The sequence below is a fragment of the Iodidimonas gelatinilytica genome, from assembly GCF_008579125.1.
Lineage (GTDB): Bacteria > Pseudomonadota > Alphaproteobacteria > Sphingomonadales > Rhodothalassiaceae > Iodidimonas > Iodidimonas muriae.
Genome location: NZ_BKCL01000014.1, coordinates 1 through 48,795, shown reverse-complemented (window position 1 = coordinate 48,795; position 48,795 = coordinate 1). Strand labels below are relative to the sequence as shown.

At 60.3% G+C, this 48,795-nt stretch carries 49 protein-coding genes and 2 pseudogenes; 36 read left to right on the top strand and 15 right to left on the bottom strand.

Annotated features, from left to right (window positions below):
- The 6 genes from JCM17844_RS13165 to JCM17844_RS13140 all read left to right on the top strand — a co-directional run.
- Positions 1 to 1,049, top strand: a 1,049-nt coding sequence (locus JCM17844_RS13165; protein ID WP_150001373.1) for a helicase-related protein, incomplete at its 5' end; no start/stop codon positions are given.
- The gene (locus JCM17844_RS13160) at positions 1,046 to 2,401 is read left to right on the top strand and encodes a hypothetical protein (protein ID WP_150001372.1); all 1,356 of its coding nucleotides are present in this window, start codon (positions 1,046 to 1,048) and stop codon (positions 2,399 to 2,401) included. The genes JCM17844_RS13165 and JCM17844_RS13160, both read left to right, overlap by 4 nt.
- A 417-nt stretch (positions 2,402 to 2,818) precedes the next feature.
- Positions 2,819 to 4,105, top strand: coding sequence for a site-specific integrase (locus tag JCM17844_RS13155; protein WP_150001371.1), 1,287 nt, complete (start codon positions 2,819 to 2,821; stop codon positions 4,103 to 4,105).
- A gap of 684 nt (positions 4,106 to 4,789) precedes the next feature.
- A complete protein-coding gene (locus JCM17844_RS13150) occupies positions 4,790 to 5,233 on the top strand; it encodes an RrF2 family transcriptional regulator (protein ID WP_150001370.1) in 444 nt (147 codons plus the stop codon).
- 18 nt (positions 5,234 to 5,251) lie between these two features.
- Positions 5,252 to 6,514, top strand: coding sequence for an SLC13 family permease (locus tag JCM17844_RS13145; RefSeq protein ID WP_150001369.1), 1,263 nt, complete (start codon positions 5,252 to 5,254; stop codon positions 6,512 to 6,514).
- The gene (locus JCM17844_RS13140; RefSeq protein ID WP_235899017.1) at positions 6,514 to 7,005 is read left to right on the top strand and encodes an SLC13 family permease; all 492 of its coding nucleotides are present in this window, start codon (positions 6,514 to 6,516) and stop codon (positions 7,003 to 7,005) included. The genes JCM17844_RS13145 and JCM17844_RS13140 overlap by 1 nt, the downstream gene beginning before the upstream one ends.
- Positions 7,006 to 7,014: 9 nt before the next feature.
- On the opposite strand, the pseudogene murJ reads toward JCM17844_RS13140, so the two are convergent.
- From murJ to JCM17844_RS17425, 9 genes and pseudogenes are all read right to left on the bottom strand, one after another.
- Positions 7,015 to 8,483, bottom strand: a pseudogene (gene murJ / locus JCM17844_RS16205) (murein biosynthesis integral membrane protein MurJ).
- A gap of 178 nt (positions 8,484 to 8,661) precedes the next feature.
- Positions 8,662 to 10,452 carry a sodium:proton antiporter gene (locus JCM17844_RS13125; RefSeq protein WP_150001365.1) on the bottom strand — a complete coding sequence of 597 codons (1,791 nt, stop codon included), beginning with the start codon at positions 10,450 to 10,452 and terminating at the stop codon, positions 8,662 to 8,664.
- A 256-nt stretch (positions 10,453 to 10,708) separates the two neighbouring features.
- A complete protein-coding gene (locus JCM17844_RS13120; RefSeq protein WP_150001364.1) occupies positions 10,709 to 11,797 on the bottom strand; it encodes a sulfate/molybdate ABC transporter ATP-binding protein in 1,089 nt (362 codons plus the stop codon).
- 11 nt (positions 11,798 to 11,808) lie between these two features.
- Positions 11,809 to 12,684 carry a sulfate ABC transporter permease subunit CysW gene (cysW, locus tag JCM17844_RS13115; RefSeq protein ID WP_150001363.1) on the bottom strand — a complete coding sequence of 292 codons (876 nt, stop codon included), beginning with the start codon at positions 12,682 to 12,684 and terminating at the stop codon, positions 11,809 to 11,811.
- A gap of 16 nt (positions 12,685 to 12,700) precedes the next feature.
- The gene (gene cysT, locus JCM17844_RS13110) at positions 12,701 to 13,558 is read right to left on the bottom strand and encodes a sulfate ABC transporter permease subunit CysT (protein ID WP_150001362.1); all 858 of its coding nucleotides are present in this window, start codon (positions 13,556 to 13,558) and stop codon (positions 12,701 to 12,703) included.
- Positions 13,555 to 14,553, bottom strand: coding sequence for a cysteine synthase A (gene cysK, locus JCM17844_RS13105; RefSeq protein WP_150001361.1), 999 nt, complete (start codon positions 14,551 to 14,553; stop codon positions 13,555 to 13,557). The genes cysT and cysK overlap by 4 nt, the downstream gene beginning before the upstream one ends.
- A gap of 44 nt (positions 14,554 to 14,597) precedes the next feature.
- A complete protein-coding gene (locus tag JCM17844_RS17435; protein WP_210431987.1) occupies positions 14,598 to 15,479 on the bottom strand; it encodes an EAL domain-containing protein in 882 nt (293 codons plus the stop codon).
- A 64-nt stretch (positions 15,480 to 15,543) separates the two neighbouring features.
- A pseudogene (locus JCM17844_RS17430) lies at positions 15,544 to 16,562 on the bottom strand (sulfate ABC transporter substrate-binding protein).
- A 61-nt stretch (positions 16,563 to 16,623) separates the two neighbouring features.
- A complete protein-coding gene (locus tag JCM17844_RS17425; RefSeq protein WP_150001359.1) occupies positions 16,624 to 17,073 on the bottom strand; it encodes an RrF2 family transcriptional regulator in 450 nt (149 codons plus the stop codon).
- Positions 17,074 to 17,475: 402 nt separating this feature from the next.
- Between JCM17844_RS17425 and JCM17844_RS13085 the strand changes: the two genes are divergently transcribed.
- From JCM17844_RS13085 to JCM17844_RS13070, 4 genes are all read left to right on the top strand, one after another.
- Positions 17,476 to 18,051, top strand: coding sequence for a hypothetical protein (locus JCM17844_RS13085; RefSeq protein ID WP_150001358.1), 576 nt, complete (start codon positions 17,476 to 17,478; stop codon positions 18,049 to 18,051).
- The gene (locus JCM17844_RS13080) at positions 18,027 to 18,212 is read left to right on the top strand and encodes a DNA -binding domain-containing protein (protein WP_210431986.1); all 186 of its coding nucleotides are present in this window, start codon (positions 18,027 to 18,029) and stop codon (positions 18,210 to 18,212) included. Before JCM17844_RS13085 ends, JCM17844_RS13080 begins: the two co-directional genes overlap by 25 nt.
- 101 nt (positions 18,213 to 18,313) lie before the next feature.
- Entirely contained in the window at positions 18,314 to 18,529 is a 216-nt protein-coding gene (locus JCM17844_RS13075) for a helix-turn-helix transcriptional regulator (RefSeq protein ID WP_210431985.1), read from the top strand.
- Positions 18,530 to 18,534: 5 nt separating this feature from the next.
- Entirely contained in the window at positions 18,535 to 19,410 is an 876-nt protein-coding gene (locus tag JCM17844_RS13070; protein ID WP_150001355.1) for a replication initiator protein A, read from the top strand.
- A gap of 19 nt (positions 19,411 to 19,429) precedes the next feature.
- Here the strand turns inward: JCM17844_RS13070 and JCM17844_RS13065 are convergent, their stop codons facing one another.
- The 3 genes from JCM17844_RS13065 to JCM17844_RS13055 all read right to left on the bottom strand — a co-directional run bounded on the left by JCM17844_RS13065 (position 19,430) and on the right by JCM17844_RS13055 (position 23,488).
- On the bottom strand, positions 19,430 to 22,456 hold the full coding sequence (locus JCM17844_RS13065; protein WP_150001354.1) for an AAA domain-containing protein: 3,027 nt from the start codon (positions 22,454 to 22,456) through the stop codon (positions 19,430 to 19,432).
- 163 nt (positions 22,457 to 22,619) lie between these two features.
- Positions 22,620 to 22,952, bottom strand: coding sequence for a hypothetical protein (locus tag JCM17844_RS13060; RefSeq protein ID WP_150001353.1), 333 nt, complete (start codon positions 22,950 to 22,952; stop codon positions 22,620 to 22,622).
- On the bottom strand, positions 22,934 to 23,488 hold the full coding sequence (locus tag JCM17844_RS13055) for a hypothetical protein (RefSeq protein ID WP_150001352.1): 555 nt from the start codon (positions 23,486 to 23,488) through the stop codon (positions 22,934 to 22,936). The genes JCM17844_RS13060 and JCM17844_RS13055 overlap by 19 nt, the downstream gene beginning before the upstream one ends.
- Before the next feature lie 541 nt (positions 23,489 to 24,029).
- On the opposite strand from JCM17844_RS13055, the gene JCM17844_RS13050 reads away from it, so the two are divergent.
- From JCM17844_RS13050 to traW, 13 genes are read left to right on the top strand one after another with little or no spacing between them, the layout of a single operon-like run.
- On the top strand, positions 24,030 to 24,395 hold the full coding sequence (locus tag JCM17844_RS13050; protein ID WP_150001351.1) for a hypothetical protein: 366 nt from the start codon (positions 24,030 to 24,032) through the stop codon (positions 24,393 to 24,395).
- A gap of 26 nt (positions 24,396 to 24,421) precedes the next feature.
- Positions 24,422 to 24,688: a type IV conjugative transfer system protein TraL gene (gene traL / locus JCM17844_RS13045; RefSeq protein ID WP_210431984.1), complete on the top strand. Its 267-nt coding sequence runs from the start codon at positions 24,422 to 24,424 to the stop codon at positions 24,686 to 24,688.
- Complete coding sequence (locus JCM17844_RS13040) at positions 24,688 to 25,242, top strand: TraE/TraK family type IV conjugative transfer system protein (protein ID WP_150001349.1); 555 nt, start codon at positions 24,688 to 24,690, stop codon at positions 25,240 to 25,242. The genes traL and JCM17844_RS13040 overlap by 1 nt, the downstream gene beginning before the upstream one ends.
- Complete coding sequence (locus tag JCM17844_RS17495; protein WP_150001348.1) at positions 25,235 to 25,699, top strand: TraK domain-containing protein; 465 nt, start codon at positions 25,235 to 25,237, stop codon at positions 25,697 to 25,699. The genes JCM17844_RS13040 and JCM17844_RS17495 overlap by 8 nt, the downstream gene beginning before the upstream one ends.
- Entirely contained in the window at positions 25,696 to 25,992 is a 297-nt protein-coding gene (locus JCM17844_RS17490) for a hypothetical protein (RefSeq protein WP_443093538.1), read from the top strand. The genes JCM17844_RS17495 and JCM17844_RS17490 overlap by 4 nt, the downstream gene beginning before the upstream one ends.
- Positions 25,989 to 27,320 carry a TraB/TrbI/VirB10 family type IV secretion system protein gene (locus JCM17844_RS13025; protein ID WP_150001346.1) on the top strand — a complete coding sequence of 444 codons (1,332 nt, stop codon included), beginning with the start codon at positions 25,989 to 25,991 and terminating at the stop codon, positions 27,318 to 27,320. Before JCM17844_RS17490 ends, JCM17844_RS13025 begins: the two co-directional genes overlap by 4 nt.
- The gene (locus tag JCM17844_RS13020) at positions 27,317 to 28,075 is read left to right on the top strand and encodes a DsbC family protein (protein ID WP_150001345.1); all 759 of its coding nucleotides are present in this window, start codon (positions 27,317 to 27,319) and stop codon (positions 28,073 to 28,075) included. Before JCM17844_RS13025 ends, JCM17844_RS13020 begins: the two co-directional genes overlap by 4 nt.
- Positions 28,072 to 28,584: a TraV family lipoprotein gene (locus tag JCM17844_RS13015; RefSeq protein WP_150001344.1), complete on the top strand. Its 513-nt coding sequence runs from the start codon at positions 28,072 to 28,074 to the stop codon at positions 28,582 to 28,584. Before JCM17844_RS13020 ends, JCM17844_RS13015 begins: the two co-directional genes overlap by 4 nt.
- Positions 28,581 to 30,806 (top strand): type IV secretion system protein TraC, encoded by a 2,226-nt coding sequence (gene traC / locus JCM17844_RS13010; RefSeq protein ID WP_150001343.1) that lies wholly within the window; start codon positions 28,581 to 28,583, stop codon positions 30,804 to 30,806. Before JCM17844_RS13015 ends, traC begins: the two co-directional genes overlap by 4 nt.
- A 36-nt stretch (positions 30,807 to 30,842) precedes the next feature.
- Positions 30,843 to 31,049, top strand: coding sequence for a hypothetical protein (locus JCM17844_RS13005; protein ID WP_150001342.1), 207 nt, complete (start codon positions 30,843 to 30,845; stop codon positions 31,047 to 31,049).
- 3 nt (positions 31,050 to 31,052) lie between these two features.
- Entirely contained in the window at positions 31,053 to 31,430 is a 378-nt protein-coding gene (locus JCM17844_RS13000) for a TrbI F-type domain-containing protein (RefSeq protein ID WP_150001341.1), read from the top strand.
- The gene (gene traF, locus JCM17844_RS12995) at positions 31,427 to 31,903 is read left to right on the top strand and encodes a conjugative transfer signal peptidase TraF (RefSeq protein WP_150001340.1); all 477 of its coding nucleotides are present in this window, start codon (positions 31,427 to 31,429) and stop codon (positions 31,901 to 31,903) included. The genes JCM17844_RS13000 and traF (JCM17844_RS12995) overlap by 4 nt, the downstream gene beginning before the upstream one ends.
- On the top strand, positions 31,830 to 32,489 hold the full coding sequence (gene traW / locus JCM17844_RS12990; protein WP_150001339.1) for a type-F conjugative transfer system protein TraW: 660 nt from the start codon (positions 31,830 to 31,832) through the stop codon (positions 32,487 to 32,489). The genes traF (JCM17844_RS12995) and traW overlap by 74 nt, the downstream gene beginning before the upstream one ends.
- A gap of 5 nt (positions 32,490 to 32,494) precedes the next feature.
- Here traW and JCM17844_RS12985 read toward each other — a convergent pair whose 3' ends face one another.
- A complete protein-coding gene (locus tag JCM17844_RS12985; RefSeq protein ID WP_150001338.1) occupies positions 32,495 to 32,869 on the bottom strand; it encodes a helix-turn-helix domain-containing protein in 375 nt (124 codons plus the stop codon).
- Between the two features lie 12 nt (positions 32,870 to 32,881).
- Complete coding sequence (locus JCM17844_RS12980) at positions 32,882 to 33,133, bottom strand: type II toxin-antitoxin system RelE family toxin (protein WP_150001337.1); 252 nt, start codon at positions 33,131 to 33,133, stop codon at positions 32,882 to 32,884.
- A gap of 59 nt (positions 33,134 to 33,192) precedes the next feature.
- Here JCM17844_RS12980 and traU point away from each other — a divergent pair, with 59 nt between their 5' ends.
- From traU to JCM17844_RS12935, 9 genes are all read left to right on the top strand, one after another.
- A complete protein-coding gene (traU, locus tag JCM17844_RS12975; RefSeq protein ID WP_150001336.1) occupies positions 33,193 to 34,194 on the top strand; it encodes a conjugal transfer pilus assembly protein TraU in 1,002 nt (333 codons plus the stop codon).
- Complete coding sequence (gene trbC, locus JCM17844_RS12970; RefSeq protein ID WP_150001335.1) at positions 34,164 to 34,688, top strand: type-F conjugative transfer system pilin assembly protein TrbC; 525 nt, start codon at positions 34,164 to 34,166, stop codon at positions 34,686 to 34,688. The genes traU and trbC overlap by 31 nt, the downstream gene beginning before the upstream one ends.
- On the top strand, positions 34,685 to 35,635 hold the full coding sequence (locus tag JCM17844_RS12965; protein ID WP_150001334.1) for a hypothetical protein: 951 nt from the start codon (positions 34,685 to 34,687) through the stop codon (positions 35,633 to 35,635). The genes trbC and JCM17844_RS12965 overlap by 4 nt, the downstream gene beginning before the upstream one ends.
- 8 nt (positions 35,636 to 35,643) lie before the next feature.
- Positions 35,644 to 36,579 carry a conjugal transfer protein TraN gene (locus JCM17844_RS12960; RefSeq protein ID WP_210431983.1) on the top strand — a complete coding sequence of 312 codons (936 nt, stop codon included), beginning with the start codon at positions 35,644 to 35,646 and terminating at the stop codon, positions 36,577 to 36,579.
- A 108-nt stretch (positions 36,580 to 36,687) separates the two neighbouring features.
- Positions 36,688 to 37,410 carry a conjugal transfer protein TraF gene (locus tag JCM17844_RS12955; RefSeq protein WP_150001332.1) on the top strand — a complete coding sequence of 241 codons (723 nt, stop codon included), beginning with the start codon at positions 36,688 to 36,690 and terminating at the stop codon, positions 37,408 to 37,410.
- The gene (locus JCM17844_RS12950; protein WP_150001331.1) at positions 37,400 to 37,609 is read left to right on the top strand and encodes a hypothetical protein; all 210 of its coding nucleotides are present in this window, start codon (positions 37,400 to 37,402) and stop codon (positions 37,607 to 37,609) included. The genes JCM17844_RS12955 and JCM17844_RS12950 overlap by 11 nt, the downstream gene beginning before the upstream one ends.
- Before the next feature lie 43 nt (positions 37,610 to 37,652).
- Positions 37,653 to 38,024, top strand: coding sequence for a conjugal transfer protein TraF (gene traF / locus JCM17844_RS12945; protein WP_210431982.1), 372 nt, complete (start codon positions 37,653 to 37,655; stop codon positions 38,022 to 38,024).
- Positions 38,014 to 39,474, top strand: coding sequence for a conjugal transfer protein TraH (locus tag JCM17844_RS12940; RefSeq protein ID WP_150001329.1), 1,461 nt, complete (start codon positions 38,014 to 38,016; stop codon positions 39,472 to 39,474). The genes traF (JCM17844_RS12945) and JCM17844_RS12940 overlap by 11 nt, the downstream gene beginning before the upstream one ends.
- A 6-nt stretch (positions 39,475 to 39,480) precedes the next feature.
- Complete coding sequence (locus tag JCM17844_RS12935; protein ID WP_150001328.1) at positions 39,481 to 42,330, top strand: conjugal transfer protein TraG N-terminal domain-containing protein; 2,850 nt, start codon at positions 39,481 to 39,483, stop codon at positions 42,328 to 42,330.
- Here the strand turns inward: JCM17844_RS12935 and JCM17844_RS12930 are convergent.
- On the bottom strand, positions 42,327 to 42,581 hold the full coding sequence (locus JCM17844_RS12930) for a hypothetical protein (protein WP_150001327.1): 255 nt from the start codon (positions 42,579 to 42,581) through the stop codon (positions 42,327 to 42,329). The two genes, JCM17844_RS12935 and JCM17844_RS12930, sit on opposite strands and share 4 nt — an antisense overlap.
- 86 nt (positions 42,582 to 42,667) lie before the next feature.
- On the opposite strand from JCM17844_RS12930, the gene traD reads away from it, so the two are divergent.
- From traD to JCM17844_RS12910, 4 genes are all read left to right on the top strand, one after another.
- Positions 42,668 to 44,626 (top strand): type IV conjugative transfer system coupling protein TraD, encoded by a 1,959-nt coding sequence (gene traD / locus JCM17844_RS12925; protein WP_150001326.1) that lies wholly within the window; start codon positions 42,668 to 42,670, stop codon positions 44,624 to 44,626.
- Between the two features lie 103 nt (positions 44,627 to 44,729).
- Complete coding sequence (gene mobF, locus JCM17844_RS12920; RefSeq protein ID WP_150001325.1) at positions 44,730 to 47,450, top strand: MobF family relaxase; 2,721 nt, start codon at positions 44,730 to 44,732, stop codon at positions 47,448 to 47,450.
- Entirely contained in the window at positions 47,447 to 47,752 is a 306-nt protein-coding gene (locus JCM17844_RS12915) for a hypothetical protein (protein WP_150001324.1), read from the top strand. The genes mobF and JCM17844_RS12915 overlap by 4 nt, the downstream gene beginning before the upstream one ends.
- 170 nt (positions 47,753 to 47,922) lie before the next feature.
- Positions 47,923 to 48,624 carry a nucleotide-binding protein gene (locus JCM17844_RS12910; protein ID WP_150001323.1) on the top strand — a complete coding sequence of 234 codons (702 nt, stop codon included), beginning with the start codon at positions 47,923 to 47,925 and terminating at the stop codon, positions 48,622 to 48,624.
- Positions 48,625 to 48,795 lie beyond the last annotated feature (171 nt).

Sequence of the window (48,795 nt, the reverse complement as noted above, 5' to 3'; positions counted from 1 at the left end):
CCGATGAAGTACAAATTCTCGGCGACAAATCACGCGGTGTAAATGTCGAAACACTCTTGACGCTGATCTCTCGAGCAAAACCTGGCCAATTCATCGGCCTCTCCGCTGTTCTCACCGAACAGGATGGAAAAGCCTTGTCCGAATGGCTCGAGGTACAACTCGTCCGCGTTCCTCACCGCGAAAAGCATCTACTTTATGAATGCCGAACACCCACGAAACGGTTAACTTTCCATACGGAAATGCCCGATCAAGGGATTTCCGAAGAACCACATCAGCCAGACACAGCGACAGAGCTTCAAGCGTTGATCCATGAATGCATGGATGCCAATGGTGGAAAACTGATCGTCGTCTTTTGCATGCGAAAGCAGGACATTTACGACGGATGCACTAACTACTGCCTTTCAAAAGGCTACAATCTAGAAAACGCCCCGCTATTGGAAGGGCTTAGCCAAGGCACAACCGAAGCCGAATTTCTTTCCGCCACAATGCCGCATCGCGTTGCAATTCATTGCGCTGACCTTGTCGAAGAAGACCGCTTGAAGGTCGAAGAGGCGATCAAAAATGGCGACGTCGATCTAGTCTTCGCGACATCGACTTTGGCTGCAGGTGTCAATTTCCCACTTGGAACGGCGATATTCTATTCGTGGGAACGCTGGAATTTTGAACGTCGCCGCCGGGAGCCTATCTTGGCCAGCGAGTTCCACAACATGGCCGGCCGTTGCGGACGCATGGGCGCCGAACATGAAAGTGGGCGCGTAATCTTCTTGGCAAATGATAAATTCCACCATAAGTCCGTGGTTCGAGACTTTCTTAATCCCGTTCATCTGGATACCTTAGAAAGCCAAGTATCGCCGGACCATTTCACGCCGCTCGTGCTCCAACTGGCAGCATCCAATGTCGTAGATGGCGAGGACGATGCGCTAACCTTCTTGAAAGCTACATTTAGCGCTTCACGGGAGTTACAGGTGAATGCCGCCGGCCTCGACCATTGGGATGAGCCATTCCAAAAAGCCGTTGCCAGTCTACGCGAATGGAGTTTTCTAAGATGACCAGTAATTCGACGAGACTCTCCGTCACACCTGTAGGGCGTGCGGTTGCGATGTCCGTTTTACATCCAAGCAGCGCCAATCAGCTTATTAAATATGCTGAACTTCGAGGCTCCGACCTACTTAGCCTGGCTGCAAGCGAAGAGAACGAGAAAACGTTTCGTTATACCTTACTTCATGCGGCCTATTCATCCTATGAATACAGCATTCAAGGCAGTGCAAAAAACTTGCCTTACCAACTCAATAATACTGTTCAAAACAAGATGGCGGACGCTGCAGTAGATTTTCTAATCGAGCAACCATGGCAACGCAATCCATTGGCTGCCAATGCGGCGATGCTGACCATGCGATGGGCTGAAGGGCGGGCCGCCATAAAGGATCTCGCACCCGAGCTTCCTAGAATCGGCTCCGGCGTCGCCCAGACCATGATTCGCGAGAGTGCAGAGATTTTATTCGCCTGGTCGGACTGCTTGATTGCAGCCACGGCGAACCACCGTTCCGATGACGATTGCCCCACTTCACTACAGGGCAAAGTAGAATTGCGACAGGCATTACGAAACCTCGCATCAGCCATCCGCATGCATGCCCGGTCAATTTCACTTGGGTTGCCAGGTGAAGTCGCGTGGATGGGCGAGCTTAGGGCAGAAGATACTGGCTATCAAGTCCTCTCACGACCCGCTATTCTCGCCCTGCATCAAAAAAATCTAGCCGATCCCATTGAGTTGTTACGCAGCGATTCCTATGAAAAAATTATTGAAGCGCTCAAGTCGCATCGAATTCCTCATCTAAATGAAGTTGTACAAAATTTCCGAGAGGCTGTACGCGCTTATCGGGATAGAGAGCGGAACGATCTGTGGGAGGCCGCCATTAAGCGAGCTTCAAGAGAATTCAGCGACCTTCTTCGTGAGGCAAAGCATGCGCGCGGTAAGGACTTTGAGACAAAAGTTGAAAATTTATTAAATGCTGTGGGCCTCGCCTACAAACGCCTAGATGACGGTAAGACCGCCGGCGCCGCCGACCTACAGATTGGCCTCAATCACAAAACACAGATTATCATGGAACTTAAAACTTCTAATGGCAACGGCGCAGTCAAACTAAATAGCGCGACTGACGTAGTTAGGGGGGCAGCCATCGTTGGTATGGAAGAGTTTCCTAAAGCTACCCTTGCCAATCCCGGTTTCGACCCGAACGTCCCGTGGCAGGCGCGGAACATCAGAGATTTGGCTCTCGTGGAAGCTAGTCAATTCGCATACGTTATTACGCGTCTTGCAAACAACGAAATAGATAAGGATAGATTTCTGGACTGGCTGGCTCAACCTGGCATGCTTTCATCTAGCCAGATTCACGGATCGTAGATCGAAAACAAGCCATAAAAACGTCGCTTTCTGACACAAATAACTTAATGGGTTGGCGTAAAGTTGGTGATTGGATACATCACCCCCTATGGTGACTATTCACCTCTTTTTCGAAACTCGCCCCGCGTTTATTTTGTGATTCGTGTGCTTCCGTATTGCTTCCGTGAAACAAAAAAAGCTCAGGCGATTATGCCTAAGCCCTTGATTTTGTTGGTTGCGGGGATAGGATTTGAACCTATGACCTTCAGGTTATGAGTTTGTTTATATCAAGATATCTGGAATTGCCTGGAGATAGATTGCTTAACTATCATACTGTTTTATATTGATTTTATGGGCATGTGACGTTATCCCTTGTTATCACAGATTGGAGGTGAACGCCTTCCGAAAAATTCCGAATGAATTCCGAAAGGGTAAGCCATGCCCCACCTCACCAAGCGATCAATCGACGCCCTACCCGTCCAGGACAAAGAATATTTCGTCTGGGACGATCAACTGAAGGGGTTCGGCGTGCGCGTCTATCCGAACGGCGGCAAGCGCTATATCGCGCAGACTACCCGGCACGGCAAGACCACGCGGGTTCAGGTTGGTCGGCACGGCGCCCTCCCCTTCGACGAGGCGCGTAAGCGCGCGGGTAAGATCATCACCGACATCGATGACGGCAAGAACCCAAACGAGGAGAAGAAATCGGAGCGCCGCTCGCCGACCGTCAAACAGCTGGCCGAACGCTTCCTGGATGAATACGTTCCTTCCCACTGCAAGTCCCGCACCCAGGTCGAATACAAGCATGCACTCAACACCTACATCTTGCCGGCCATGGGGTCCGTCAAGGTGCTCAAGCTCAGCCGCGACGATGTTTCGGACCTGCACCACGGCATGCGTGAGACACCGTATCAGGCCAACCGCACTCTTGGCGTATTGTCCAAGATGCTGAACCAGGCGGAGGCTTGGGGCTATCGTCCGGACCGTTCAAATCCTTGCTACCACATCAAGAAGTACAAGGAGCAAAAGCGGGAGCGCTTCCTCACCCCGGAGGAACTGATCTGCCTACGCAAGGCCCTGGACGAGGAAGAGGAAACGGCTCCCTCCGCGGCAGCCGCTTTCCGGCTGTTGATTTTCACCGGGGCGCGCCTGTCCGAAATCCAGACCATGAAGTGGAGCTACATCCAGGGCGACCGTGCTTTCCTGCCGGACTCGAAAACCGGAGCCAAGGTTCTGCATCTCGGAAAAGGCGCTTTGAATGTTCTGGCCTCGGTCAAGCGGGTCGACGGGAACCCTTATGTCATCACCGGCAAGGAGGAAGCGGCGTATCTGACCGACCTGCAAAAACCCTGGCGACGCATACGCAAACAGGCCACCGTCCTATATTGGCGTGACTACGGCGGCGAAAAGGTGAGCGCCTTGGTCCAGGAACTTCAGGACAAGTTCGGCTATATGCCGTCATGGGAAGACTGCCATGAAGCCGCCGAAGAAGCCGAACTGGAACTGCCCACCGGACTGGCCGATGTGCGCATCCACGACCTGCGCCACACCTTCGCGTCCGGCGCCGTCATGATGGGCGAGAGTCTGCCGATGATCGGCAAGTTGCTCGGCCACACCCAGCCCCAGACCACCGCCCGCTACGCCCATCTGGCCGACGACCCGTTGCGGTCTGCCGTTCAACGGATCGACGCCATGCTGGAAGAAGCGATGATGGGCAACGCTTGAAGTCTTTGCTCATTTGAAAGCCTGGCCCCCACCACCGAGCATCACATGAACGCGTTACCGTAGCCAAAGGAACCGTGTAATCCAGTTTCTCTGCCCCCACCAAAACCGCCCCCCCTTGGATGGGACAGGAAACGTCAAATGATCGGCCGCAAAGAATGCGTATGCTAGAGGGTTGCGATCATTTTCTTCGCCGCGCGCCCTAGCCTCTTGGAAACGAACCTGGAATACCCGATGTAAAGTCAGAATCACACACTGCTCCGGGTATGAACCGGGCAAATCCGGCAACAACGCATCCGGAAGAACGATCAGGCGTTCGGTTGTTTCGGATAGAGTGCGCCCACACATCCAGAGTACATAGTTACGCTCACCGGCGACTCTTATATTCCACCCCCTGCGCACCAAGAGACGAAACAGGCGACGGACGCCCCTCCATTCCGGAGGAATTTCGTTCTCCTCCCTGAATGGCCGTGTCGTGAGCCACACCAAGGGCCGTGGGTACGCCATCGCCATCACACATATTCCCTATCGGTTTAGTATAGAATATAGGTTAACATCTGTAATTCAAAGGATTTTATTGGCTTATCCCCCTAACCCCGTATAATCCATCCATCAAATCGACAAATCTGTTATAGTGTCGAAAAAATGGAGGGAGGGAGCTGAAAGCAGCGCTCCTAGAGGATCTACATGCTGTCGCAAAAGGCCAAATACGCGTTTCGAGCACTGTTTGCATTGGCGAAGGCCGGTGTCGGCGAGTCACTTCTGATTTCCGATATCGCGGAGGCTCAAAAGATACCCAAAAAATTCCTGGAGCAAATCCTTCTGGACCTCAAGCACCGCGGGCTGGTTTCATCGCGGCGCGGAAAAAACGGCGGTTACGCCCTTCGAAAACCCCCAGAGGAAATCACCTTTGGAGAGGTGGTCCGGACCATAGACGGCCCTATCGCGCCGCTTCCATGCCTGAGTAAGATGGCATACCTGCGATGTGAGGACTGCGAAGACGAAACAGCGTGTCATATCCGAGGCGTCTTTGGAAAGGCTCACGAAGCCACCCTTATGGTGCTGGACCGGACGACGCTTGCGGATGCCATGGCGGGCGAAACCCGGACTGGCAACCGGTACAGAGCGTGATGCGAGGCCGTCTTCGGTATGACGACGGACCAAGTTCTCATTTGCACGTTACTGGTTGGCACGCTCGGGGTTCTCGCCACGGACCGATGGCGTTACGACATCATTGCAATCGTCGCTCTCCTAATTTCAGTTTGGCTTGGCCTTGTACCACCGGATGACGCCTTTGCCGGTTTTGGCAATCCAGCCGTCATCACAGTCGCGGCGATTCTGGTACTAGGCCGTACGGTTGTCGCCCAAGGAGTTTTGACCGCCCTTGGGCAAAAACTCGCAGGAGCCAAGCACAGGCCAGATCTGACTTATATCATCCTCTGTACAACCGCCGCCTTGCTTTCCAGCATCATGAACAACATAGGCGCGCTGGCTCTTATGTTGCCCGTGGCTATGGCGGCGTCCAGGGAAGCGGGTATTCCCTACTCCCGGATTCTCATCCCTATTTCCTTCTCGACGCTGCTTGGCGGCATGATCACCATGATCGGAACGCCCCCCAACTTGGTCATTTCCCAAATCAGAGTCGAGCACGGCCTGAGACCGTTCGGTATCTTTGATTTCTCCCCGGTTGGACTGATTGTCGCCAGTGTCGGCGTAATCTTCATCATTCTAGCCGGTCGCCGTCTCTTGCCCGACAGGGACCCTGCGGAGACGACAGGTGGGAATTATCCCTTGCCCCGATACCAAGCGGAACTCGACACCCCCAGGAGCTCGCCTTTAGTCGGGAACGATCTGGGTGGGATCGAAACAATGACCGGTTTGCACATTAATGGCGTTGTAAGAAACGGCCACTTTGTCTTCGCCCGTCAAGCCGACATAAAGCTTGAACCGGGCGACACACTTAAGATTGAGGGCGAGGTCGATCTCTTGCAGGAAATCATCGGCCGAGGCGATTTGACTCTGCCCAACGGCAACCATCTTCCAGAAGGGTGGAAATTGCGGGAAATACTCATCATTCCCGAATCCATAGCTCTCGGCAGCACGCCCGCCTCGCTGGATCTGCCGGGCCGCTGGGGCGTTGATCTGCTTGCCGCGGCACGAGGCAGTCGACGTTTCGAGGGGCGTTTTTCCGAAGTGACCCTGGCCGCCGGCGATGTGTTGCTGGTAGCCGGCCCTCCACACCGCTTGGAAACACTATCATCCGACCTTGGGAGCGTGCCCCTAAAAGGAAGAGGGCTCACGTTTCGTCCACGTCGTGCGGCCTTAACGGGGGGAATATTTGTCTGCTCGATCGCGCTTGCCGCTTCAGGAGTGATGAGGGCGGATGCGGCTTTCGTTCTAGCGTCGTGGTGATGGCGCTATCCGGCCTAATTAACTTCGCCGAAATTTATCGTCGGATCGACTGGCCAGTCGTCGTGTTTCTCGCAGCGTTAATCCCTGTCGGCGGAGCGCTCGATAGCACCGGGGCGGCAACGGTCATTGCCCATTTCATACTGTCCGTGGCCGGAGACACCTCTCCCGAGTTTCTGCTTGGTTTGACCTTGCTGATCAGCATGGGGTTGACTCCCATGCTCAATAACGTCGCCACCGTACTCATTCTTGCGCCCATCGTTCTTGGCATCTCTGAAGCGGCTGGATTGAACGGAGACCCGTTTCTTATGGCTGTCGCGGTCGGGGCATCGGCCGATTTCCTTACACCGTTCGGCCATCACAACAACACGCTCGTCCTCGGACTTGGAGGCTATCGTTTCCTCGATTACCCCCGATTGGGCGCACCGCTGGCATTGATCGTTTTCATCGCCGCCTTTCTCATGATACCCGTCGTTTGGCCTTTAGCGCCGTAGGTTGGGCAGCTACGCGTTCTTCCCACGAGCCCGACGCCGACGCGAGACCATCTCCTGCGCCATCAATGGCATGCCGTAGGTCAATAGAGATGCAAATCCAACGACCGACAAAATCGCCACGGTAAGGAACGGTGGCGTCAAACCGACAAATAAGTGAGAAGCCACCTCCCGCCCCTTAATGATGGTCAGAACCATCAAGGCGCATCCGACCATCGACATCCGCAGCTTTTGAATACTGTCCGGCTGGAATTTGACGTGGCCACCGCGTATCAATAAGGCCATCAATAAACCTGCATATATCCAAACGCCAACAGACGTTGAAATTGCCAAGCCAATATGTTGCAAGCTGCCCATTAAGATAATTTTCAGTCCAATGTTGACAGCCATTGAAACAAATAGGGCCTTTACAGGCGTTTTGGTATCCCCCCTTGCATGGAAAGCCGACACCAACGATCGCAAAGCGATCGCCGCTGGAAGTCCGACCGCGTAGGCCATAAGAGCCCCACCAGCCCCGTGCGCGGCGGCTTGATTGAAGGCGCCGTGAACGAACAGAACTTCGATAATCACATCGCCAAGAAGCCCCAGCCCTATCGCGCACGGAAAGCCCAGCAATAGGCAAGCGGCAACCGCTTTACCGAGAGTGGATTGCAAGCCCTCTTCATTGGCGCGGCTAAACTGTTGAGATAAGTTTGGTAGCAGAACAGTGCCAACTGCGATGCCAATGACGGCTAACGGAAGTTGATACAAGCGATCCGCATAATATAAAAACGACATTGTCCCCGAGGGCAAAAAGCTGGCAATCATCGTATCGGCGAGTAAGGCCAATTGAACCCCTCCAGCACCAATCACAGCAGGACCCAAGCGACGTAGAAATTTCGAAGTAGCCGGTGTTATGAGCGGCGGGAACGCGCAAAAGCGGATGCGGGCTTGGTAGCAAGAAACAAACAGCAAGGACACTTGAGCACACCGCCAACAAGCACCCCCACGGCTGCTGCATGACTTGCGGATGGGAAGAGCCACCATACCGTCATCGCTAGTATCATTGAAATGTTCAGCAATATCGGGGCGGCGGAAGGCGACGCAAATCGATCATGAGCGTTCAGCACCCCGCTCAGAACTGAAACAACTGATACACAGATCAAGTAGGGGAATGTAATTTTTGTCAAAATGACAACAAGCTCGAATTGCGCGCTCCCTTCCGAAAGTCCCGGCACGAATACAGCGACGAACCAGCCGGTGGCCCCGACGGCAACTCCTAACATCAGTAAATTGATGATGCTGATCCAGCCTAGAACCGAAGAGCGGAAGGCTAAGGCTTGATCGTCTCCGTCGCGTTCCAACACGTCTGCGTATGTTGGGACGAAGGCGGAGTTAAACGCCCCTTCCGCCAGAAGGGCTCGAAAATGATTTGGCAGCCGAAAGGCGATGACAAAGGCGTCCGCTAAAGGTCCCGCGCCCAAAATATTGGCCAAGATCATGTCGCGGACAAAGCCGAACAGCCGGCTGATGGCGGTCAGACCGCCGACTGTACCGGCACGGCGGATTAACATCGCATTTGCCCATCCCCAAGAACACCACACCCACCAGGCGTCACCCGCGTGCTTACGCTTGGCGTGGGTAAGATAGATAGCGCCAGATAAATACCGTTACGGCTCATTAAAGGGGCCAAATCATGGGAATTGCGATAGTCGCGACAACCCACATCAAGAGGTTCAGGGGAACACCGATCTTGATAAAATCCATGAAGCGGTAGCCACCGGCATTATAGACGAAGGTGTTGGTTTGGTAGCCGATAGGCGTCGCGAAGCTGGCGCTGGCCGCGAACATCACGGCGACGACGAAGGGTCGGGGATCAACCCCCAACTGCTGGGCCAAACCCACCGCAATCGGCGTCAATAAAATGGCCGCCGCGTTATTGCTCATCATCTCGGTCATCACCGACGTAATGAGATAAACCGCTGAAAGGACAGCGATCGGACCCAGCCCCCCGACAACGAGAACAAAGCTATCAACCACAAGTTCGGCTGCGCCGGTTTTCTCCATCGCCAATCCAAGAGCCAACATGCCGAAGATCAAAAACAGGATATTCCACTGGATCGACTCATATGCTTCGTTGGATTCGAGACACCCGAGGGCGACAACGATCACCGCAGCCATGATGGCCAACGCTGCAATCGGCAAAATTTCGAGTGCCGCGAGAACCATCACTGCCACAACCGCGCCGATAGCGATCGGAGCCTTTGATCGGCGATACGGGCGCTCCGTCGGCGTTGAAAGGTTGATGATCTCGCCGTTTTCAAACAATTGCTGAATGCTGGCGACCGGTCCTTCCAAGAGCACTGAATCGCCGACCCGAAGACGCACATCTTGGTAATTTTGTGACAAATTTTGGCCGTGGCGATGAACAGCCAGGATGTAGGCGCCATACACGCGGCGCCAACCGAGATCACCGACCCGTCGTCCAATCGAACTGGAGTCCGGCCCGACGATTCCCTCGACGATCTTCGTCTCGGTTGTCGAGATCGGCTCAATAGGATGCAGCCCGCTTCGTCCACCGAAGGCCACGTCCCCCGCCTCCCGCAGGCCTATCATATCCTTCACCTTGCTTCGAATAACGAGCCGGTCGCCCGGCTCGACTTCCATCCGATCAAAGCTGTATCGATGAGAGCGGTCCGCCCGAATGAGGTCTATGACCCGGAAACCCCGTTCCTCGGTAAAACCGGCCTGACCAACTGTCTGGCCGATCAATGGAGAATCCAAAGGAACAAGAATCTCCGCCATGAACTGCCTGTCAGCCGTTGATGGTAACATCGAGGCGAGTGTCTCCCGAACCGGCAACAACCAACGCCCAACCACAAGCAGGTAGATAATTCCAGCGCACCCGACAATGAGCCCCAACATGGTGATTTCGAACATACCAAACGGCGCCAAGCCCTCTCTCTGGGCTACGCCGTCAACGAGAATATTCGTCGACGTGCCGATCAACGTCATTGTTCCGCCAAAAATACTGGCGAATGACAAAGGAATGAGCAGCTTGGAAGGCGCCACTTTTTGGGCGTAAGCCAAGCCAATCACCACCGGCGTCAGGATCACCACGACAGGGGTATTGTTGATGAAGGCGGAAAGAAACATGACGCCGAGCATCATCACGCCAATCGCCTGGGCCGGCGATCGCTCGGCCGCCCTGGAAACCAAACGACCTATACCGTCAATGACGCCGGTCCGTTCCAAGGCGGCACTAAGAATGAACATCGCCCCCACGGTTATCGGAGCGCTACTGCTAAAAACACCCAAAACATCATGCGTTGTCAGGATCCCGGTCGCCAGCAGGACGACGATTGACGTCATGGCGACAACGTCCGGCGCTATTTTTTCTCTGACGAATCCAAAGAAAACAATGCACACCAATACTAAAACAATAGTTATTTGGACAACCGATTGATCCAATGCTTTTTCACTCCATAAATCGTCAGGTCGCACAAAGACTATAGGCTTTATAGACAATATAGCAAATTGGCCACAAAGGATCGACAGCAAAGGTCAGTCAGCGTGATGTCGGGACGTTGGTCCGATCTCGCCGATTGAATGCAGGAGCGCTTCCCTGTTCTCGACAGGGACCTCGCCATTCGCGCCAAGCATCGATCGGCGACTGGCGGTCGCTGTGCAAATTGCAGGAAACTGTGCGGGAACAAGCCCCAATCGATCAGACGTCGTCGTTACGCAATTCAGGGCCCCGGACCGCTTCCGTCAAAAAGAGCTGAGCCCGGCGCAGTCGCACACCAACGCTAGCCCCCTGGGACAGCCCGAGTTCCGCATGTCTGGCCCGCGTCAGCTCGGCCTCTAAATGCTCGCCGTATGACGTCTCCAACTCGACACGCACCACAGGCCCTAAGATTGTCTGATGCCCCACCTTGGCGACTAGGCTGGCCGGATGATCTTCATCGGCTATATCGAGATCGTGCGGACGAACGAAAACAACGCCGGGCGCATTCGAAATGCCTGCATATTCCGGCGCGGGCATAATCAGTCCGTGAACATCGGCTTCCCCTCGTCGGACCTGGCAAGGCAGGCTGTTGACGTTTCCGAGGAACTGATAGACGAACGGCGTCCTTGGATTGTCGTAAATTTCCGTCGGCGTTCCGACCTGCTCGATCCGTCCCTGGCTCATGACCACCACCCGGTCGGCAACTTCCAGCGCCTCCTCTTGATCATGAGTTACAAATACACCGGTAATGCCAAGCGTATCGTGCAGCCGACGCAGCCACCGGCGGAGGTCTTTGCGAACCTGGGCGTCAAGCGCCCCGAATGGCTCATCAAGCAATAGAACACGCGGCTCAATCGCCAGAGCGCGGGCCAGCGCCACACGCTGACGCTGGCCGCCGGAGAGTTGGGATGGGTAGCGATCCGCCAGACGTCCGATATGAACCAGTTCCAGCAGTTCCTCCACCCGGCGCTTGATTTCGGATTCCGCTGGGCGCTCGCTACGCGGTCGAACCCGGAGCCCAAAGGCGACATTCTCAAAGACCGTCATATGGCGGAACAGCGCATAATGCTGAAAGACAAAGCCTACTTGGCGCTCCCGCGCGCTGAGCTCCGTGGCGTCCAACCCGGCGAATCGTATGGTTCCGCGGTCTGCGGTCTCCAGCCCGGCGATGATGCGAAGCAGCGTGGTCTTGCCGGACCCCGACGGCCCCAGCAGGGCCACCAGCTCTCCCTCTGCGATGGGAAGCGAAACGTCATTCAGCGCGATAAATCCACCGAAGGTCTTGGTGATGTTGCGAATATCAATCATTGGACTGTCCTTTAATGACCCATGGCCGCAATTTCATCCCGATACTGCCACTCAAGGAGACTCTTCACCCCGAGGGTAACGAGCGCCAAAACGGCCAAAAGGGATGCCACGGCAAAAGCGGCGACGAAGTTGTATTCGTTGTAAAGAATCTCGACATGGAGCGGCATAGTGTTGGTCAGACCACGAATGTGACCCGACACCACGGATACGGCCCCGAACTCGCCCATGGCCCTGGCGTTGCAAAGCAGGACCCCATACATCAGGCCCCATCGCACATTGGGAAGCGTGACGTGCCTGAAGATTTGCCATCCGGATGCGCCCAGCAGCATTGCGGCCTCTTCATCGTCGGAACCTTGCTCTTCCATCAGCGGGATCAGTTCACGGGCGATGAAGGGAAAGGTGACAAATACGGTCGCCAACACGATCCCCGGAACCGCGAATATGATTTTCACGCCCAGGGCATCTGCAGCAGGCGCCAGCCAACCGTGCGCTCCGAACATCAAGACGTAGATTAGGCCGGAGATCACCGGAGAAACTGAAAAGGGAAGATCGATAAGACTGATCAACAGACTTCGTCCGGGAAATCTGAACTTGGCAATAGCCCAGGCTGCGGAGACGCCGAAAACCAGATTGAAGGGAACGGCGATGGCCGCCGTCATGAGTGTCAGACGAATGGCCGCTTGAGCATCGGGCTCATCGAACGCGGCAAGATAGGCGCCAAACCCACTCGACAATGCCTCGACGAAAACGGCGAGCAGCGGAAGTAGCAGGAAGCCCCCAAGAAATACCAGGGCTGCGACGATCAAAGAGATTCTTGCCCATAAAGGCTCGCTCAGCGCCTGAGGGCGGGTGCTGAACAACGGATATTCGGGATTGGTAATGGTCATGGTTCCGACACCTTCTTCATCCGCCAAGGCGCGCACGGCGCCAAACCTGTAGGGAGTTGATGAGAATCAGAAGGAGAAACGATGCGACCAGCATGACCGCAGCGATCGCCGTCGCGGCGGCATAGTCGTATTGCTCCAACTGGATAATAATGAGCAGCGGCGCGATCTCGGACAGTCCAGGCATGTTCCCGGCGATGAAAATCACCGATCCGTATTCGCCCAAAGCCCTTGCAAAGGCCAAGGCATAGCCGGTCAGAACCGCAGGGAGGAGCCCCGGAAGGATAACCCTGAGAAATATCTGTATTCGGCGTGCACCCAGACTATGGGCAGCCTCCTCCACTTCAGCCTCGAAATCCTGCAAGACGGGCTGAACCGTTCGCACGACAAACGGGAGCCCGATGAAAACCATGGCCACGATCACGCCAATCGGCGTGAACGCCACCTTGATGCCAAGTGGCTCCAACCAGGCCCCGATCCAACCGTTCGGGGCATAGATCGCCGTCAAGGCAATACCCGCAACCGCCGTCGGCAAGGCAAATGGCAAATCGACGGTTGCATCGATCAACTTCTTGCCGGGAAATCGGTAACGGACCAGAACCCAGGCGATAAGTACGCCAGCAAAGGCGTTGATCGTCGCGGCCGCCAGGGCGCCACCGAAACTCAGCCGATAGGCCGCAAGCGCCCTCTCGCTAAAGGCCTTCGCGAGAAACTCGTCCCAGGTCAATCCCGCAGCCCTGAAGAACACGCCGGCGAGGGGAATGAGCACGACCAGAGACAAGTACAGAAGCGTAAAGCCCAGCGCGGGACCGAAGCCAGGAAGCACGCCAGGACGTTCAAGCTTCAACCTGAGAAGGGGTATCCTCAGAGCCGTCATGACGACACCTCCGTGACTTTCCCGTCAAGATCGTCGAACAGCGCCGTCGACAAATAGCGTTCGGCGAAGGACGGAAGAATCACGACGATGGTTTTTCCCGCGAACTCGGGGCGTTCTGCGATTTCCAGGGCTGCCGCCAAGGCCGCTCCCGAAGAAATGCCTACCGGAAGGCCTTCAAGTTTGGCGGCCTGGCGGGCGGTGGAAAGCGCCGTCTCATTACCGATCTTCACGACCTCGTCAATGATCCCGGTATTCAGAATTTTCGGGACAAAACCCGCGCCGATGCCCTGAATTTTGTGCGGTCCAGGCTGGCCTCCAGAAAGGACCGGACTATCCTCCGGCTCGACGGCAACCAGCCGCACGCCGGGCTTGCGTCGCTTCAACACCTCGCCAACACCAGTAATCGTGCCGCCGGTTCCGACGCCCGCCACCACGACATCCACCTTGCCATCAGTATCCCGCCAAATCTCCTCAGCCGTGGTCAACCGATGAATCTGGGGATTTGCGGCATTCTCGAACTGCTGCGGCATGACCGCGCCGGGAATCTCGGACAGCAACACGTTCGCCTGTTCGACCGCCCCTTTCATACCCTTTGAGGCTGGCGTCAGGACAATTTCCGCACCGAGAAGCGACAACATCTTTCTGCGTTCCAGAGACATGCTTTCGGGCATTGCAAGGATGAGGCGATACCCCTTCGCCGCAGCGACGAAAGCCAAGGCGATGCCGGTATTGCCCGATGTCGGCTCAACGAGAACTCCACCAGGTTTCAATTGACCGGAAGCTTCCGCCGCTTCGATCATCGCAAGACCGATCCGATCTTTTACGCTGGCCAGGGGATTAAAGAATTCGCACTTACCCAGAATATCCCCCTTGACGCCGGACTCGGCGGCAAGCTTTGCCAGTCTGACCAGCGGCGTCCCGCCGATCAAATCGGTCAGGCTCTCGAAAATTCGCCCTCGGGCAACCTCTTGTCCCGCTTTCTTTGTATCAGTCATCTTCTTTCTCCTGTCTTTTGTCACGGTGTCGACGCGGCGAGGCGTCAGAGGCCCACCTCGTAAATGTGTTCAAGCGTACTTTTGCCGGTGCGAGAGGCGATAGCGCGGATTTTCAAAGCTTCGGAAAGCGGTAAAGGTTTGGCGAAATGAAATCCCTGGACGTAATCGACGCCGGCATCGAGTGCGATCCGCGCCTGCTCGTCGGTTTCCACCCCCTCAATGATCGTTTGAGCCCCAAGCTCCTTCAGCATCCGAATGAGATGCGCCAAGCTATTGCGGACGCGACGATTGACGGACGCTTCCTGGATCACACGAAGATCGAGTTTGAGAAAATCCGGTTGCAGTCGCCACAACCGGTCCAGGTTCGAATGGCCGCATCCAAAATCATCCACCGCTATGGCGAAATCGCGCTTACGATAATTCGCCACGGCTTCCGCCAGATGCGCTTCTTCGCCTGTTTCGTTTTCTGTGATCTCCAGAACCACGCGGCAACTTGGGAATGCGTAGTGGCGTAGAACACGCTCGAAGACCTTGCCATGCCCATGAACGTTCGCGACATGTCTGGGATGAATGTTGAGGAACAGGAAACCGTCGTCCGGAGCCTGAGCGACGTAATTGAGCAGGTGAATGGTCCGACAGACGCGGTCGAAGGTCACAACCTTGCCTGCTTCCGCAGCCATGGCGAAGGCCAAGGCCGGCGAGAGGGGGGCCCCTTTTCCGGCCAGCGGTCGCAGCAGGGCTTCGTGCCCGATTACTTCACTGTCGAGATTGGAAAAAATAGGCTGAAACGCACTCGTTACTGTTACTCCAAGTATCCGCGCACTAAAGTGATTTCCATCCTTATGGATTGAAAAGTCAGCTGGATTCTTATCCGTAACATCCGCAAGGGCATCATGAACCAACTCGTTCAAAGCGTCTTTCGTCATGCTCTGTTCCCTCTCCGTCGCGTCGCCCGCAGACCATCCACGGGCGACGCATTTACGGCGTGGTTTATTTTCCGACCGCATAAATCTGGTCGAAGGTCCCACCGTCGGCGAAGTGGGTTGCCTGGCTTTCTGCCAGCCGCCGAAGACGTCCTTGACGGTGAACCGCGTTACCTTCGGAAAGACATTGGCGTACTTGCCTGCGACTTCCTCGTCACGCGGCCGATAGTAATGTTTGGCCGCCAATTCCTGGCCCACCGGGGTATAGAGATAGTTGAGATAGGCTTCGGCGATTTTGCGCGTACCGTGAGCGTCAACCCAGTGATCGACCACGGTGACAGGCGGCTGGGCGAGAATTGAAACCGATGGCACAACGATCTCAAGATCGTCCCGGCCGAGCTTGTTGACGGCCAAAAGAGCCTCGTTCTCCCAAGCCAATAGAACGTCCCCGATGCCACGCTTAACAAAGGTGTTGGTCGAGCCGCGGGCTCCGGAATCGAGAACCGGCACGTTGCGGTAAACCTTGGTGACGTAGTCGCGGACCTTGGCCTCATCGCCGCCAAAATGGTCGAGCGCCCATCCCCAGGCGGCAAGGAAGTTCCAGCGCGCTCCACCGGAGGTCTTCGGGTTCGGAGTGATCACCTCCACGCCGGGGCTTGCAAGATCACCCCAATCCTTGATCCCTTTCGGATTGCCCTTGCGGACCAGGAACACAATCGTTGACGTGTAAGGGGAACTCTCGTGAGGGAGACGCGACTGCCAGTCCTTGGAAAGAAAGCCGGTCTTCTCCGCGATAGCGTCGATGTCATAAGACAGGGCCAGGGTCACCACATCGGCCTCAAGTCCATCGATCACGGCGCGCGCCTGTTTGCCCGCGCCGCCGTGAGACTGGCGGATCGTCACCGTTTCACCGGTCTTTTCCTTCCAGTGTTCGGCAAAGGACTTGTTGAACTCTTGGTAGAGTTCACGGGTCGGATCATAGGAGACGTTCAAGATTTCCGTGTCCGCGACCGCCCCAGCTAACGGCGCGGAGGCGAGCCCGATGGCGAGTATCAGGGTTTTGAGCTTGAGAGATTTGTTCGACATGGCTGTGCTCCTTTTCACACTGTTGATTATGTCTATAATGTTTGTCGTCTTTTTGGCGTAACTAAGCTTGGAAGAGCCTTCCCTCCTCACACCCGTCCAGGTCTTCAGAGATGTCGGCTATGGTTTTTTCATCCAGTAGCCGCGCGATTGCATCACGGACCTCAATCATCAGTCCTCGGATCCGGCACCGATTGACATCGCCGCAATCATCACAAGGTTGAAACGCATTCCGGCTCGCACAAGGCAACGGCGCCACAGGGCCGTCGATCAACCGAACAACCTCGCCCACCGCAATTTCCGATGGCGACCGCTGTAACCCGTAGCCTCCGCCAAATCCTCGTCGAGCGGATACATATCCCGCATTCTTCAACTGAAGAAGGATCGCCCCGAGAAACCGTCGCGGAACGTTGACGGCCTCAGCAATATCGCTCCCCTGGACGGCGGCAGTTCTGTTTGATGCCGCCAAGTACGCCAACGCCTTGAGCGCATACTTAGCCTTATTCGACAACATCTATCTCACCCCATCTTCCACTGTCCGCCGCCGCATACCGACAGCGTCGATATCGGAAGTCCGGCCCATTCGCCCCCTAAGAGCCCTTCGCACGCAACACGATACGACGAGGCTGCCAAGGCATATTCCCTAAAGGGTTGCATTTGGGCCGTCCGACCAATATCCTTTTCACCATTTACTCTACCTACTTTATCGTCTTTGTGTAAATCATTTTATTTATACATTTTCTTTGTGTTTTTATGTGGAGCCATCCAAAGGCGGGGGCCGTCCGGCCCCCATCGTGGTCCGCTGCCACCGAAGCTGGGAGGGACACGCAAGACAATCACAAAGGCAGAACTGCCCGCCTGCCCCACTGATCAACCAGGAATTTCGCGACCCCGATCCGAATGACAAGGAAAAATCATGGACACTTCAAAACTACCCCACCCCCTGAGAGCCTGGAAATTCCTCCGAAGAAACCCGAATTACCAGGCAGAGTGGCGTTCTCGCTCCTCCAAAATCCGCCGTGCGTCCGATGAATATGACTTCCCGATTCATCGGCAGACGCGGCAAGACCTCCGGGCCGCACAGTGGGGGCTCCTCGCTTATGAGGACCCCAACGCCGGTGCCGGTCACGCCGCACCATTCTGGGCCATCGGGCCGATGCTCGACGCCGAAATCTCCGAAGACGACGGCGTTCCTCTGCTCCCCGCGCTCTGTCAATCCGGCGCACGCGTATCGGGATTGAGGCTACAGGGCGGCGGCTTGGTTTTGACGGTCACGAAGGACGGAACCGCCATGCAATTGCGTTTTCCCAATGACCGCCTCCCCGGCTCATCGTTCGGCGTCGTCCTGCGCATTCCCCTGGGCCTGCGCTTACCCGTTCTGCTGTCGTGCACTCACGATCTATGGACCGTCTTGGCCGGCGAACAGTTTAAAAAAGTCGAGGCCGCGGTTCGAGGGACCTGGGCGAATTGCTTCTCGCTCTTGACGGCGTGACCGCCGGGAAATCTCACCGCGACATCGCCATTGACCTTTTCGGTGCGGATGCCGTCAAGGCAGAATGGGACGCCGGGAGTTGGATGCGCAGCCGTGTGCGGCGGCGCATTCGCAAAGCGCTATACCTCATGAACGGCGGCTACCGGGAGCTTCTGGAATAACGCTTCACCGGGACGGTCGTTTCCGCATCTGCCGATTTCGACCGTATCGGCTTTCGCCCCTCATCGCTTGAATTGCTCCAACGCATATGGAGGAGCAAGCGATGAGCCTGAACGACACCGAACACAACAGTCCCCGATATCTCAGCACCAAACAGGCCGCCATGTACGTGGGCCTGAGTCCCTGCACCTTGAACCGCATGCGGGTCACCGGCGAAGGCCCCCGATACGCCAAGGCCGGGCGGCGGGTGGTTTACGACCGCGCCGATCTCGACGCCTGGATCGACGAACGCAAACGCAGCTTCACCGGCGAAGCCTGATCTCAATGGCCCGGACTGCGCCGTCGGAACGGCGCCAACTGGACCTGTTCTCCTGCATCCCCGAACCGTCCGGCATCCGCGACTATCAGGATCTGATGGCGTTTCCGTTCTTTTCGCTGGCCAAGGGACGACGAATCAAGTCTTTGCTCTATGACCGCGACGGCGTGACCATCCGCGTCGAGGCCGTGCCCGAATACGGCATGGCGACCATCTGGGACGCCGACGTGCTGATCTGGGCGGCCAGCCAGATCATGGACGCCCGCAACAGGGGAGCATCGACCTCACGCCTGCTCCGCTTCATGCCGCACCAGTTCCTGCGCTTCGCGGGCCGCCCCACGGGCAAGCTGGGCTACGAGCGATTCCGCGCCGCGCTCGACCGCCTGCAATCGACCACCGTGCAAACCAACCTGCGCGCCGAGGTTCCCGCCTCGGATGCAACGGACGGACGTCAACGCAAAGCCCGACGCCTACACCGTTTTAGTTGGATCAACGAATGGAGCGAACTGACCGTCGGCGGCACGACCAGGGGCATGGAGATCATCCTGCCCGATTGGTTCTATCAGGGCATCGTCAACGAACGCCTGGTGCTCGCCATCGACCCCGCCTACTTCACCCTTACCGGCGGGATCGAACGCTGGCTCTACCGCCTCGCCCGCAAACACGGCGGTCGCAGCAAGAAAGGCTGGGGCTTCACCTTCAAAACGCTGTACGAGAAAAGCGGCAGCTTGGCGCGCTATTCCGACTTCGCGCTCGATCTGCGCCGCATCGTGGAAAAGCAGAGTATTCCCGGATACGAGCTCACCCTTACGCGGGATCGGCGGAATCGGGAGTGTCTTCAGGTGACACGGTGCGATCCGTTACGCTTGGCTAGGTATAGCTGACGCCTCTGGAGTCGTGTTGCTATGTGAGATGTCGAAGGCGCTCGGCAACGGCATTTGGGGTTTTCAGCACATCCACCGCCGGAATTCGGATAACGGTGTAACCGGCGGCTTCGGCGATTCTGTCCCGGATCTCATCTTCCTGGAACCGATCATTCTCGCAGTGTGTGGCGCCATCGACTTCAAGATCATACCTGTTCCCCGAGGGTGAGACATAAACGAAATCCAATCGGTACGGCGCCTGGTCCTTGTGCCGATATAGCGGAACCTCTTCGCAGCATTCGAAACCCAACTTGTCCAAGATACGGGCGAAGGCGGCTTCGGCCTCGCTTCTCGGTGTTGGCCGCCCTGCTTTCCTGTCGGACAGTTTGCGAGCGTAGTCCGCGAGGTCTTTTAGCGCCCCGCCCGCAGCCAAGCAGCTTCCTGCATCGCCGACGACAGACAATGCAGCCCGCGCTCGCGTGACGGCGACATTGAGAAGTTCGTCGGAATGCGCTGCGAACCGAACCAAGCTTTCCTTCATACCCTTGGTGACGACCGGCGAAAATATCATCACATCGCATTCGCTTCCCTGGAATGCATGTGCGGTTCCGACAGTCACACGTTTCTCATAAGACGACCACCACGATTGTGCCGACAGCATGTTCACGATCAAGTCAGCCTGCAATCGGAACGGCGTGACCACGCCAATCGTGGTGGTGGCATTACGAAGCCGGTCCAAGACGGACTGGATCAGGCTCACAACGGCCTGCGCTTCCGTTTCGTTTGCCGCGCTCTTAGCGGTTCGGAGAAGAGTCCCATCGACGTGTTGCCACGTCATGCCCGCCTGGAGGCCATCGACAGAAGTTGCCGCAGCAGTCCGCGCCACGAGGCGGTCGGCATAAAATGCCATGTTGGAAAACCCGATGATGTCCGGATGGCAGCGGTAATGTTGGGAAAGCAGAAGTTCGTCGTCACCCCGCGCCACTGCGGAGCTTGCCGCGATGTCGTAGGCGGACCGAGTGATCGGGGAGAAATTCACCAAGAGGTCTGATGCATCAGACTTATCCGCCACGTAGGTTTCCTGATCCGACGTAACGCCGGGTATGTGTCGCAACTGCTTTGGATCTCCCACGAACACGGCCCGTTTAGCCCGGAAAAGGAGGGGCAGAACCGATGCGAAATCGCACTGGCTGGCTTCGTCGATCACGACGCAATCAAACAAGCCCGGCTCGAATGGAACCGCAGCTCCCACCGACAGGTTCGTCGTGATCCAGATAGGCAGGCCATCCAGGACCGATTGGGCGCTTTGGCGATACCCGTCAAAGAACGCCTTGTTCTTCCCCCCACCCTTGAGCCATCGGTCAACATGGTCGAAATACCGGTCCGCCGCGTCCTTCAGGCTGCCTGCCTTGCTGGAAAGCCTGTCCGACCAAGCGGCACGGAACAGGGCTTTGCCCGCCGCCACCCTCCGGTTGTTAACATCGTCCAGTTCGGGAAATATCGTTTCCGCAGTCCGCAAGGCCTCCAATCGGGCTTCGGCTTCCCGGCGCAGGACATGCGAACGAACCCAATTGCAGTGCTGTTCGAGCCACAAGGCAGCAATGCCCAGGCTCTCAGCGGAACTACGCCCCTCCCCTGGAAACGCATGGTTCTGGATGGCGATGGGCAGCGCCCCATACAGATCACGGAGGTTGGCCTCTATCCCCTCCAGCAGTCTCGCACCCATCAATAGTTTGAGGATGGCGAAGAGTAGACCGGCAGGTTCTTTGCCTGTCCAGCGCCTCAGCTTGCCGACAATGCGTCGTAACTTCGTGGTATCGACGGGGCCGAGTTCCTCCTGGCCAAGATGCTCGACCCATATTGGCGGTAGGGTGGACGTGATTTGCTTCTCGTTCGCCAAGGCACGTTCAATGTCGGCCTGGGCGCTGCGGTTAGCGTCTAATTCCCGCTGCAACCCGTCGCGTTCCAGCGACAATGCCTCAAGCTGGCGCAAGAGGTCGGGAATCTGGGACTGCCCATCCGCCGCGACAAGATGCCCCAGCTTCCCCGTCATGTCCGTCCGCGTTTCCTGAAATGCCTGCTGATTGCCCAGTCGGAACGTGAAATCGCCGGCGCCATCCATGAGCTCGGCAACGCGGCGGCGGACCTCATCAAGGGGCTTGTTGTTGTTGCTGGCGAGCAACACGCTCTCCCCTGAAGCAATGCAGTTCGCCAGAATGTTTACCACCACTTGGGATTTCCCGGTACCTGGCGGCCCAGTAATCACCGTCAACGAGGCCGATAAAGCACGGTCAACCGCATCAGACTGCTGCCGGTTCATCGCAGACACTTCGAACCGAGGCGGCCTAGGTTTGGGTTCTAGAAGAGAATTCAACATCGGATCGAGAACGGCCCCTAGGGCGGTATCGGGGATTTTGGGTTGCAAAAACTTGGATTGATCGACGAACCGGCTCAGCTCGTACCGCAGACGGTACTTAACGCCGCTAACGTCGCACACGAAAAGGATCGGGGTCTTGGACCACTGCCGCCCGTTGGTTCGTTGGGGCATGGGGTCCAACATGTTGTCGGCCAGTAGGCTATCCGGGATATCCAGCGCGGCGGCAGCGGCCTCAAATTGAGCGTCAAACGCACCAAAATCTCCCGTCAGCTCTCTGGCGAGGAGGTCAACCTCCTCGCGGGACAGCCCCGCTTCCTCCAACAGCAGGCGGTTAATGCCCAGGCTTTTCAAAACCGGATGGAGAGAATAGGCAGCCTCTCCGCCATCTTCCCGCCGACGGACATCCACCTCGATAAAGAACAATGGAGAGATATAGCCGTCCTCATACAGGCGCAGAGGGTAGCCGTAATGAAGGCGGGTCGTGTCTTCGAGAAATTGATCGACAGCACTGTCCCCTGAAGGGACAACAACCTCTGCGACGTTAGGGCCGAATAACGGCTCTTCGCAGCGCCACGGGGCGATGAACTTGGCTCCGGCCTGATTGCGCCGCAGCCTCAATCCCCCCAGCGACTCCTCGTCGATGCACCGGACCAGGAACTCTGCCAGACGGGGAAAATCACCCAAATCCATATGTCGTCTCACAAAAGTCAGCGGCACTCTGCTCACACGGCAGCCTTATTATCCCACGGCAGCAATCGACATCTTCGGCACCTTGAGGTTGCGTGCCACAATCGCCCATCAAGCTCGGCCCACACAGCATCCGGTAGCCCTGGTCTTCATCATCCATTTCCTGTCACACCAATCCAGCAGACTGTAGGTGGCTTAAGAGCTCTCTAACAGTCATAAAACGAACATCATATTTTTCCTCTAACCACTCACGGTTTTGAGCATCAAGAATCGATTTATCCGCATTGCTCTTGCCTTCATCACCCGTACAAAAAACATCGATCCCATATGCGATGTGGGATGCAACGCTGTCGCCATCGGCCCATTCACGAAAAGCTCGTTTTACGGCATTCTCTTCGTGAACATCTTTTGCGGCATCAAGAGAACGGAACCAAACCCGCTGCGGATCAACCTCCTCTCCAATTTCCTGCCCCAGAGCTTTTAATCTTGCATACCCCACACCCCGAGCCTCAATGGCAGAACCAACGTCTTGAACCGCTTCAAGCCATTCAGCCAATTGCCCACGATCATTATTGGTAGATAGAATTTCCCATCTGGATCGTCATAGGAGAACGCTCCGAATCTTGGAGGAGCTTTCAAGACCTTTACTCCCAAACCATGAGCCGCCTTTACTCGACGCAGAACCTCTGGATGCAGCGGTGCCCTGTCTGGCTGGGAAACAGTGATATTCAAAGAAATAGTTGTAATATCATCGTTTCCAATCTTAGCCCGAATATCTGGATGAAGGTCTCTAGTTGAGGTAATAGTCTCCTCGCTGGTAGAAGTCGTCAGCTTCGTCCCGGAGAAAACCTTTGCTCTATCAGCATTTTGTATTCCCTCAATCGTCAGCATCGTGACTGAATAATACCCAGCCATATTGCCGGCCTTTAGCGCGTCATGAACTTTCTGATAAACAGCTTGGTTAGAATCCTTTGGGAACCGCTCCGGGCGACACGCTTTATCCAAGGCATTCGTATCAAATGTCACGGAAATCATATCTCACCTTTCCATTTTGGATTGGCCATCAGCATCAATCCATACCGTGAGCAAAACTATACATCACCTATTTATGGTATATGGCAAAAAGTGCTCCACTTTCCATCCACGCCCCCACCCACACGTCTGTGGATAAGATCACGCGCGCCGATTCATAACCCTGTGCAAAACCCGTTTTGGCGTTCGTACGATCAGGCGCACGGGTGTCGTACTTTCAGGCGCAAACATTCGTACCATCAGGCGCAACATTGACGATAACGCCTTGTTTTCGCGCCGCCAATCCGGCCTTAAAAACTGAATCAAACTTATAAAAACTTTCTGTTGTTGGGGCAGCCGATTTTCACCTGGGCAGCCCTCCAGCCGGACGGCGCGGCGTAAAAAAAATTCGCCGTAGCTGGAATTGTCTGGGCTGATTTGGGGTTATCAGGGCTTGGCTAAAATTGCTCTAAGTTATTGTTTTTGTTAAATTTTTTGGTTTGACAGGGCGCCTTTTCTCGCCTTTCCTTCTGGCCACAACCGCCCAAGGAAGGGGAGAGCGAACATGCTCAGGTCTCGTATTTTTTGTCTGCAAAGGGGGCTTCGCCCCTCGCCCGCCATGCGGGTTCACGCCAACCGCGTCACCGGTGTCGCCATCGTCGCCGGGCTGACTTTGATCGCCGCCCTGGCGGTGGCCTCCTCGGCCCAAGCCGGAACCGGCGGCACCGAATTTTCCGCCGTCAACAACCGCATCACCGACATGGTCGAGGGCGGCGGCGGCAAACTGGCGGCCGGGCTCGGTCTGGTCGCGGCGCTGGCGGCGTCGGTGATCCGCTTCAACATCTGGGCGGTGATCGGCGCGTTCGGCGTCGGCGCCATCGCCGGGTACGGGCTGCCCATCGTCACCTCGTCCATCTCCGCCTTGATCTGAACGGAGCGGCGAAGATGGAAGCCTACATGATCCCCAAACGCCTGGACGAGCCGGAGCGCTGGATGTTCTGGACGGTCGACGAGGCCCTGGTCATGCTTGGGCCCCTGATCGGCGGCATGCTGAGCGGCTATCTGCTGATCGGCGCGGGCATCGGGATCGGCGGGTTTCTGTTGTTGCGCCGGATGAAGGGCAACGGCCAGGCCAACTTAGGCCTCTACGCGCTCTATTGGTTCTTTCCCAACGTGTTCCGCTTCAAGGCGACGCCGCCGTCGTGCGTGCGGAGGTACGTCTGATGGACTTGGCCGGTCACAACGCGCACCTGCACGCCGTCACCGTCTGGCGCAATCTGTTGCTCGCCGGACTGGCCTTGAGCCTTTCGGTCAACGTGCTGTTGGGGCTGGCCGTGCTGACCAAGCGCGAAACCGTGGTCATGGTGCCGTCGCCCGCCGGACGGGTCTATTCCACCGGCGAGCGTGTCAACGCCGCCTATCTGGAGGATATGGCCCGCGACGTCGCGCTGACGTTTCTCAACGTCCACCCCGGCACCACGGATTATGTGCAGGACGCCATCTTGAAGATCGCCCATCCCGCCTTTTACGGCCAGTTCAAGCGCGCCTTCGACACCTGGCTTGCCGACATCAAAGCCCGAAAGCTCGCCACCGCCTTCTACCCCACCACCGTCACCGCCGACACCGGCGCGCTCACCGTGCGGATCACCGGCGTGCTCAAGAGCTTCATCGGGGAATCCCAGGTCGACAGCGAAGCGGTGACCTACCGCATCGGCTTCGTGAACGCAGCCGGGCGTCTCACCTTAAGCCAGTTCGAGGAGGAAAAACCCCATGAGTAACCAAGCCCGCATCACCCTTCTCCCCATGACCGTGGCTGTGACCGTCGCCGCGACCTTCACCGGGCTCGTCGCCATGGCCGCTCCCGCTTCCGCCCTGCAAATCAAGCAAGGCGTGGACGGAGCGCAAGTCACGGCCACCGTTTCGGCGGGCGAGATCAGCCGCATCGCGCTCACCCAAGACCGCATCCGAATGGTCAACGGCGACCCCGACGTTGACATCACCCATGACGAGGTCTCCGGCGACATCTACATCAAGCCCACCGTGGCGCCGCTCGTAAAGCCGTTGAACCTGTTCATCGCCACGGAAAAGGGCTTCACCTACCAACTCCTTCTGGTGCCCGAGAACGTGCCGTCGGAACAGATCCTGATCCGCAACGCCGACGCGCTCGCGGGCAGCGCGGAAGCCAGGCCTGGGAAGCGCAAACGCCGATCCACGCCTCGGTCATCGAAGTCATGAAGGCCACCGCCGGGATCATCCCACCGCCTGTGGGTTACGTAAGAAAACCCATCCAAGGCGAGGCCGAACGCCAAGGCGCTTTGTCGATCCTCAAGACCTTCGAAGTCACCGGCACGGCGTTGCAGGGCGTGGCCTTGCAGGTCCGCAACACCGGAACGGACGCAGTGACGCTCACCGAGCGCGATCTGTTCGCCCCCGGCCAAGCCGCCGTGTGGCTTCCGGCCCGCACCATCGGCGCGGATGAGACCATCACCGCCTACGTGGTCCATCGCCGCATGGGGGGCGCACAATGAAGACGCGCGCCAACGAGCTCCTACAACGCGCCACCAACCGGCAAAAAGCCGCCTTGGGCGTCAGCGCTGCCGCTCTTGGCGCGGGGGTGTTGTGGTTTCTCGCGGACGGCGCGGCGCCCTCCGCGCCGATCCAAAATGCGGACACGGCGACCACCCGGATCGTCGCCGACCTGACGCGCGGCGCACGGGCGGAACGCTCCTGGCTGGACATCTCCGAAGAGCGCATGGCCGCCATGGAGGGTCGCCTCAAGCGCCTGGAAGCGGAACGACAAAAACTGGAACGGGACAATGCGGACCTTGCCAAGCAAAACACCGACATGGCGGACAACGCCACCCGCGCCATCGACGCCCAGGCGCAAGAGATCGAGCGGCTGCAAGGAGAGATCGAAGCGCTCCGGGAAAAACCGGGAGAGCCCCAGGACCGTAAAACGTCGGCCGCGCCGCAAGGACAAGCCCAGACCGGACTCCCCACCGCCGTTACCCGCAATCCCTTCGAGCAAGTCCGGGGCGATTTGGCCCCGCAAATCCGCCGCCGCACGGATTTGAACTCGTCCACTGCGACCGGCGCGACGAACAGCGTGACTCCGTCATCGAGCACCTTGATCCATTTCAACCTGGGCGCCCGCGAAGGCGGCTCCAAAACGCTCGACCGCTACGTGCCCGCCGGAGCCTACGCACCGGCGGAAGTGATCGGCGGCGTCGATGCGGCCGTCGGCGTGAACGCCCAAGCCGATCCCCGCCCGGTGCTGTTCCGCATCACCGGCCCGGCGGTGACGGCCGCGCTCGGCGGGACCAAACAAACCGCCGACCTCACCGGCTGCACGGTCACCGGCGCGGCATTTGGCGACCTGTCCTCGGAGAAGGTTTACGTGCGCCTGCAAACCATGACCTGCGCGCGCCGCCCGGGCGAAGTGTTCGAGACCGCAGTTCAGGGCTACATGGCCGGCGCGGGCAAGGCCGGCGTGCGCGGCCAGGTGGTCAGCCGCGAAGGCGCACTGGTCGCCCAATCCTTCCTGGCCGGAGCCATCGGCGGCATCGGCGGCGCGACCGCCCAATCCCTGCAACCGGACACGCTCACGACAACCACCGGCGTGACCACCCCGGCCCAGCCGCTTCAAGACATCATCAAGGGCGGCCTCGGTCAGGGCCTCGACGCCGCCGGAAGCAAAGTCTCCGACTACCTGGTCAAACGCGCCGAGCAGTACCAGCCGGTGATCGTCATGCAGGCCGGAACCAAGGTCGAACTGGTGTTCATCGCGGGCGTCACCCTGACCCCTGACGCCGCCATCGCTCCGCGAACCGCGCAAACGAAAGGAACCAACGGATGACCCCGTCACGATTGATAACCGGCGGGACCGCCGCCGCACTGCTCTTTTGCACATCCCCCGTTTGGGCGGACGACCTGGACGACGTGCGCGCCGCGCTAAAAACGACCCTGCCGAACACGGAGATTTCGTCCGTTCGGGAAAGCGTCCTGCCGGGCCTCTACGAACTGGTCACCGGCAGCAATCTCCTCTACGTCGAAAAGAGCGGGCGCTACGCCCTCATCGGAACGCTCTACGATTTGCAGAGCCACGTAGACCTGACCGCCAAGCGCCGGGACGAACTCCATCTCGCTCTTCAAACGGACAAGACCGTCGAAGCGCCGTTGGCGTCCATTCCTTGGGATCAACTGCCGGAAAATGCGGCCATCGTCGAAAACGCTGGCGCGCCTTACAAGCTCGCTGTCTTCGCCGACGTGAACTGCCCCTACTGCCGCCGCCTCGCAGAAACCCTCAAGGGGCTGCCCGAGGTCGAGACGCACACCTACCTGATGAGCTTGTGGGGGCGCTCCATCGCGCCGACCAAGGCGGTGCTCTGCGCGGCGGATAAGGCTGCGGCTCTGCACCAAGCCTTCGACGACACCTTGGACACGCCGTCCGCAGCCCCCTGCGACACGGACGCGCTGGAGCGCACCAACGCCTTCGCCGCCGAACACGGGATCGCCGGAACGCCGTTTTTGATGCGCGCCGACGGCGTCACCGCCGCCGGTCTGAAAAGCCCCGCCGCCCTGCTCGCCTGGCTGAAGGAGGCCGCCCAATGATGCGCCTTTCTCCCATCGTGCTCATTATCTCGCTTGCCGGTTGCGCGGCGGGCAATCCCAACGTCAGCGGCCAATGGGACTGCCCGGCCCAGCAAGGTCTCGCCTGCGCCACCATCGGCGAGGCCGACGCCCGCGCGGACACCGCCATTCACGTCACGCCTCTCGATCCCTTGTCCGCTCCCTCCGAGGTTTTCAGCTCCGCCGCCCCTCCCTCCCCTGGGGCCACCGTTCCCGGCGGGGACGCTTCTTCCCTCCCCGAAGCGCTCCCCGTCGGGACGGTCGGTGGCGTGCCGGAAACGCGGGTGCCAAAAACGCGGGTACGAGAAACCGAAGTGCTGGCCAAGGTCTGGTTCTATCCCTTCGTCGACGGCGGCGGACACTACCACGAGGGCGGCTTCGTCCATGTGGTCATGCGCCCGGCCAATTGGCGGACCGCGCCCGAACACCTGTTCCCCGCCAACCCGGAACACACAACCGGGAACGACAAGAGCGGAACGGAAACACCATGACCGTGCTCGATGCCCTCAACCGCAAGATCAGCATGCTGTTTACCGACGAGCGGTTCCTGGAGCCCCATGGCCCGCCGCCGGTGGACGAGCCCATCGTCGGCCTGTTGCCCTACCGGGCCTATGACCAACAAAGTGGCCTGTTCGTCAACCGCGCGTCCTGCGGTTTCATGTTGGAAGTCGCGCCACTCACGGGCGCCACCGAACAGACCATCAGCCTGTTGACGGCTGCGTTCTCCGACAACATGCCCGACCGATCTTCGTTGCAGATCATGTGCTGGGCCTCGCCCCATGTGGGCGGCATTCTGGATGGCTGGCGGGATGCGCGCGACGGCGCGCCCGAGGTCTACCGCATGCTGGCCGAAAAGCGCACGGGGTATTTCGAAGGCGGCGGCTGGACATCGCCGCTGCCGGGCACGGCGCACCTGCTGCGCAACTTCCGCATCTTCGTCTGCGGCTCCATGCCGGGCTCGCTGGAAAAGAACCGCGGCACGCTGTCCGCCGCGAGACGCAACCTGCTCACCGCCATGAGCGGACTGGGCACCCCCGCCAAGGCCCTTGGCCCTGAAGAGTTCCTCGCCATCGTCGATGAATGGCTGTTCCCCTTGAAGGAGGATCGCCGCGATCCGGTCGAATGGCGCGGCCTCGATCCCTTGCACCAGCAATTTGCCCAAGGGGAAAACGCCATCTCTGTCCATCCGTGGCGGCTGGTGTTTGCCGGCACCCACGACGTGCGCTGCCTGTCCGTGCAGAACTGGCCCGAGGTGTGGGCGCAATGGCAGGGCGGCAACCTGATCGGCTCGCCCTACTCGGACTTCCAGCGTGTCCCCTGCCCGTTCCTCGCCTCCCTGTCGTTCACCGTCGGCACCGACACGTCTGATAGCACGCGCGCCAACCTCAAGGCGGCGCGGTCCACCCAACAGGCTGACACCGATCTCGCCCGCTTCCTGCCCATGATCCGCGAACAGGCACGCGAATGGCAGTACATCTCACAGAAGGTCCGCGAGGGCCACAAGCTGGCGCGCTGCTTCTATCAGATCGTCACCTACGCCCCCTTGCGCACCGGCGACGAGGCCGAACAAGCCGTGCGCAGCTTGTACAAGGCCAACGGCTGGCGCTTGAGCCGGGACCGCTACGTGCAGCTCCAATCGTTTCTGAGTGCCATGCCGTTCTTCCCCGCCGAGGGCATGACCGCCGAGTTAGCGCGGCTGGGGCGCACCAAAACCCTGGTCACCTGGACCTGCGCCAATCTGGCCCCCTTGCAAGGCGAATGGAAAGGTATGAACTCGCCCTGCATGCTGTTAATCGGCAGGCGCGGTCAGCCGTTTTACTGGGACCCCTTCGCCAACCAGGAAGGCAACTACAACGTCGCCGTGATCGGCAAGTCCGGATCGGGAAAATCGGTGTTCATGCAGGAACTGGTGGCCTCGGTCGCGGGCGCAGGCGGTCAGGTGATCGTCATCGACGACGGGTACTCCTTCATGAACTCGTGCCTGTTGCAGGGCGGGGATTTCGTGGAGTTTTCCGGCGAGCGGGAGATTTGCCTCAACCCGTTTTCCATCATTGACGCCGACGCCTTCGAGTCTGACCCCGAATACCGCGAGGGTGCGCTTTCGATGATCTGCGGATTGGTGCAGCAGATGTGCCGCACCAAATCCGAGACCGACGATTACGAGAATTCGCATATCGAACGCGCCGTCGCCGAAGTCTGGCGCGCCAAGGGCACGGCGGGCGAGATCAACGACGTCGGCCTCGCCCTGGAAGCGGGCAAGGACAAGCGGGTTCGCGATCTCGCGCAAATGCTGCGCCCGTGTATGCGCGGCGGCATCTACGAGCGTTATTGGAACGGCCAATGCACGCTCAAGATCGGCAGCCACCTGACCGTGTTCGAGCTGTCCGGCATCAAGACCCGCAAGGACCTGCAAGGCTTGGTCATGATGATGATGATGTTTTTGGCGTCGGACGCCATGTATCACGGCGACCGGCAACGCCGCGGCGCGGTGGTCATCGACGAGGCCTGGGACCTGCTGCATGGCCCGGCGTCCAAGATCTTTATCGAAGGGCTGGCCCGACGCGCGCGCAAGTACAACGGCGCGCTGATCACCGGCACCCAGACGGTCAACGACTACTACAAGAACGACGCCGCCCTGGCGTCGTATGAGAACACCGACTGGATCTGCTTCCTGGCGCAGAAGGCCGACAGCATCAACTTCCTCAAGAACTAGGGTCGCATCGCCGTCGACGAGGCCATGGAGCGGGACATGAAGTCCTTGAAGCGCTCCGGCTCGCAATACTCCGAGGTGATGATCCTCGGTCCCGGCGGCTACGCCATCGGCCGCCTCATGCTCGATCCCTTCTCGGTCAAGCTCTACTCGTCCAAAGCCGAAGACTTCGAGGCCATCCGCCGCCTGCAAGCCGAGGGCATGTCCCTGGCGGAAGCGGTCGAACACTCAGCCGGAGGAATCTGATCCATGCCGTTGTTATCTCAAGCCCCCTCGCACCCCACTTCATCTTCCACCTTGCGCACCCTGATCCGGGGATTCTTGATCGCGCTTCTGCTGGTCGGCGCCAACATCGCCGCGATGTTCGTTTGGCGCATGTACGATCCCGCGCCCCGTCTCGTCACCGTCGATCTGAACGGCATCGTGCAGACCTTCATCGCCGGGACCGCCGAGAGCGATCTTTCCGACGACGACAAACGCGCCCGCACCGAAACCTTCGCCCGCGAGTTGGACCGCGCCCTGCAAGGTCTCGCCGCGCGCCAGCGCATGATCATCCTGCCCGCCCCCGCCGTCATCGCCGGCGCGCAGGACATCACCGAGGCGGTCAGGAAGGGACTAACGCCATGATGCCGGTTTCTCATCGCATCGCCCTGACCGGCATGCTGGTACTTGTCCTGGCGGCCGTTGGCGTTCACTGGCTGCGCGGACATGTCCGTCTGGCCTGGAACGAGACCGAGAGCCTGCCGCAGTCCGTGTTCCTGGTCCTACTCGGCACCCAACCCGACAGGGGCGATTACGTCCTGTTCGATCCGCCCCAAGCGGTGAACAGTCATTACCCCTTCGTCAAACAGGTTGCAGGTCTGCCCGGCGACGCCATCCGTGTGGAAGGCCGCGCCGTTTGGGTCGACGGACGCCCCGTCGGCGTCGCCAAGACGATGTCGCGCCGTGGCGAACTCCTGCATCCCATCGCGCCCGGCATCATCCCACCGGGATTCATTTTCGTTCACGCCAACCATCGAGACAGTTATGACAGCCGTTATCAAAGCCTCGGCCTTGTGCCTGACGCTCGCGTCATTGGCCGCGCCGTTCCCCTGTTCTGAAGCCTTGGCCAAGGATCTGGGCGTGCGCGGACACACATGGGAGATCATCGAGACCGATCTGCTGGCGCACCTCAAAGCCAAGGCTTCGGCCTTCGCTGGGAACGGTGGCTTGGACGCATGGCAGAAGGATGCGGAGCGCCGGGTCCGTTCGTATGTGGAGACGCCCCCGCCGGTCTCGGGCATCGCCCCTGCGCTTGAAGACCGCTCGCGCCTGTTCGATCCGAGCATTCGCGTCGCCAAAGACATCCAAGACGACAAGGGCCGCCTCATCGCCAAGGCGGGCACGCTGATCAATCCGTTAGATTACGTGACGCTCTCGAAAGACCTGCTGTTCGTCGACGGGCGGGACGAGGCCCAGGTCACCTGGGCTTTGGGCATCAAACGCCCGGCCAAGATCGTGCTGGTCGCAGGGCCCGTGCTGGCCTTGATGCGCGAACACAAGCGCCCGCTCTACTTCGATCAAAAAGGCCTGCTCGCCCGCCGCTTCCAGATCGCCGCGGTTCCGGCCTCCGTCAGCCAGGACGGGCGGCGTTTGCGCATCCGGGAGTTTCCGCTCAGCAAGAAGACCGGAAAGGACGCGCGATGACCGGCTTAAACCAAATCGTCGAGGTCGAGGTCGAGCGCTGCCGCCAGAGCCTTCATGGTGGCGACGGAACCTTCGCGGTTGCCGCCCTCGATCTGCGACAGGTAGGCCGCGCTGATCCCGGCCTTGGCGGCCAGGTCCTTCACGCTCAGCTCGCGGTATTCGCGCCAGACGCGCACAGGGTTTTCGCCGTCGATGATACGGTTGGCGAACGCGGCGGGAATCAACTCGTCTTCTCCCGCCGCCAACCGGCGCTTGGCTTCATCGAAGACGCGCACGTCGGCCAAGTCTTCGGCCGCTTCGCACAACTGCTCGTATTCGGCGCGCGGCAGGATCACCATCTGCTCACCGCCCGGCGTGGCAAAAAACTGCGGATGGGTCATCACAAACCTCTCTTATTCATAGATACTACCACGCGCGCCAACCTCATAGACCTCAAGGACATGGCCTTCGAGGTCGAAAATGACGCGCCATTTACCGACCCGCAACCGGTAGCCCTCACGTCCCTTGAGCTTCTTGACGTGGTGGGCGTGCGCCGTTGGATCGCTCGCATAATCAGCAATCTTGGCCTGAATACGCCGCCTCTCGTTGGCGGGTATCCTTCGAAGATCGTTCAGGGCCTTCTTGCTATACGCTATTTCATACATGCCAATAACATAGCTTATAGCTATTCATTGAGCAAGCCCTTGTGTGGGGAGCTTGGCCGATGAAACGCCCCTTCACCCTCCTTATCTTGACCGGCCTGCTCTTCATCGCGGCTCCACATCCGGTCAAAGCCGGGGTTTGCACCGGCAACTTCGTCAACCCGATCACGGATATCTGCTGGGACTGCATCTTTCCCATTTCCATCGGGCCGATCACCGTCTTCGACGAACGCCCTGATCCGCCCAACCCGGACACCCTTCTCTGCGCCTGCCCGACAACCGTTCCGCCCTTCGTGCGCATCGGCATCACTATCGGGTTTTGGGAACCGGCAAGGCTGGTGGACGTGACCAAGCGGCCCTATTGCTTCGTCAATCTGGGCGGGCTGGAACTGGACGCCGGGATTGGTGCCGGACAGACAAAAACCTCAAGCGGCGGGGGCGGAACCCACAACGCCAACTGGCACCTGCATTGGTACGTCTACCCGATCTACGCCCTGTTGGAACTGTTCACGGACTCGCTTTGCATGACCGAGAGCAGCTTCGACATCGCCTACATCACCGAGCTCGATCCCCTGTGGCTGGATGACGAACTGACGTTCCTACTCAACCCCGAAGCGGTGCTGTTCGCCAACCCCGCCGCCCAGGCGGCTTGCGCCGCGGACTGCGTCGCCGCCTCGGCCCACCTGCCGCTGGACTCGCTCTTTTGGTGCGGCGGCTGCCAAGGGTCCATGTATCCGCTGGGCGGCAACGTCTCGGGCCATGTGGGATCGATCCAGTCGGCGCTGATGGCGACCGAGCGCATGGCCTACAAGCTGGGCCGCGAGTTCGTGTTGCTGGGCTCGTCGGGAACCGAAGCGCTGTGCCGCAAGGTGCCACGCCCGGTGCTCAAGAAAACCGAATGGCGCACCCAACAGACCAACCCGGTCGCCGCCACCTCGGGGCCGTTTGCCTGCAACCCCTTGGGCCGGTCCTCGGTCCCTTATGAAGCCGGTAAGGAGATTCCGCTCACCGGCGAAGATTTTGGATTTTTGATATGGCGAAAACGCAATTGCTGTGCCGGATGACCCTGCTTTTCTCTCTGATGCTTGCCGCTCCCGCCGTCCAGGCTGAGGAGGACACGGATGCCTGGATGCAACGGATGTTGGAGAAGACGACAAAGCAAGCCGCGCCGTCATTAGAGACGAAGGCGAAGCCCTCATTGCTGTCCTTCGTCTCCTTCTCCATGCCGGACGACAGCCTGAAGGCGATCTTGGAACAGACCGCCCGAGCGGGCGGCGTCACCGTGCTGCGCGGCCTGGTCGAAAACAGCTTCAAGGAAACGGCGCTTCGGGTCGGGACACTCGCCCGCGAGCACGGCCCCGGTTTCTCCGTCGATCCCCGGCTGTTCACTGAACATAGCGTCACCACCGTCCCGGCCTTCGTCGTCGTGGGAGCGGAGAGCGTCGATAAGATCTCGGGCAACATGAGCCTCGCCGCCGCCTTGGAGACCATCGCGCGCGAAGGCGACAACAAGAGCATTGCCCAGGGGCTGCTCGGCCGACTGAGGGGTGCGCCATGAGAACATTCCTTTTCCTCGCCGCCCTTCTATTCGCCTTCACCGCCATCACTGACGCGAGCGCCGACCCGTTGCCCGATCCGTCCGTGGTGCCCGGCTATCAGGGGACCACCCCACCGGAGACCGGCTACGCCCACGGCCAGATGTACGGCGATGCGGAAACCCGCGCGCTCACCGGCACCGGTTCCGATGGCAAGGCCGCCCGCACCGTCACCGACGGCTTCATCGGTCGCCCCGACGTGCCCATCGACGAGCGCGAGACCTGGGCAGACAACGCCAAGACGCCGGAAGAGACCCCCGGCGACTTCGTGTCGATCATGGAAGGGGCTTACAGCGACTGCACCGGCGGGAACGTTACGCCGGGTGCGGCCACGCAAGCCTACACCTATACCTGCACGTCCCCAGCCAGCAAGAGCAAGTACGCCTGCCGCGAGGTGCTGGAACCGGTCTGCACCAACGTGAGCTCGGCCTGCATGACGCTGGTCGCCACCCATACCGGCATCATGCCGTTCAGTTTCGACGGTTCGCGCTACATGTACATCGGCAAGCGCGCGCGGGATTCCATCCCCGACCACGGCAACCCCACCCGCGAACACAACTACGTCGCCGAACTGCAATTCGACGTCAACCTCAAGGACGTCAACCGCTTCATCCTGGAACGGCTGGAATACGAGGATTTCGTCGAGATCACCTTCAACGGCGTGCCCGTGTTCACCGATCTGGACCGGCGGCAATATTCCAAGCCCCAAACCTGCGGTGGCTGCCACATCATCAACCGCCCGGTGTCGCGGAACCTCAACTTCGATCTGCGCCCGTATCTCAAGGAAGGCCTCAACATCTTCCGCGCGCGCCTCAACGCCGTGGCCCATGGCAACCTGTGGCTCAAACTCGACACCGATAGCCGCTGCTGCAAGGCCTGGGACGACCAGTGGAAGGAGACCTGCCGATGAGACGCCTTATGGTCCTGATCGCCTTGTTGTCCATACCGGCGACTACGGCCCAAGCCGCGCCCGGCGGCTGCGTTCCCGTCTCCACCCTGTGCACCGTGGGCGAAGCCGAACAGACCATCCAGGGCTTCACCATCAGCCGCGAGTGTTGGGAGAAGCGCATCGTCTATTCCTGTCCCGACGCCAAACCGGGCGGCGCCTGCGCCCCCTTATCGGGCGATCCGAACTGCACGCAAACCGGCGTGGAATGCTCAGGGACAGATTCCGATGGCGTCTGTTTGCAAGAGACCGCCACGTTCCGCTGCGCGGCGGCCAAGAGTGGCAGCGGGATTTCCCTCGAAGACATCGCCGATGGCACGCCGGAGCGCGGAGACGCCACCCCGCTTCGCTGCGGCAGCGCGCTCTATTGCCCGGACGGACTTTGCGACGGCTTGGGATCGTCGGAGCCGAACCAGGACTTCGGCAAAGCCGCGTCCTGGATAGGTCTGCTCACCCAGATGGGCAAGGAGAAGGATCCGGACGCCGTCACCTTGTTCAGGGGCGAGGGCCAAACCTGCTCGCGCTGGCCACTTGGAAGCAAGAACTGCTGTTCGGAAGACGGCTGGCTGCTCGACTGGTTCGGCTGTTCGTCGTCGGAGAAAATCCTCGGCGAACGCCGCGCCGCCAAGCTGGCCCACCATGTGGGCGATTATTGCGCCAACAAGGTGCCGATCCTGGGCTGCGTCACCAAAAAGCAAAGCTACTGCACCTTCCGCTCCCTGTTCGCGCGCGTGCTCCAGGAACAGGCCCGCGCGCAATTGGGCATGGGCTGGGGCAGCGCCGAAGCGCCCGACTGCCGCCCCCTGTCCATCGAGGACATCCAGAGGGTGGATTTCTCGCGCATCGATCTGTCGGAGATTTACGGCGACATGTTGAACGCCGCCCATCCCCCAGCGGGGCGAGCATGAACGAGAAGGTCAAGCAACGGATCGACAGTTACTACGGGGGAAGTCAATGAAACGGGCTTTGACCGCCGTGCTCTTGTTGACCGCTTCGTCCGCCAGCGCCGCAGGGTGATGAGTGAGGATTGCCAGACCCTGGGTTGGCACTTCTATTGCGATCCGGCGAAGACGGAACCGGCGGCGCAACCCGAAACGCCGCCTTCGCCCAATACCGCGCCGGAGTCCGCACCCGACCCCCGCGAACGCATCAAGGCGATCCGCGACAAGCTCGATCTCCTCAAGGCCACGGCAATCCTCGATCCCACGGAAGACAACGTCGCCGCCTACATCCGCTTCCAGCGCGAGCAGCTCGACCGCGCCTCGGTGTTTTCCGATCAATGGCGGCGCACCGTGTGGCAAAACCCCGACCTCGATTACGATTTGGTCCGCCCCACCGGCGCGCTCGCCAAACGCGCTTGGTCGGACGCCCGCAAACAAGACGCTGCTCAGGTCCTCGCCGCGTTGCCGGAACGCTACGGCGTCTTCTACTTTTTCAAAGGCGACTGCCCGCCATGCCGCGCCATGGAAACGGCGCTCAAGCCCTTCACCGAGACCCACGGCCTGCACACCATGGCGGTGTCATTGGACGGCAGCCGATCATCCGCTTTCCCAGACGCCGTCACGGACACCGGTCAGGCCGCGCGCCTCGGCGTCACCGGCGAACACCTGCCCGCCCTAGCGCTGTTCGACACCGCCCAAGGCGCGGTCATCCCCGTCGGCTTCGGGGCGCTTGCTGCCGACGAGTTGGAACGGCGCATCTACGTCTTGACCCAAGTGGAGGTCGGCCATGACTACTGATCCCAACACCCCGCCCGCAAAACCCCCGACGCCGGACGAACTGGACCGCGATCCCACGGTGTCCTTCTGGCTCAAACGCAACTGGCGCATGGCCTGCGAGCGCGACCCCTTCGACGCCACCCGCGACGCCGCCGTCCTGCACGAGTTCTGCCGGGTGAGACTGGAGCGGATTTTGGCGAAGGGGGTTAGTGATGAGTAGGTTCTTGCGGTCTCTGCCCGCACCCGCCAAGGGGCTTGGCCCCTTGTATCCCATCAGTTTGATGCTGTGCCTATTGGCAGTGCCGGCGCAAGCCAGCGAGCAGGTCGGGTTAATCTTCGTCTATCGGAGCGATTGCGCGGCGAGCCGCGCGTTTTCAACCTCGCTCAAGGCTGTGACCGATCATTATCGTCTAGCGGTGCTGCCCGTCACCCTGGACGACCGCCGTTTCGCCGAGTGGCCCGGAACCGTCCGCGACCATGGCCAAGCGCAAACACTCGGCATCGAACGGGTTCCCTTCCTCGCGCTTTTCGACCCAACCACCGGCGCGTTAGCGCCCATCACATCACGCTATCTGCCGCCCGCACACCTGGAGCGCCGGATCGCCGCAGCTATCGAGGCCAGTCATGAACAATAACAATACGTGGTTTCCAAAGGCCCGAGGCCTTTGGCGGGTGCGGGCAGAGCCCGCAAAAGCCTTCAAGTATGCAGCGCCTATACTCATCGCATCGATCGCACTCGCCGCCCCTGCGCGCGCCGATGTGGCCGGGGCCATGACGGAGTTCTGGGACGGTATCGGGGTGTCCAACGCCACCGGTCCTTCGGCCTACATGGGCCAGTCGGCGGGCTATTACACCGGCGGCAATTTGTTCATGCGCACGCCGTCGCGCAACACCACGATCGCCACGGTCAACCTACCGTCCTACCGGGCCGGGTGCGGCGGCATCGATCTGTTCGCGGGCGGGTTTTCGTTCATCAATTCCGACGAGTTGGTGGCCTTGATGAAATCCATCGGCAACAACGCCGTGGCCTATTCCTTCAAGCTGGCCTTGGAGACCATCTCGCCCATGATCGCCGAGCAGATCGGCACGTTGCAAGATTGGATCCAGCGCATCAACCAGTTCAACATGAACTCCTGCGAGGCCGCCAAGGGCGTCGTCGGCGGGCTGTGGCCGCGGAGCGAGACCGCCAGCCGGGTGATCTGCGAGGACCTGGGCAACTCCAGCGGCATCTTCACCGACCGCGCGGCGGCGCGGCATGGGTGCGGTTCTCAAGGGCGGCGGCAAAGCACGCTCGGCAACGCCTCCGGCGCCATGCGCGATCAATTGCCACTCGATATCAACATCGCCTGGGAGGCGGCGAAGAAAAATCCGCTGTTCGCCGGGGATCGCGATCTTTCGGAGTTGATCATGACCCTGGCCGGAACCGTGGTGGTGCGCGCGCCGGCCAACGACGACGATGCGCCCAAGTTCCAATACTACGGACAGAAGGCCGGTGCCGATCAACTGCTCGCCGTCTTGTTGGGCGGCGGCACCGCCACCATCAACCGCTGCGTCGACGCGGACAAGTGCCTCAGCGTCAATGCGTCGGCGAACCTGACCGTACCCGCCGCGGGGGCGTTTACGGAGCGGGTGCGGAGCGTGCTGGAAAGCATCCAGGACAAGATCGATACGGACGGCGCCTTGACCGTGGACGAGCAGGCTTTGCTCAACGCCACCACCATCCCGGTCTACAAGATCGTCAACGTCATGAGCGCCTATCAGGGCGGACTTTCGTCGTTGTCGCTTCCGCAGTACGCGGACCTGATCGCGCTCGACATCCTCTATCGCTTCGCGGGCGATCTCTTGGACGAGGTGGAAAAGGGCGGCGCGGGCCTGGCGCTCGCCGACGATCAAATCCTGAAAGATTGGCGGGACGGCCTGCAAACGGCCAAGCGGACGCTGCGCGAGAAGATGGCCGGGGTGTCGGACAACTTCACCAAGGCGGTCAACATCGTGGACTCGGTGCGCGTCCTGGAACAACACCTGATCGGCAACATGTCCGCCCACATGCGCGGCAACATCGGCTGGATCAACGGAAGCGAGTGAGCGGCGATGTACGAGGTCTTCACCCAGGGCGGCGGGTCCTATCTGGTCGACATCTTCAACGCCGTGGCGGCGCTGTCCGGCGGCAGCGCGTTCGCCAACCTGATCCGCGTGGCCGCCGCGTTCTCGCTGCTGTGGCTGATGTTCCAGACCGCGTTCGGCGGATCGTGGATGGCCAACGTCAAGTGGTACGCGGCGTTCCTCGCCATCTACCTGGCCCTGTTCACGCCCCGGGTGGACGTGCATGTGACCGACCGCCTCACCCCGGCGCTGCCCGCCGCGACCATAGCCAACGTGCCCTATGGGTTGGCCGCTTTCGCCTCCATGACCAGCGACATCGGCGACGGCCTGACGCGCTTGAGCGAGGCCACCTTCAGCCTGCCCACCGACCTGCGCTACCAGGAAACCGGCATGCTGTTCGGCGCGCGATTGATGAAGGAAGCCACCAAGTGGCAGATCACCGACAGCCGCTATGCGGGCAACATGACGCGCTTCGTCCAACAATGCGTCTTCTACGGCATCCTGTTGGGCCAAATCGATCTCGACACCTTGAAGACCTCCGACGATCTGTGGGCCACCATCGAGGCCACGGCGGGCTCGCCCCTGCGGCACTTCGAATACCGAAGCGTGCTGGGTGTCGGCGGCGGGGAGCAACGCGACATCGTTTCTTGCGAAACCGGCATCGGGTTGTTGCGCAGCCAGTGGCCGCAGGAGTTGGACCGGGCCGGGTCGATCTTCGGCGCACGGCTGTTTCCCGGCGTGCCCGCCGCCACCGCGCGGGCGGAACTGTTGTCGCGCCTTCCCATCGCGCACGAATATCTGATAGGCGCATCCCGCGACGCGGGCGCGATCATGCAGCAACAGATGTTGATCAACGCTTTCGATACGGCGGCCAAGGGTTGGGCGCAGGAGCTGGGCAACTCGGCGGCGCTCGAAGGCTACATGCGGGCGCGCGCCGATCTGCAAACCGAAGCGGTCTACACCACCACCGGCCTGCAAGCGGAGAAGTGGGTGCCGATCCTGAAAATCGTGTTCGAGGCGCTGTATTACGGGGCGTTCCCCATCGCGCTCATCATGATGCTCACGCCGATTGGCATCACGGTCCTGCGGGGCTACTTCTCGGGCTTCGTCTGGCTGCAAAGCTGGGGGCCGCTTTACGCCATCTTGCACCGGATCATGATGGGCGAGGTGGCGAACAAGGCGACGTCCATCGTCGGGGCGACGCCGAACGGCGTGGATGGTATCGCCATGGTCACGCAATTGGGCGTGCGCGTCATCGTCCAAGACACCTCGGCCATGGCGGGCTACCTCTCCATGTCGGTGCCGTTCTTAGGTTTAGGTTTGATGTTCGGGGCCAACCGCTTCGCCCACCTCGCCACCTCCATGCTCGCGCCGACCCAGCGCGCGGCGGGCACGGCGGCGGAGGAAGGGACGTCGGGCAACATCAACCTCGCCAACACCAGCCTGGACAACCACAGCTTCCACACCCTGCGCGGCAACAGCCAACAAACCAACGCGCTCATCGACGCAGGTATGGTCAGCCGCCGCATGGACGACGGGGCGATGAACACCCGGACACCTGGGTTTGGGAGTGGAGGGCTCGGGGGTGGGCTCGGCGCGGGAGGGTCCGAGAGCATCTTCAAGGATCGGGCGTTCTCCGATCCCGGCTTCAACGTGGCCTGGGGGTCGCGTGTCGCACAGGGCTTGCAAGAGCGCATGAGTGACGCCCGCTCCCATGCCGTTAGCGAGGCGGAACGGGCGTCCGAGAGTATGGGGGCGTCCCTGGGGCAATCCATGGCGTTTTCCAATGCGCTGCAAAGCTCAAACGGGTTTACCCAGGGCCAAGGCTTGGAACAACGCTCCACGGTCGCCGAAGCCGCCTCCAAAATCCAGCAAGCCGCCGAGCGCCTGAGCGAAACGTCGGGGTGGAGCCAAGCCCAATCCCTGAACGTTCTGGGCCGCGCCGCCGTCGACCTGGGCACGCCGCTCAAAGGCATCATCGGCTCCGGCGTCAACCTCACCGGCAGCGGCGAATGGCGGGCCGAGGGCGTGTCACGGGAGAACTGGGACAAGGCCAAATCCATCGCCGAGGAATACGGCGTGCGCGAGAGCTTCGACAAGCTCCACGCCGCCTCGCAGAACCTCAGTTTCAGCGAGGGGCAATCGCGGTTGAACGACCTGCGCAACGCCATGACCGCCAGCCGCAGCGAGGCCCAGTCTTCCGAGCGCAGCGCCAGCGAAAGCCTGAGCGACATGCAGACCTTTGAGCACGCGCTCACCGCTTATAAGGAAGACAGCGGCAGCTTCAACGCCAACCTCAATCAGACCGCACTGGAAATCGGTGCGGAACGCCATGGCGGCAACATGGCCGAGGCCTACCGGGCGGCCAAGGCCGATCCGCGTCTGGCGCAAGAATGGGGGAACGAGGCCATTGATCGCTACCTCGACCGCCTGCCGGTCTCCGACGTCACGCCCGAACATCTGCAACAGGGCCTCTACGGAAACGGACGGGCGGCGGCGCAAGACCGTTTCGATAATGATGCAAAAACCCTGCGTGACCAAGCGCCCTCGGACGCCATCGACGCCAAACGGACCGAAGTGCAATCGGGTGTGGAACGCCTCGGCGGTCAGATGGGCAACGGCGCGGCAGCACTGGGAGGAGAAGTGGACAAGGCCCGTCGCACCACGGGCGAGAAAACGGAAGACCGAGCGACTCAATCCCTTCCGGAAGGTGCGCTCAAGGCAGGCATCGAAAGTCCGGGGGAGGCCATAAATGAAGTAAAAAAGTGGGTCGGAGGAGATGACGACAAGCCACAAACCACCGGAGGGGATCATCACAGTGGGCGGAGACGGCGCTAATGGTTTTGGTCTTCCCCGTTATCCTTCGTCATAGCCGTCAAAATTGCCTCTTCGCCCTTTTCGAGCAAAGGATCGACAAGTCTATTCCCAAGCCAGAGCCCGCCAATGAAAGTGGCAATCATCAGTCCGAATACGAATGGACCGATCATGGGGCCGAGGACGAAAAATTCGACGACGAGCAGCAGGACGAGTCCCACAATCATCCTGTTCATCTTCTTGCGCGTTTTGACAACCAGTCCGTTCGTGCCCATGGCGGTACTCCTTTCTCTCCAGACCGACTTTCGCCCCTCCCCTTTCCCGCCTCTCACTCTTCACCCGACCTGTGCGGGGTGCGCCTGTGAGGAACAGCTCCTTCATCCGCGGCGGCCAGACGACCCTGCACGAATACCGCATGACCATGCAGGTGGGCAAAACGCTCGCCTGGATCGTCTCCGGCGTCGCGGTCTTGGTCATGGGCGTAAAGCTGGCGATCAATCTGTCCTTGCACGAAGTTTACCAGTGGTACGTCTGGCATTGGGCGCAATTTTTATATTTGGCGTCGTTCAAATACACCCAGGAAATCACCATCTACGATTACGCCTGGCAGCCCTACGTCACTTACACCGGGGCCATCGTCGAACACCCCGGCATGACGGCCACCAAGGACAAGGTGGAGAGCCTGATGTTTTCAGGCGCGGGACTGGGCTTGGTGATCGGGGTGATCGTGGCCGTGGTTCTGGCCGCGCTGTTTTTGTGGCGCGGACACCATCTCAAAAAAGCCAAACACCTGCGCGGCTCCCAATTGTTGGACGCGCCAGAGCTTACCCGCCGCATCAAGGCCGCCAATGCGTCGCGCCCCAAAGACAGGACAACGGATAAGTCCTATTCCATCGCCGGCATCCCCTACCCGGTGGGCGCGCCCGCCACCCACACCCTGATCTGCGGCACCACGGGCGCGGGCAAAACCACCGTCATCGCCGAGCTGATCGAACAAATTCGCAAAAACGGCGACCGGGCCATCGTCTACGACAAGACCGGCGGCTTCGTGCGCGCCTTCTTCGATCCCGCCTTTGATGTGCTGTGCAATCCGTTCGACGCCCGCGCGCCGCGCTGGAGCGTGTTCTCCGAAGGAAGAAAAGCCAGTGACTTCGAGATGATGGCCAAGGCGCTGATCCCCGAACAAAAGGGCATGGTCGATCCCTTCTGGGTGCTGGCGGCGCGCATCCTGTTTTCCAAGATCGCCGAGGGCCTGCGCCGCGAGGGCCGACCAAGCAACGCGCGGCTGGTCTCGCAGCTCTTGAAGATCGATCTCACCGACATGGCGGCGCTGCTCAAGAACACCGCCGCCCAGGCCATCATCGACGAAAAAAGCCCCAAGACGGCGCTCTCGGTGCGCGCGGTGATGACCGCCTACTTGGCCTGCCTGGAACACCTGCCGGATGATCGGGACGCCCAACCCTTCTCCATCCGCGAGTGGATCGAGGACGACGTGCGCGACGGATTCATGTTCCTGACGTCCCGCGGCGACATGCACGAAAGCGTCAAAGGTCTCATCACCTGTTGGCTTGAGATCGCCGTCAACACGCTCTTGTCCCTGGAGCAAAGCCGGGAGCGCAAGGTCTGGATCATCCTCGACGAGGTGCCGTCTCTCTACAATATCCCGAGCCTGCACCCCGGCATGGCCGAAAGCCGCCAGTTCGGCGGCTGCTTCGTGCTCGGCCTGCAAGTCTGGTCGGCCATGCGCGACATCTACGGGACCAACGGCGCGGAAACGCTCTCAGGCCTGGCGCGCACCCGGGTGGTGCTTTCCACCCCGGACAAGGCCACCGCCGACTGGTGTTCCCAGGCGCTCGGCAACGCCGAAGCCACCGAGTTGCACGAAACCTTGTCCTACGGCGCGCACGAGATGCGCGACGGCGTATCCCTGGCGGCGCGCAACGAACTGCGCCCCATCGTGCTGCCCACCGAGATCATGGGACTTCCCGACCTCACCGGATATCTGCGCCTGCCCCAAGGGTTCCCGGTGACGCGCTTCACCGTCCAGGCGAAAGCGCGCCAGGAGACCGCCCGCGCCTTCGTCGAACGGCCCGAGACGCCCCCGCCCGCCGTGGAGCCGGAGCAACGCCTGCAAACCGAACTGCGCCGTGCGGCCAGCGAAAGCGTCCAGCAATCGAACAAGAAACCTCGCAAGGAAAAGCCCAAAGCGGAACCGAAGCCAATAACGGAAGCGGCACCGCCAGCACCGCCGCCCGCCAGCACCGATGCCCCCGCGCCTGACGACGCCCCCACCGATGATGACGGGGAGCTGATCTTCTGATGCTCTCGCTGTACGCCATCACCACGCCGCAGGGCATGTCCACCTACTACGATTCCGACGGCTATTACGCCAAGGGCGATCCGGACGCCCAGTCGGCCAGCCAATGGCACGGCAAGGGCGCTGCGGCGGCGAACCTCGAAGGCTTCGTCACGCCGGAAGCTTCCAGCATGTGCTTGACGGCAACACCCCCGACGGCCGCCGCCTCGGGCGCGTGGTCGACGGCGAATGGAAACACCGCGCCGGGGTGGACCTGACCTTCTCCGCGCCCAAGAGCGTCTCGGTCATGGCCCTGGTCGCCGGAGACGAGCGCCTGATCGAGGCCCACGAACGCGCGGTGCGCGCGGTGCTCGATCACGTCGAGGGCAGCGTCCTCGAAACTCGCGTCTGGGATGCCGCCTCGCGCACCCAGGTGCGCACCCGCGACCTCGATATGATCGCCGCCCTGTTCCGCCACGAGGTCAACCGCAACCAGGACCCGCATCTGCACACCCACGCGGTGATCGCCAACATGACCCGTCCCTCGCCGGACGGTGGAGGAGACGGCAAGTGGCGTTCCATCGAAGGGGCGAGCCTGTTTCATCACAAGATGGAACTGGGCGCCATGTACCGCGCCGAACTGGCCATGAACGTCCGCGAACTGGGCTACGAGGTCGAGCGCACCCACATGGACGGGCGCTTCGATCTCAAAGGCGTGCCCAAATCCGTCCTCGATACCTTCTCCACCCGGTCGCGCGACATCCGCGCGGCGCTCGAAGGCTATGAACATCAAAACGCCAAGACCGCCGCCGTCGCCACCTTGATGACCCGCGACCACAAGACGACCGTCGACCGCGCCGTGCTGCACCAGGGGTGGCGCGAACGGGGGGAAAAGCTCGGCCTCGACAAACGCATTCCCTCCATGGAGCCGGTGAGCGCCGACAAGGGAGAGGAACTGCGCCTTGCCCAGGAAGCCGTCGATTATGGGATCCGCCACCTCTCGGAACGCGCCAGCACCTTCAGCTTGTCGGACCTGCGCACCACCGCCAACGGCTACGGCGTCGGGCAGTTCCGCCCCCGCACCCTGGACGCCGCAATCGCCGCCGATGCGCGTTTGATCCCGTCCAAACATCCCGGTCATGCGGGCCTGGAGTTCGTCACCACGATTGAGGCCATCGCAACCGAACGGGAAACCATCGCCGCCATGCAAACAGCCAAGAACACCGTGCGGCCCTTCATGAGTTTCCCCGAAATCAACCGCGGCCTTGAGCACACCATCTTGAACGACGGCCAGAAGAACGCGGTGCGCGCGCTCTTGTCCGGTACGGATCGGATCGTCGGCATCCAGGGCTACGCGGGCGTGGGCAAAACGACGCTGCTGAACGCCGCCCGCGAACTGGCCGAGGACAAGGGCTACGAGGTGTTAGGGCTAGCCCCTTCGGCCAGCGCCGCCAAGACCCTCGCGCAAGAGGCGGGCATCGCCTCGCAGACCTTGCAGAAATTCCTCGGACGCTTCGACGGCTATGCTCACGGGCGCGGCACCGAGGAAGGGCTGGCGCGCGTCCGGGAGGAATACCGCAACAAGCTGATCGTGGTGGACGAAAGCTCGCTCGCCGGCACCCGGCAAGTGCGCGACCTGTTCCGCATCGTAGGCGCGCTCCGTCCCGGCCGGCTGGTATTGGTGGGCGACGCCAAGCAGCTCGACGCCGTGGACGCGGGCAAGCCCTTCGCCCAGCTTCAAAAGCACAGCATGAAGACCGTCAAGGTGGACGAGATCGTCCGCCAGAAGAACCCGGAGCTCAAAACCGCCGTCCATGCCGCCATCGCGGGCGAGGTGCGCAAGGCCTTCGCCAAGATCGGCGGCAACATCGTCGAGGCCGAAAAGCCGGATAAGTCCGAGCCAGGGGCGTGGGACCGGGCGCTGGCCAAGGCCGCTTTCGAGGCCTGGAACGCTTTGCCGGAAGGCAAACGCGATGCTACCGGCATCGCCGCGCCCACCCACGCCATCCGCCAGGAGATCAACGCCCTGGTGCGCGGACAGTTGGAACGCGAGGGCCGCCTCAGCGGTCCCGAGATCGCCATCGACGCCCTGAAGTCAGCGGGCTACACCGCCGCCGAAAAAGGCCGCGCCAAGAACTACTTCCCGGGTGACCGGGTGATCTTCAACCGTGATATGAGCGCCAACGCAGGTGAGATCAAACAAGGCGAAGTCCTCGACGTCGCCGGGCGCAACGGGGCCACCAACACCGTCGCGCTCACCCGCGAGAACGGCGCGCCGGTTCTGTTGTCCCTCAACCAACAGCGCGTGGCCCAAGCCGTCGACGTGCTGCGCTCCGGTCCTTTGTCCTTACAACAAGGCGACCGCATCCGCTTCACCCGCAACGACGAAGGTCTTGGACTGATCAACTCCGCCACAGCCGACGTGGAAAGCATCGACAAACAAGGCCGGGTGACCTTGGTCAAGGAGGATGGCGACCGCCTGACCCTGGAGCGCGACGCCCCGGCGCTGCGCTTCATCGATCATGCCTGGGCGTCCACCGTGCACGCTTTCCAGGGCCGCACGGTGGATAGGATCGTCGGCGTGATGCAATCCGCCCATCCCCACCTCACCCACCAGAAGGCGTTCTACGTGGAAATATCGCGGGCGCGCCATGAGGCCATCCTGGTCACCGACGACCGCCAGCGCCTCGCCGAGACCCTGGCCGAGAAAACCGGCGAGCGCATCGCCGCCCTGGAGGCCGCGCAGGATCATGCACCAAATATTGCACCAAGCCTTGACCGGGCCTCGGTCACACCCGAACCGGTTCATGAACAGGGCAAGGGTATGGATGAGGAGTTGAGCCGATGAGCGGCGCGTCGAAGGTCATAAGCCTCCGCGCCACGGCGGAGGACATCACCTTGTTTGGACAGGCCGCCGAGGGCCAGGGCGTCACCGCCAGCGCGTGGATGCGCGCCACCTTGCGCGAAGCCGCCCTCGCCGAAGTCTACGGCAAGGGCAGCGCGTTCCCCGCCACGCCCGGAGAAACCGCCCTGCTGCGCGCCGTCCTGGTGGTCCTGCAAATGGTCGGGCGCGACATCGCCGAAGACGACAAGCGGCGCTTCGCCGACAAGGCCGCGCGCCAGATCGAAAAAATCAAAGCCGGAGAATAGCCCATGCCGATACCCAACATAGTCGCCGCCTAGGCGACACCTAGTCCCTAGCCATCCGGTAGGTAGCAACCGATTAGCGGAAAGGTAGCCGCCATGTATTCGACGAATAGCCTCGAACTTGCCGCTATCCGGTCTCTTTATTGTCCATAGCTTAATTCTAGGAGGTCCAAATGCCCGTCATCGCATTCGCCAATTCCAAGGGCGGCGTAGGCAAGTCCACCACAGCGCTCGCCCTGGCCCAGGTCTTCGCCAAAGGGAGTTCCGGCGTCACTCTGATCGACGCCGATCCCAACCAACCGCTCGCCCGCTGGGCGGCGCGTGATCCGGACCGCATCCCCGCCACCCTCTCAGTCCTGCCGAACATCACCGAGGAAACCATCGTGGACGCCATCGATACGGCGGCCGCCCGCGATCCGTTCGTTCTGGTGGACCTGGAAGGCTCGGCCAACGTCGCGGTGTCTTACGCCATCGGGCGCGCCGATCTGGTGATCGTGCCCATGCGCGGCAGTCAACTGGACGCGGACCAGGCCGCCCGTGTCATCAAGCTGGTCGAACGCGAAGCCAAAGCCTACCGCCGCGCCATTCCCTACGTGGTGGTCTACACCTGCACCTCGCCCGCGCTGCGCAGCCGGGATTTTCGGCACATCGACCGGATTTTGGCGGAAAACGGCATTCCCGTGCTGGCCGTCGAGATGGTGGAAAGGGCGGCGTTCCGCGCCATCATCCAACTGGGTGGCACGATCTACGACCTCAAGGACAACGAAGTCCACAATCCCCGCGCCGCCATCGACAACGCCGAGGCCCTGGCCAAGGCCGTGGTCGCCTTTGTCCATGAGCGCACGCCAACCGAGGATGGGGGGTGTCATGAGTGAGGAACGCAAACGCGGCGGACTCGACATCGCCGACGATACGGAGGCGCAAGTCGGCGGTATGCCGGACTTCAGCGCATTCAAACCGCGCACCCAGGCGCACCCGGACTCGGTGGAACCCGCCCGGCGATCGGCGGATATCAGCGGGTTCACCACCCGCCACGCCGCGCCGCC

What these genes read in the sequence shown, in the direction of transcription:
- JCM17844_RS13160 (WP_150001372.1), top strand. Translation starts at nt 1,046, where the DNA reads ATGACCAGTAATTCGACGAGACTCTCCGTCACACCTGTAGGGCGTGCG.
- JCM17844_RS13155 (WP_150001371.1), top strand. Translation starts at nt 2,819, where the DNA reads ATGCCCCACCTCACCAAGCGATCAATCGACGCCCTACCCGTCCAGGAC.
- JCM17844_RS13150 (WP_150001370.1), top strand. Translation starts at nt 4,790, where the DNA reads ATGCTGTCGCAAAAGGCCAAATACGCGTTTCGAGCACTGTTTGCATTG.
- JCM17844_RS13145 (WP_150001369.1), top strand. Translation starts at nt 5,252, where the DNA reads ATGACGACGGACCAAGTTCTCATTTGCACGTTACTGGTTGGCACGCTC.
- JCM17844_RS13140 (WP_235899017.1), top strand. Translation starts at nt 6,514, where the DNA reads ATGGCGCTATCCGGCCTAATTAACTTCGCCGAAATTTATCGTCGGATC.
- JCM17844_RS13120 (WP_150001364.1), bottom strand. Translation starts at nt 11,797, where the DNA reads ATGATTGATATTCGCAACATCACCAAGACCTTCGGTGGATTTATCGCG.
- cysW (WP_150001363.1), bottom strand. Translation starts at nt 12,684, where the DNA reads ATGACCATTACCAATCCCGAATATCCGTTGTTCAGCACCCGCCCTCAG.
- cysT (WP_150001362.1), bottom strand. Translation starts at nt 13,558, where the DNA reads ATGACGGCTCTGAGGATACCCCTTCTCAGGTTGAAGCTTGAACGTCCT.
- cysK (WP_150001361.1), bottom strand. Translation starts at nt 14,553, where the DNA reads ATGACTGATACAAAGAAAGCGGGACAAGAGGTTGCCCGAGGGCGAATT.
- JCM17844_RS17435 (WP_210431987.1), bottom strand. Translation starts at nt 15,479, where the DNA reads ATGACGAAAGACGCTTTGAACGAGTTGGTTCATGATGCCCTTGCGGAT.
- JCM17844_RS17425 (WP_150001359.1), bottom strand. Translation starts at nt 17,073, where the DNA reads ATGTTGTCGAATAAGGCTAAGTATGCGCTCAAGGCGTTGGCGTACTTG.
- JCM17844_RS13085 (WP_150001358.1), top strand. Translation starts at nt 17,476, where the DNA reads ATGGACACTTCAAAACTACCCCACCCCCTGAGAGCCTGGAAATTCCTC.
- JCM17844_RS13075 (WP_210431985.1), top strand. Translation starts at nt 18,314, where the DNA reads ATGAGCCTGAACGACACCGAACACAACAGTCCCCGATATCTCAGCACC.
- JCM17844_RS13070 (WP_150001355.1), top strand. Translation starts at nt 18,535, where the DNA reads ATGGCCCGGACTGCGCCGTCGGAACGGCGCCAACTGGACCTGTTCTCC.
- JCM17844_RS13065 (WP_150001354.1), bottom strand. Translation starts at nt 22,456, where the DNA reads ATGGATTTGGGTGATTTTCCCCGTCTGGCAGAGTTCCTGGTCCGGTGC.
- JCM17844_RS13055 (WP_150001352.1), bottom strand. Translation starts at nt 23,488, where the DNA reads ATGATTTCCGTGACATTTGATACGAATGCCTTGGATAAAGCGTGTCGC.
- JCM17844_RS13050 (WP_150001351.1), top strand. Translation starts at nt 24,030, where the DNA reads ATGCTCAGGTCTCGTATTTTTTGTCTGCAAAGGGGGCTTCGCCCCTCG.
- traL (WP_210431984.1), top strand. Translation starts at nt 24,422, where the DNA reads ATGATCCCCAAACGCCTGGACGAGCCGGAGCGCTGGATGTTCTGGACG.
- JCM17844_RS13040 (WP_150001349.1), top strand. Translation starts at nt 24,688, where the DNA reads ATGGACTTGGCCGGTCACAACGCGCACCTGCACGCCGTCACCGTCTGG.
- JCM17844_RS17495 (WP_150001348.1), top strand. Translation starts at nt 25,235, where the DNA reads ATGAGTAACCAAGCCCGCATCACCCTTCTCCCCATGACCGTGGCTGTG.
- JCM17844_RS17490 (WP_443093538.1), top strand. Translation starts at nt 25,696, where the DNA reads ATGAAGGCCACCGCCGGGATCATCCCACCGCCTGTGGGTTACGTAAGA.
- JCM17844_RS13025 (WP_150001346.1), top strand. Translation starts at nt 25,989, where the DNA reads ATGAAGACGCGCGCCAACGAGCTCCTACAACGCGCCACCAACCGGCAA.
- JCM17844_RS13020 (WP_150001345.1), top strand. Translation starts at nt 27,317, where the DNA reads ATGACCCCGTCACGATTGATAACCGGCGGGACCGCCGCCGCACTGCTC.
- JCM17844_RS13015 (WP_150001344.1), top strand. Translation starts at nt 28,072, where the DNA reads ATGATGCGCCTTTCTCCCATCGTGCTCATTATCTCGCTTGCCGGTTGC.
- traC (WP_150001343.1), top strand. Translation starts at nt 28,581, where the DNA reads ATGACCGTGCTCGATGCCCTCAACCGCAAGATCAGCATGCTGTTTACC.
- JCM17844_RS13005 (WP_150001342.1), top strand. Translation starts at nt 30,843, where the DNA reads ATGAAGTCCTTGAAGCGCTCCGGCTCGCAATACTCCGAGGTGATGATC.
- JCM17844_RS13000 (WP_150001341.1), top strand. Translation starts at nt 31,053, where the DNA reads ATGCCGTTGTTATCTCAAGCCCCCTCGCACCCCACTTCATCTTCCACC.
- traF (WP_150001340.1), top strand. Translation starts at nt 31,427, where the DNA reads ATGATGCCGGTTTCTCATCGCATCGCCCTGACCGGCATGCTGGTACTT.
- traW (WP_150001339.1), top strand. Translation starts at nt 31,830, where the DNA reads ATGACAGCCGTTATCAAAGCCTCGGCCTTGTGCCTGACGCTCGCGTCA.
- JCM17844_RS12985 (WP_150001338.1), bottom strand. Translation starts at nt 32,869, where the DNA reads ATGACCCATCCGCAGTTTTTTGCCACGCCGGGCGGTGAGCAGATGGTG.
- JCM17844_RS12980 (WP_150001337.1), bottom strand. Translation starts at nt 33,133, where the DNA reads ATGTATGAAATAGCGTATAGCAAGAAGGCCCTGAACGATCTTCGAAGG.
- traU (WP_150001336.1), top strand. Translation starts at nt 33,193, where the DNA reads ATGAAACGCCCCTTCACCCTCCTTATCTTGACCGGCCTGCTCTTCATC.
- trbC (WP_150001335.1), top strand. Translation starts at nt 34,164, where the DNA reads ATGGCGAAAACGCAATTGCTGTGCCGGATGACCCTGCTTTTCTCTCTG.
- JCM17844_RS12965 (WP_150001334.1), top strand. Translation starts at nt 34,685, where the DNA reads ATGAGAACATTCCTTTTCCTCGCCGCCCTTCTATTCGCCTTCACCGCC.
- JCM17844_RS12960 (WP_210431983.1), top strand. Translation starts at nt 35,644, where the DNA reads ATGGTCCTGATCGCCTTGTTGTCCATACCGGCGACTACGGCCCAAGCC.
- JCM17844_RS12955 (WP_150001332.1), top strand. Translation starts at nt 36,688, where the DNA reads ATGAGTGAGGATTGCCAGACCCTGGGTTGGCACTTCTATTGCGATCCG.
- JCM17844_RS12950 (WP_150001331.1), top strand. Translation starts at nt 37,400, where the DNA reads ATGACTACTGATCCCAACACCCCGCCCGCAAAACCCCCGACGCCGGAC.
- JCM17844_RS12940 (WP_150001329.1), top strand. Translation starts at nt 38,014, where the DNA reads ATGAACAATAACAATACGTGGTTTCCAAAGGCCCGAGGCCTTTGGCGG.
- JCM17844_RS12935 (WP_150001328.1), top strand. Translation starts at nt 39,481, where the DNA reads ATGTACGAGGTCTTCACCCAGGGCGGCGGGTCCTATCTGGTCGACATC.
- JCM17844_RS12930 (WP_150001327.1), bottom strand. Translation starts at nt 42,581, where the DNA reads ATGGGCACGAACGGACTGGTTGTCAAAACGCGCAAGAAGATGAACAGG.
- mobF (WP_150001325.1), top strand. Translation starts at nt 44,730, where the DNA reads ATGGCACGGCAAGGGCGCTGCGGCGGCGAACCTCGAAGGCTTCGTCAC.
- JCM17844_RS12915 (WP_150001324.1), top strand. Translation starts at nt 47,447, where the DNA reads ATGAGCGGCGCGTCGAAGGTCATAAGCCTCCGCGCCACGGCGGAGGAC.
- JCM17844_RS12910 (WP_150001323.1), top strand. Translation starts at nt 47,923, where the DNA reads ATGCCCGTCATCGCATTCGCCAATTCCAAGGGCGGCGTAGGCAAGTCC.